The sequence below is a fragment of the Erythrobacter longus genome (assembly GCF_000715015.1).
Taxonomy (GTDB): Bacteria; Pseudomonadota; Alphaproteobacteria; order Sphingomonadales; family Sphingomonadaceae; genus Erythrobacter; species Erythrobacter longus.
On sequence record NZ_JMIW01000006.1, the window covers coordinates 268,015 to 324,392 of the forward strand.

Annotated in this window: 52 protein-coding genes and 2 tRNA genes (1 of these 54 running past the window's edge); 30 read left to right on the forward strand and 24 right to left on the reverse strand. The window is 57.4% G+C overall.

Annotation, left to right across the window (positions count from 1 at the left end):
• Window positions 1-67: 67 nt before the first annotated feature.
• A complete protein-coding gene (locus EH31_RS13310; RefSeq protein WP_034961054.1) occupies window positions 68-511 on the reverse strand; it encodes a hypothetical protein in 444 nt (147 codons plus the stop codon).
• Window positions 512-643: 132 nt separating this feature from the next.
• Here EH31_RS13310 and EH31_RS13315 point away from each other — a divergent pair, with 132 nt between their 5' ends.
• The gene (locus tag EH31_RS13315) at window positions 644-1,852 is read left to right on the forward strand and encodes a PQQ-dependent sugar dehydrogenase (RefSeq protein ID WP_034961055.1); all 1,209 of its coding nucleotides are present in this window, start codon (window positions 644-646) and stop codon (window positions 1,850-1,852) included.
• A 40-nt stretch (window positions 1,853-1,892) separates the two neighbouring features.
• Here EH31_RS13315 and EH31_RS13320 read toward each other — a convergent pair.
• A tRNA-Trp gene (locus tag EH31_RS13320) sits at window positions 1,893-1,968 on the reverse strand.
• A gap of 130 nt (window positions 1,969-2,098) precedes the next feature.
• Between EH31_RS13320 and aat the strand changes: the two genes are divergently transcribed.
• The gene (gene aat, locus EH31_RS13325; RefSeq protein ID WP_034961057.1) at window positions 2,099-2,824 is read left to right on the forward strand and encodes a leucyl/phenylalanyl-tRNA--protein transferase; all 726 of its coding nucleotides are present in this window, start codon (window positions 2,099-2,101) and stop codon (window positions 2,822-2,824) included.
• Here the strand turns inward: aat and EH31_RS18000 are convergent.
• From EH31_RS18000 to EH31_RS13345, 4 genes are all read right to left on the reverse strand, one after another.
• Window positions 2,773-3,297, reverse strand: coding sequence for a DUF2155 domain-containing protein (locus tag EH31_RS18000; RefSeq protein ID WP_241765926.1), 525 nt, complete (start codon window positions 3,295-3,297; stop codon window positions 2,773-2,775). The genes aat and EH31_RS18000 overlap by 52 nt on opposite strands.
• Window positions 3,298-3,334: 37 nt before the next feature.
• The gene (locus EH31_RS13335) at window positions 3,335-3,754 is read right to left on the reverse strand and encodes an NADH:ubiquinone oxidoreductase subunit NDUFA12 (RefSeq protein WP_034961330.1); all 420 of its coding nucleotides are present in this window, start codon (window positions 3,752-3,754) and stop codon (window positions 3,335-3,337) included.
• Between the two features lie 120 nt (window positions 3,755-3,874).
• The gene (locus EH31_RS13340; RefSeq protein ID WP_034961059.1) at window positions 3,875-4,390 is read right to left on the reverse strand and encodes a DUF192 domain-containing protein; all 516 of its coding nucleotides are present in this window, start codon (window positions 4,388-4,390) and stop codon (window positions 3,875-3,877) included.
• The gene (locus tag EH31_RS13345) at window positions 4,384-5,082 is read right to left on the reverse strand and encodes a regulatory protein RecX (protein WP_081853407.1); all 699 of its coding nucleotides are present in this window, start codon (window positions 5,080-5,082) and stop codon (window positions 4,384-4,386) included. The genes EH31_RS13340 and EH31_RS13345 overlap by 7 nt, the downstream gene beginning before the upstream one ends.
• 152 nt (window positions 5,083-5,234) lie before the next feature.
• Between EH31_RS13345 and EH31_RS13350 the strand changes: the two genes are divergently transcribed.
• Entirely contained in the window at window positions 5,235-6,980 is a 1,746-nt protein-coding gene (locus EH31_RS13350; protein WP_199797044.1) for a fatty acyl-AMP ligase, read from the forward strand.
• 12 nt (window positions 6,981-6,992) lie between these two features.
• On the opposite strand, the gene EH31_RS13355 is transcribed toward EH31_RS13350, so the two are convergent.
• Window positions 6,993-7,403, reverse strand: coding sequence for a DUF4365 domain-containing protein (locus tag EH31_RS13355; protein WP_034961062.1), 411 nt, complete (start codon window positions 7,401-7,403; stop codon window positions 6,993-6,995).
• A gap of 18 nt (window positions 7,404-7,421) precedes the next feature.
• On the reverse strand, window positions 7,422-9,050 hold the full coding sequence (locus EH31_RS13360; RefSeq protein ID WP_081853408.1) for a TIGR00341 family protein: 1,629 nt from the start codon (window positions 9,048-9,050) through the stop codon (window positions 7,422-7,424).
• Between the two features lie 193 nt (window positions 9,051-9,243).
• Between EH31_RS13360 and EH31_RS13365 the strand changes: the two genes are divergently transcribed.
• The 5 genes from EH31_RS13365 to EH31_RS13385 all read left to right on the forward strand — a co-directional run bounded on the left by EH31_RS13365 (window position 9,244) and on the right by EH31_RS13385 (window position 14,973).
• Window positions 9,244-10,479 (forward strand): toxic anion resistance protein, encoded by a 1,236-nt coding sequence (locus tag EH31_RS13365; protein ID WP_034961065.1) that lies wholly within the window; start codon window positions 9,244-9,246, stop codon window positions 10,477-10,479.
• Complete coding sequence (locus EH31_RS13370) at window positions 10,479-11,312, forward strand: hypothetical protein (RefSeq protein ID WP_034961067.1); 834 nt, start codon at window positions 10,479-10,481, stop codon at window positions 11,310-11,312. The genes EH31_RS13365 and EH31_RS13370 overlap by 1 nt, the downstream gene beginning before the upstream one ends.
• 3 nt (window positions 11,313-11,315) lie before the next feature.
• On the forward strand, window positions 11,316-11,618 hold the full coding sequence (locus tag EH31_RS13375; RefSeq protein WP_034961069.1) for a polyhydroxyalkanoic acid system family protein: 303 nt from the start codon (window positions 11,316-11,318) through the stop codon (window positions 11,616-11,618).
• Between the two features lie 200 nt (window positions 11,619-11,818).
• On the forward strand, window positions 11,819-12,418 hold the full coding sequence (locus EH31_RS13380) for a biliverdin-producing heme oxygenase (protein ID WP_051699262.1): 600 nt from the start codon (window positions 11,819-11,821) through the stop codon (window positions 12,416-12,418).
• The gene (locus tag EH31_RS13385; protein WP_034961070.1) at window positions 12,415-14,973 is read left to right on the forward strand and encodes an HWE histidine kinase domain-containing protein; all 2,559 of its coding nucleotides are present in this window, start codon (window positions 12,415-12,417) and stop codon (window positions 14,971-14,973) included. Before EH31_RS13380 ends, EH31_RS13385 begins: the two co-directional genes overlap by 4 nt.
• A gap of 25 nt (window positions 14,974-14,998) precedes the next feature.
• Here the strand turns inward: EH31_RS13385 and EH31_RS13390 are convergent, their stop codons facing one another.
• The 3 genes from EH31_RS13390 to EH31_RS13400 all read right to left on the reverse strand — a co-directional run bounded on the left by EH31_RS13390 (window position 14,999) and on the right by EH31_RS13400 (window position 17,739).
• Window positions 14,999-15,862, reverse strand: coding sequence for a class I mannose-6-phosphate isomerase (locus EH31_RS13390; protein WP_241765927.1), 864 nt, complete (start codon window positions 15,860-15,862; stop codon window positions 14,999-15,001).
• On the reverse strand, window positions 15,859-16,896 hold the full coding sequence (locus EH31_RS13395) for a mannose-1-phosphate guanylyltransferase (RefSeq protein ID WP_338390486.1): 1,038 nt from the start codon (window positions 16,894-16,896) through the stop codon (window positions 15,859-15,861). Before EH31_RS13395 ends, EH31_RS13390 begins: the two co-directional genes overlap by 4 nt.
• A gap of 117 nt (window positions 16,897-17,013) precedes the next feature.
• Entirely contained in the window at window positions 17,014-17,739 is a 726-nt protein-coding gene (locus EH31_RS13400) for an energy transducer TonB (protein WP_034961075.1), read from the reverse strand.
• Between the two features lie 234 nt (window positions 17,740-17,973).
• Between EH31_RS13400 and EH31_RS16995 the strand changes: the two genes are divergently transcribed.
• Window positions 17,974-21,078 (forward strand): ATP-binding protein, encoded by a 3,105-nt coding sequence (locus EH31_RS16995; RefSeq protein ID WP_051699263.1) that lies wholly within the window; start codon window positions 17,974-17,976, stop codon window positions 21,076-21,078.
• Window positions 21,079-21,242: 164 nt separating this feature from the next.
• Here EH31_RS16995 and EH31_RS13410 read toward each other — a convergent pair whose 3' ends face one another.
• The 3 genes from EH31_RS13410 to EH31_RS13420 form a co-directional block, all read right to left on the reverse strand.
• The gene (locus EH31_RS13410; protein ID WP_034961076.1) at window positions 21,243-24,722 is read right to left on the reverse strand and encodes a TonB-dependent receptor; all 3,480 of its coding nucleotides are present in this window, start codon (window positions 24,720-24,722) and stop codon (window positions 21,243-21,245) included.
• Window positions 24,723-24,991: 269 nt separating this feature from the next.
• The gene (locus tag EH31_RS13415) at window positions 24,992-25,948 is read right to left on the reverse strand and encodes an isopenicillin N synthase family dioxygenase (RefSeq protein WP_034961078.1); all 957 of its coding nucleotides are present in this window, start codon (window positions 25,946-25,948) and stop codon (window positions 24,992-24,994) included.
• A 46-nt stretch (window positions 25,949-25,994) separates the two neighbouring features.
• A complete protein-coding gene (locus tag EH31_RS13420; protein ID WP_034961081.1) occupies window positions 25,995-27,239 on the reverse strand; it encodes a NupC/NupG family nucleoside CNT transporter in 1,245 nt (414 codons plus the stop codon).
• A gap of 202 nt (window positions 27,240-27,441) precedes the next feature.
• On the opposite strand from EH31_RS13420, the gene EH31_RS13425 reads away from it, so the two are divergent.
• The 4 genes from EH31_RS13425 (at window position 27,442) to EH31_RS13440 (ending at window position 29,799) form a co-directional block, all read left to right on the forward strand.
• Window positions 27,442-28,173 (forward strand): queuosine precursor transporter, encoded by a 732-nt coding sequence (locus EH31_RS13425; protein WP_051699285.1) that lies wholly within the window; start codon window positions 27,442-27,444, stop codon window positions 28,171-28,173.
• A gap of 230 nt (window positions 28,174-28,403) precedes the next feature.
• On the forward strand, window positions 28,404-28,796 hold the full coding sequence (locus tag EH31_RS13430) for a hypothetical protein (protein WP_034961083.1): 393 nt from the start codon (window positions 28,404-28,406) through the stop codon (window positions 28,794-28,796).
• A 23-nt stretch (window positions 28,797-28,819) separates the two neighbouring features.
• A complete protein-coding gene (locus EH31_RS17385; RefSeq protein WP_241765934.1) occupies window positions 28,820-29,527 on the forward strand; it encodes an RHS repeat-associated core domain-containing protein in 708 nt (235 codons plus the stop codon).
• Window positions 29,527-29,799 carry a hypothetical protein gene (locus tag EH31_RS13440; RefSeq protein ID WP_034961088.1) on the forward strand — a complete coding sequence of 91 codons (273 nt, stop codon included), beginning with the start codon at window positions 29,527-29,529 and terminating at the stop codon, window positions 29,797-29,799. Before EH31_RS17385 ends, EH31_RS13440 begins: the two co-directional genes overlap by 1 nt.
• A 753-nt stretch (window positions 29,800-30,552) precedes the next feature.
• Here EH31_RS13440 and EH31_RS13450 read toward each other — a convergent pair.
• Window positions 30,553-30,639, reverse strand: a tRNA-Leu gene (locus EH31_RS13450).
• A gap of 206 nt (window positions 30,640-30,845) precedes the next feature.
• On the opposite strand from EH31_RS13450, the gene EH31_RS13455 reads away from it, so the two are divergent.
• Window positions 30,846-31,100 (forward strand): hypothetical protein, encoded by a 255-nt coding sequence (locus tag EH31_RS13455; RefSeq protein WP_034961092.1) that lies wholly within the window; start codon window positions 30,846-30,848, stop codon window positions 31,098-31,100.
• Window positions 31,101-31,128: 28 nt separating this feature from the next.
• On the opposite strand, the gene EH31_RS13460 is transcribed toward EH31_RS13455, so the two are convergent.
• Entirely contained in the window at window positions 31,129-32,091 is a 963-nt protein-coding gene (locus EH31_RS13460) for a zinc-ribbon domain-containing protein (protein WP_051699265.1), read from the reverse strand.
• 165 nt (window positions 32,092-32,256) lie between these two features.
• Here EH31_RS13460 and ftsE point away from each other — a divergent pair, with 165 nt between their 5' ends.
• The 4 genes from ftsE to EH31_RS13480 all read left to right on the forward strand — a co-directional run bounded on the left by ftsE (window position 32,257) and on the right by EH31_RS13480 (window position 35,332).
• A complete protein-coding gene (ftsE, locus tag EH31_RS13465; protein WP_034961093.1) occupies window positions 32,257-33,033 on the forward strand; it encodes a cell division ATP-binding protein FtsE in 777 nt (258 codons plus the stop codon).
• Complete coding sequence (locus EH31_RS13470; protein WP_081853410.1) at window positions 33,030-33,974, forward strand: cell division protein FtsX; 945 nt, start codon at window positions 33,030-33,032, stop codon at window positions 33,972-33,974. Before ftsE ends, EH31_RS13470 begins: the two co-directional genes overlap by 4 nt.
• 66 nt (window positions 33,975-34,040) lie before the next feature.
• A complete protein-coding gene (locus tag EH31_RS13475) occupies window positions 34,041-34,577 on the forward strand; it encodes a YdcF family protein (protein WP_034961098.1) in 537 nt (178 codons plus the stop codon).
• Window positions 34,578-34,612: 35 nt separating this feature from the next.
• Complete coding sequence (locus EH31_RS13480) at window positions 34,613-35,332, forward strand: lysophospholipid acyltransferase family protein (protein WP_034961100.1); 720 nt, start codon at window positions 34,613-34,615, stop codon at window positions 35,330-35,332.
• Window positions 35,333-35,338: 6 nt separating this feature from the next.
• On the opposite strand, the gene EH31_RS13485 is transcribed toward EH31_RS13480, so the two are convergent.
• Both EH31_RS13485 and hisC read right to left on the reverse strand, forming a co-directional pair.
• Window positions 35,339-36,262: a prephenate/arogenate dehydrogenase family protein gene (locus EH31_RS13485; protein WP_034961102.1), complete on the reverse strand. Its 924-nt coding sequence runs from the start codon at window positions 36,260-36,262 to the stop codon at window positions 35,339-35,341.
• Window positions 36,259-37,395, reverse strand: coding sequence for a histidinol-phosphate transaminase (gene hisC, locus EH31_RS13490; protein WP_034961104.1), 1,137 nt, complete (start codon window positions 37,393-37,395; stop codon window positions 36,259-36,261). The genes EH31_RS13485 and hisC overlap by 4 nt, the downstream gene beginning before the upstream one ends.
• An 85-nt stretch (window positions 37,396-37,480) precedes the next feature.
• Here hisC and metX point away from each other — a divergent pair, with 85 nt between their 5' ends.
• Together metX and metW are read left to right on the forward strand one after the other, a co-directional pair.
• Window positions 37,481-38,593 (forward strand): homoserine O-acetyltransferase MetX, encoded by a 1,113-nt coding sequence (gene metX / locus EH31_RS13495; RefSeq protein ID WP_034961351.1) that lies wholly within the window; start codon window positions 37,481-37,483, stop codon window positions 38,591-38,593.
• Complete coding sequence (gene metW / locus EH31_RS13500; RefSeq protein ID WP_034961105.1) at window positions 38,590-39,189, forward strand: methionine biosynthesis protein MetW; 600 nt, start codon at window positions 38,590-38,592, stop codon at window positions 39,187-39,189. Before metX ends, metW begins: the two co-directional genes overlap by 4 nt.
• A 15-nt stretch (window positions 39,190-39,204) precedes the next feature.
• Here the strand turns inward: metW and EH31_RS13505 are convergent, their stop codons facing one another.
• Window positions 39,205-39,597 carry a VOC family protein gene (locus EH31_RS13505; protein WP_034961108.1) on the reverse strand — a complete coding sequence of 131 codons (393 nt, stop codon included), beginning with the start codon at window positions 39,595-39,597 and terminating at the stop codon, window positions 39,205-39,207.
• A 141-nt stretch (window positions 39,598-39,738) separates the two neighbouring features.
• Here EH31_RS13505 and EH31_RS13510 point away from each other — a divergent pair, with 141 nt between their 5' ends.
• From EH31_RS13510 to EH31_RS13525, 4 genes are all read left to right on the forward strand, one after another.
• Window positions 39,739-40,137, forward strand: coding sequence for a hypothetical protein (locus EH31_RS13510; RefSeq protein WP_034961109.1), 399 nt, complete (start codon window positions 39,739-39,741; stop codon window positions 40,135-40,137).
• 66 nt (window positions 40,138-40,203) lie between these two features.
• Complete coding sequence (locus EH31_RS13515) at window positions 40,204-40,875, forward strand: glutathione S-transferase family protein (RefSeq protein ID WP_034961112.1); 672 nt, start codon at window positions 40,204-40,206, stop codon at window positions 40,873-40,875.
• Window positions 40,876-40,993: 118 nt separating this feature from the next.
• Entirely contained in the window at window positions 40,994-41,395 is a 402-nt protein-coding gene (gene msrB / locus EH31_RS13520) for a peptide-methionine (R)-S-oxide reductase MsrB (RefSeq protein ID WP_034961115.1), read from the forward strand.
• 131 nt (window positions 41,396-41,526) lie between these two features.
• Entirely contained in the window at window positions 41,527-43,755 is a 2,229-nt protein-coding gene (locus tag EH31_RS13525; protein WP_051699266.1) for a transglycosylase domain-containing protein, read from the forward strand.
• A 481-nt stretch (window positions 43,756-44,236) separates the two neighbouring features.
• Here EH31_RS13525 and EH31_RS13530 read toward each other — a convergent pair whose 3' ends face one another.
• The 3 genes from EH31_RS13530 to hflK all read right to left on the reverse strand — a co-directional run bounded on the left by EH31_RS13530 (window position 44,237) and on the right by hflK (window position 47,962).
• Window positions 44,237-45,763 (reverse strand): Do family serine endopeptidase, encoded by a 1,527-nt coding sequence (locus EH31_RS13530; RefSeq protein WP_081853411.1) that lies wholly within the window; start codon window positions 45,761-45,763, stop codon window positions 44,237-44,239.
• A gap of 182 nt (window positions 45,764-45,945) precedes the next feature.
• Complete coding sequence (gene hflC / locus EH31_RS13535; protein ID WP_034961117.1) at window positions 45,946-46,788, reverse strand: protease modulator HflC; 843 nt, start codon at window positions 46,786-46,788, stop codon at window positions 45,946-45,948.
• A gap of 1 nt (window position 46,789) precedes the next feature.
• The gene (gene hflK / locus EH31_RS13540; protein WP_241765928.1) at window positions 46,790-47,962 is read right to left on the reverse strand and encodes a protease modulator HflK; all 1,173 of its coding nucleotides are present in this window, start codon (window positions 47,960-47,962) and stop codon (window positions 46,790-46,792) included.
• A gap of 74 nt (window positions 47,963-48,036) precedes the next feature.
• On the opposite strand from hflK, the gene EH31_RS13545 reads away from it, so the two are divergent.
• From EH31_RS13545 to EH31_RS13565, 5 genes are all read left to right on the forward strand, one after another.
• Complete coding sequence (locus tag EH31_RS13545) at window positions 48,037-49,050, forward strand: Mrp/NBP35 family ATP-binding protein (RefSeq protein ID WP_051699267.1); 1,014 nt, start codon at window positions 48,037-48,039, stop codon at window positions 49,048-49,050.
• A gap of 19 nt (window positions 49,051-49,069) precedes the next feature.
• A complete protein-coding gene (locus tag EH31_RS13550) occupies window positions 49,070-51,388 on the forward strand; it encodes a molybdopterin cofactor-binding domain-containing protein (RefSeq protein ID WP_034961119.1) in 2,319 nt (772 codons plus the stop codon).
• 85 nt (window positions 51,389-51,473) lie between these two features.
• Window positions 51,474-52,508, forward strand: coding sequence for a ferrochelatase (hemH, locus tag EH31_RS13555; protein ID WP_034961121.1), 1,035 nt, complete (start codon window positions 51,474-51,476; stop codon window positions 52,506-52,508).
• A 295-nt stretch (window positions 52,509-52,803) separates the two neighbouring features.
• On the forward strand, window positions 52,804-54,216 hold the full coding sequence (locus EH31_RS13560) for a cytochrome P450 (protein ID WP_034961123.1): 1,413 nt from the start codon (window positions 52,804-52,806) through the stop codon (window positions 54,214-54,216).
• Between the two features lie 42 nt (window positions 54,217-54,258).
• Window positions 54,259-54,696 (forward strand): hypothetical protein, encoded by a 438-nt coding sequence (locus EH31_RS13565; protein ID WP_034961125.1) that lies wholly within the window; start codon window positions 54,259-54,261, stop codon window positions 54,694-54,696.
• A 20-nt stretch (window positions 54,697-54,716) separates the two neighbouring features.
• Here EH31_RS13565 and EH31_RS17390 read toward each other — a convergent pair whose 3' ends face one another.
• Complete coding sequence (locus tag EH31_RS17390; protein ID WP_081853412.1) at window positions 54,717-54,887, reverse strand: DUF1674 domain-containing protein; 171 nt, start codon at window positions 54,885-54,887, stop codon at window positions 54,717-54,719.
• Between the two features lie 60 nt (window positions 54,888-54,947).
• Between EH31_RS17390 and EH31_RS13575 the strand changes: the two genes are divergently transcribed.
• A complete protein-coding gene (locus EH31_RS13575; protein WP_034961127.1) occupies window positions 54,948-56,189 on the forward strand; it encodes an RsmB/NOP family class I SAM-dependent RNA methyltransferase in 1,242 nt (413 codons plus the stop codon).
• Here the strand turns inward: EH31_RS13575 and EH31_RS13580 are convergent.
• On the reverse strand, window positions 56,173-56,378 hold the final stretch of the coding sequence (locus EH31_RS13580) for a hypothetical protein (RefSeq protein ID WP_034961130.1). It continues 625 nt past the right edge of the window; the window shows 206 of its 831 coding nt (coding positions 626-831); its start codon lies beyond the right edge, outside the window — the gene reads right to left on this strand; the stop codon is at window positions 56,173-56,175. The genes EH31_RS13575 and EH31_RS13580 overlap by 17 nt on opposite strands.

Genomic DNA, 56,378 nt, shown 5'->3' on the forward strand with positions numbered 1-56,378 from the left:
GGGTGCTGGCGCGGCGCGATGTGCAAATTGCCACATCCGGAAAATTGCGTAACGGCGCGCGCTGGTGTCAAGCCATTGCAGGTTTGGCCGGAGCGCCCAGAACCTTTGCAAAAATCCAACCGCCGATGCCGCCTGCTATCACTTGCGCAACAAAACCCAGCGCCGAACGCGCGCCGCTGATGGGGACAGTTTGGAACTGCAAATACATAAGGCCCAAAACCATGCCGAGGGCAGCTGCACCCGCTATCGGATAGGCGGCTCGGGCCAAGCTTGGCACAAAGCGTTTCACCAAGGCGGCAATCGCAAAGCCAAGCAGAAACGCGGCCGCAATAACCGCAAGGTAAAGCCACATGTTAGAAATATCAAAGGCGGTCATATTAAGTCTGTCGGAGAGGCTCACAGGCACATTATGCGCGCCGATCACAAACTGCGCATTGGCGATAACGGCCAGCACATAGGTGCCTATGCTTGCAACAATCAAAGCGGCAATCCACCGGCCAAAACGCTTCATTTCTCTCTCCAAAAGCTTTGCGCAAACTAGATGCTTTGCGTGTGTGATCAAGTGATATGGGTGCCAGTGGACAAATGCTCCATGTCACCTGATAAGCGTCGCAAACCGACCGGGGCTTCGAGGACTACGAACATGCGCGCGATTTTTACCACTTTGGCCTTGGGCGCAGCGACCCTCACGTTGGCAGCATGCACGGACCAGGGCGCATCACCAACCGGTGACAAGACCAGCGTACTTGCAGGGCGCGTGGATGCGGGCCCTGTGAACTACGAGGTCCAGACGGTGGCCGAGGGGCTCGATCACCCGTGGTCGCTTGCCTTCCTGCCTGACGGAAACATGCTGGTGACAGAGCGGACCGGTGCGCTTTTGTTGATTAAGCCCGATGGATCACAAGAGACGGTTCAAGACTTCACCGGAAGCTGGAAACTTCCCCCGGTCCACTTTGGCGATGGGATACAGGCGGGGCTGTTCGATGTGGTCTTGCATCCGCAGTTTGGAGACAATGATCTCATCTACATCTCTTATGCGGGTCTTCTCGAAAATGGCGAGAACACGCTTATTCTGGCGCGCTTCGTTTATGCAGATGGGAAGCTGTTGGATGGGGAAGAAATCTTCCGTGCCTCGCCCAGCCGCATTCAAGGCAACCATTATGGCGCACGGATCGCCTTCCTTCCCGATGGCACATTGTTGATGCCCATAGGCGATGCTTTCCACTTCCGCGAGGAGGCGCAAAACCTCGACAACCACTTTGGCAAGATCGTGCGCCTCAATGACGATGGGTCTGTGCCCGCCGATAACCCATTTGTTGGGCAGGAGGGCGCGCTGCCGGAAATCTGGTCCTACGGTCACCGCAACCCGCAAGGGATTCTTGTGGCCGCTGACGGCCGCGTTCTCGAAAACGAGCATGGCCCGGCTGGCGGCGATGAAGTCAACCATATCGAAAAAGGTGCCAATTACGGCTGGCCCACGGTCACCTATGCGCTCGATTATTCGGGCGGGCGGGTATCACCGTTCGAAGCGCTGGAAGGAACCGAGCAATCGCTGGTCCATTTCACCCCTTCAATCGCGCCTTCGGGATTTGCGCAATATTCAGGCCCACCCTCTTCCGACACGCCCTTCCCCGATTGGCAAGGCGATCTCTTCCTCTCCGCTCTCGCGCTTCGCCATGTGCGCCATATCGAAATGGAAGCGGACGGTTCGCTGGGCAAGCAACAAGAGCTTTTCGGAGAGCTTGGTGTGCGTTTGCGCGATGTGCGCAGCGGGCCCGATGGAATGCTTTATCTCCTCACCGAGGAAGAGGGCGAAACCAGCCGCATCCTGCGCATCACACCAAAAGGGTGATGCAAGGTACTCTGCAATCAATCCGACAATGTGGTGAGAATGGCAGGGGCACAGAGACTCGAACTCTGGACCTTCGGTTTTGGAGACCGACGCTCTACCAACTGAGCTACGCCCCTACGCAAGACAGCGCCTTTAGAACGTGCATTTGCAATAGGCAAGCGCCCTCTTTTGTTGCCCTCTTTGATTACTGGGCAGGGCAATTGCATACTGACGCGAGGGCGGTAGGCTGTTAGACATACTCCCGCTATGCATTCCCCGATCCGAAGCCCTATCCCGGTGGAAACCTTGCTGCTTGCCTATCGCAGCGGGATTTTTCCGATGGCGGACAACCGCGAGGATGAGGAGATTTTCTGGGTCGAACCGCGCGAGCGGGCGATCATCCCCTTGGAAGGCCTCTATATCTCAAAATCCTTGCGCAAAGTGCTGCGTGTCGACCGGTTTACGGTGACGATGGATCAGGATTTTGAAGGTGTTATGCGCGCCTGCGCAGCGCCCCGTCCGGGGCATCCGGAAAGCTGGATCAGCGGGCGCATTGTCGAAAGCTATAAGGGTCTTCATCAGGCGGGCCATGCCCATTCCATCGAATGTTGGGAGCATGATGAGGGTGGGAACGAGAACGGCGCGCGGCGGCTGGTGGGCGGTCTTTACGGCGTTGCGTTCGATTCGGTCTTTTGCGGGGAAAGCATGTTCAGCCGCGCAGACAATGCCAGTAAAGTTGCGCTGTGCTGGCTGGTCGCGTGTTTGAGGCAGGCCGGATACAAACTGCTCGATTGCCAATTTATGACCGATCACCTGGCTTCTATGGGCGCGGTCGAGATGCCGCAAAAGGCGTATCTCAAATTGGTCGAAATGGCGCGGCGAGCCCCTGAAATTGAACTGGCTGAGGCTTTTGCGAGCTTTTCAGCGCAGCAAGTGGACAATCACTCTTCGCCGGGAAAGCTCATCGCGCAGTCTTTGACCCAAACGTCATAGACCGGGTGCTCAACCACGTTGAGGCTGGGGTTTTCCTTAAAGAGCCAGCCTGAAAAGACGCGGGAGTGTTCGTTCTGGCCGCGCTCCAGCACATCAAGCTGCACAAAAGCGCCCGTTTCCTGCGGAAATTCATAAGGGGCGGTGCGCTCGCACGCTTCCAGCCGCACGATTACCGGACCTTCTTCAACGCTCTCACCCGGGCGAAGTTCAAGGTCTTTGCTCACATTATTGCGCTTATTAAGAAGGCCAATGGTCGCCACACGTTCTGCCATGGGGGTGGCATCATCCTCAGCACCAATCCCGGTTTCAGCAGCACCAGCGGTGGCCGTACCTGAAGGCGCAGGGGTTTGCGCCTCGCCGTTTTCAGTCTCGCTTCCCTCGGCCTCAGTGTCCGTAAGCGAGCCCAACGCATCGCATCCCGCCAACGCAAAGGCGGCAAGAATGGGCAGGGTTAGAGAAAGTCTGCGGCTCACGATCAATCGACCTTTTTGGCGCTTGGGGTCTGAGGCCTTAGCCCTCAGGCGCCCACGCTTCGTAATCGCCGTCCGCCTTCGCGCGCTTACCGCCGCGCTCAATCATGCCTTGGGGCAAATAGGCGTTGGGGGTGCCGGTGGCATTGGGCGTGTAGTCCGATTCCCAAATTTTCGCAGGGGGCAGATGGCTTTCAGGCAGATCATCAAACGACCCGTGAAGCCAGCCGTGCCATTCGCTCGGCACGCGGCTTGCGTCATTCACACCGTTGTAGATCACCCAGCGGCGCTCTTTTTGTGTGTAAGAACCGGTGTTTGGACCGCCTGTGCCTTTGGAGCGGTAGTATTTGTTGCCTTCCGCATCGGTGCCAACATGCTCGCCGCCCACGCGCTTGGCCCACCATTGGGTGCCAATGGTTGCGCCGTCCCACCAGGTGAAGATTTTGCCCAGAAAACTCATAATGTCATTCCCATTTGCGAAGCCGTTAGCGGAATTGATGATCGACGCCAAGCCGCAAGAAGCTGCAAGAAGCCGCAAGATGCTTCAAGATGCACCAGACGCGCGCGAGGCGGCGAAAAACTACAGGCTCGCCTCGTCCGGCAATTCAAATTCAACCAGATCGCCCGGCCCAATGCCAAGTTCCTCGGACAAGCCGCCCCTGATCTCGAACACCGCAATCGACATACCGCGCGAGGTTACACTGTCGAGCGAATAGGGAACGCCTGCCTCGATATTGGTGATACGCTTGTTTGGCCCGATGAAGATAATGTCGAGCGGGAGCGGGGTGTTTTTCATCCAGAAACTGCGGAATTGCGGAGTGTAGGATGGGAACAGCATCCCCTCATCATCGCCCATTTGCGTGCGGAACATCATGCCTTTGGCCTGTTCTTCCTGCGATGCTGCAAGCTCGGTTGTGAAGCTGTGCCTTGTATCGCCGCTGACAATGGTGACATCGATCAGGCGCAATCCAGCTTCGGAAACGCCAGAGGTTTGGGCCGCAGGAGTGGTTACGGATGCACTCTCCTGTGCCGCCGTGCCGTTGGGCGAACACGCCACCAACGCCAAGCCCGCCAGTGCTAAAGCAATTCTCACCATGAATTTGGACCTTCTTCTTCTCTGGCTTCCTCTTCGGCTTCGAAGAGCCAGTCCTCTATGTCAGCTTCTTCGCGTGCATCAAGGATGAACGCGATGTGATCAAACTTGTGACCGGCTCTCAACATCGCCGCAATCTGTTTGTCGCGGCGTTTGTGGGCCAGTTCTGCAGGTTCATCTTCATCAAAAGCCGTCGAAAATGGTCCAAAGCGGCGCTTTTTTGCAAGCAGGATAGCCGCGCGCCTTGTTTCAGCTTCATTGGGGGCGGTTTCTTCGCGGGTGTTTTCATCAACCCCTGCCGCCCAAAGCGCCTGTTCCACCCGCCTTGCGCCATAACCGCGCGCCGTCAGATCGCGGGTTTTAGAGCGCGCATAGGCCTCATCATCGACATAACCCAGATCAATAAGCCGTGCGACAAGTCCCGCCACATCAGGCGTTTGCACGCGGCCCTCTTCATCCTCTGCCACCCCGCGCTCACGCAGTTTACGGGCAAGGTATCCTTCAAGCTTGGCCCCTGTCGTCGCAAAGCGCGCAGCGTAGGATAATGCGAGATCGCGCAGGGCTGTTTCGTCGAGTGGGCGCGCCTTTTTGGGTTTACGCACATCTTTCGAAGATGCGCGCTTTGCACCGTCTTCCTCTGAAAACCGGGCATTTTTGCGCGTTTTGCGCGACCTTTTGCTTCCATCAAGGGTCATTTCGCCTTATTCGTGCCACAGTCCTTATCAAATGGAAAAGACAAAACCCCCAGTCTGTATGTAAAATCGCTGGGGGTGTGGGATCGAAAGGGTGCGTTCGACGGCCAAACAGGTTGAAAGGCGCACAGGAAATGACGGGTACTGCAAACACTATGACCGACGCCGCTTTGACGCCCCCGTTAACACCGACGCCGAATGACTGTGAATTGCCAAGGATCCGCGCTCAGTTCGCGACCTTTAATGACGCCATCGATTATGCCGCCAAAAGCCGGAAGGGCCTGAACTTCCACGATATGCGCGGGAATCTGGAGCGGGTGTATCCCTATTCGGAGATGCGCGAAGATGCGCATCAAATGGCCTATCGCCTGATTGCGGCAGGCATCAAACCACAAGACCGCGTTGCATTGATCGCAGAAACGGGCCCCGATTTCGCGGCGCTTTTCTGCGCCTGCGTTTACGTTGGCGCATGGCCTGTGCCGCTTCCCTTGCCCACCAGCTTTGGCGGCAAGGAAAGCTATATTGATCAATTGTCAGTGCAGCTCAAAAGCTCTGATCCGGTTGTCCTGATCTACCCTGAAGAGATCGCCGAAATGGCGAGCCAGGCGGCTGAGCGTCAGGAATGTTCTGGCATAAGCTGGCAGGACTTTGCCAAGTATGACGCGCCGGTGGTTGAACTTCCCGAAGTCTCGCCGGATGACATTTGCTATTTGCAATATTCCTCTGGCTCGACCCGCTTCCCCACCGGGGTTGCGGTGACCCACAAGGCGTTGCTGCACAATTTGTATGGCCATGCGGTGTCGATGGAACTGGGCGAGAATGACCGCTGCATCAGCTGGCTTCCGTGGTATCACGATATGGGGCTGGTGGGCTGTTTCTTGTCGCTTATCGCCAACCAGTTTTCCGCTGACCTGTTGAAACCAGACGCCTTTGCGCGCCGACCTCTGGCCTGGCTCGACATGATCAGCCGCAATCCGGGCAACACGGCAAGCTATTCGCCCACCTTTGGCTACGACATTTGCGCGCGCCGCATTTCGAGCCAGACCAATGTGGCCGAGCGCTTTGATCTGTCGCGCTGGCGGATTGCCGGAAACGGCGCGGATATGATCCGACCTGATGTCATGCAAAACTTCGTCAACGCCTTTAGCGATGCAGGGTTCAAGGCAAGCGCCTTCACCCCGTCCTATGGCCTTGCCGAAGCCGTCCTTGCGGTCACCGTCATGCCGCCGGGCGAAGGGATCAAGGTTGAGCTGGTCGAGGAAGAGCGATTGTCGGGTACTCCGCGCGATCTTAGCCGCCCTGCCCGCTACCGTGCGATCGTGAATTGCGGAAAGCCGCTTCCCGATATGGAAGTGCTCATCTCAGGCGAAAACGGAGAGCGCCGCGAAGACCACCAGATCGGCAAGGTCTGGTGCCGTGGCCCATCCGTCATGCACTCCTACTTCCGCAATCCGGAAGCGACTGAGGATTGCCTCGTCGATGGATGGCTCGACACAGGCGACATGGGCTACACCGCCGATGGATACCTCTTTATCGTTGGCCGCGCCAAGGACATGATCATCATCAATGGCAAGAACCATTGGCCTCAAGATATCGAATGGGCTGTGGAACAGCTCCCCGGCTTTAACCACGGCGATATTGCTGCCTTCTCGCTTGAAACCGAGAATGGTGAGGAGGCTCCTGCTGTGTTGGTCCATTGCCGCGTGTCGGACCCGGTTGAACGGGTAAAACTGCGCGAACAAATCTCTGACAAGGTGCGTTCGGTCACCGGCATGAGCTGTGTAGTGGAACTGGTTCCCCCGCGCACTTTGCCGCGCACAAGCTCTGGCAAGCTCAGCCGTGCAAAGGCCAAGAAGCTGTATCTTGCAGGCGAAATTGTACCGCTTGAATTAGCCGCGTAGTCTGCGCCGCAATCAGCGCAGAGCCCTCAGCTCTGTCTTTTCGAGGAACCCCAAAAGGTCTTTCGCCGGCTTTGCAACCGACCACGACCCATCCCATTTGGGGGCGTGGCCGTGACGCTTTTCCATCACTTGAAAAAGCAAATCGTGGGGCATTAAATACCACCGTCGCACTTCGTCAGCGTCCCATGGGCTACCTGGAAAAAGCATCCAGATACCCCTGCCACCGTAAAGCTTCCAGTTGACCGTCAATCGCGATTTAAGCTGGACGCTCACAAGGTCGCCCGAAGGCTGCCGCAGGACAAGATCAACTCCATCCACGTCTGCTTCGGGTCGATATATCTGATAGCCAAGCCGAATAAGAAGCGCCGAGACCTCTCCCCGATTTGCGGCTTCAATTTCGTTGGAGGAAAGCTTTCTGTGCATCCTTGAAGATAAGGAGCGCTAACCCCCGCCCCATTTCGCCCTTACCGGGCCTGAGCTGCTTTGAACGGTCACATTCACGCCGCGCTGACCCAGCAATTCTGCTGCGCGCGTTGCGTCCTCTTCGCGCCCTTCGAGCACAATCGGCAAGCCGGTCCGATTTGCAGCCCATTCGATCACGGCAAGCGCCTGAGCGCCTTCTAGTGTGGGCCCTTCTTCGCCAAAGGGAATGCTGTCAGGCAAATCACCAGCCGGTGGTAGCAATTCGATCACCCATTCAGGTTCAGTCCTGGCGATGCGCATTTCAAGCACGCGGTAAGCGGCAAGTGTCGCGCCTTCCAATTCCCTTGCCCGCACGGTCGCGCGGCGGCGGGTGCGGTCAACGGTGACGTCGTCTTCATCTACTCCGGCCACAAGCGCAAGCCGCGTTGCCAAGGTCTCTGCGCGCTGCTGGGCGGCGGCTTCTTCGTTTGCGCGGGCAGCAGACAAAGCGGCCTGCTGAGCAGCGCTCGCCCCTGAATCCACTCCAAATTCTCGCAGACTGAATTCAATTGGCCGTCCAAGACGCGTAATCAATGCCGCTTCAATCTCAGTTTCTGCGCTCACCTTGGGCGAAGGGGTATAGACGGTCGCTGTCGCAAGGACGGGATCGGCTCGAAAATCCACATCAAGTTGTGCAATATCGACGCTGCCAGCGTAGGCCTCTTCGATCTCCGCCCGGATGATCCGCTGCGAATTGGTCTGGAATGCGATTTGTTGCAGCGACAAGGCGAGCGGCACGGCGAGCGCCACAAACACGGTCGCCACGGCAATGTTCTGGAACAGGCTGTTACGCGCGCTCAGCGAGGATTCAAAGCCATACAGGCGCGCCATTGCGAGCGCCGTCAGCGCGATGGTGATAAGGTTGGTGATGTAAAGAAGAAGCGCGCCTGAAAAGACCGTCCAGTTCCACGTCGCAAGGCCAAAGCCAACGGTTGCCAAAGGCGGCATCAAGGCGGTCGCGATCGCCACGCCGACAATTGTGCCCTCGCGCCCGCGGATCATCGCATAGGCACCGGCGAGCGCGGAAAAGAGCGCCACAAACAGGTCAAACAGATTGGGCTGCGTCCTTGCAGCGATCTCTGGCGTGATCGTTTGGATTGGTGAGAAATAAACCAGCGCTGCCGTTAAACCGACTGCGATGATAGTGCCCCAAAAAAGGCTGCGCGCCGATTTTTTGAGCCATTGATAGTCACCAATCGCGAGCGCAAATCCCAGCCCCATGATCGGATCCATCAACGGCGAGAGCAACATGGCCCCGATGACAACCGCAGGCGAGGAAAGCAAAAGACCAAGCACCGCAATCCCGGCACTCATCGCAGTCATGAACAAATAGCGTTCCGATAAAGCACATTCGGCCCGGCGCTTTTCGATGACGGCTGATTGCTCAACCGTTCCCACCACGTCCTCGCGCCACCAACCGCGCAAAGTCGCAAGCACACGCTTGAAACCATAGCGGCTTTGTGTGGCCGCCCTAACCGCTTCGCCCGCGCTATCGACCTTGCCAAAAACCGCATGAGGATCACGCTCAGTGGCGTTCTTCTCTTCAGCAGGTGGGGTAGAAGAATCTTCAGTTTTGCCAGAATTTTCGACGGTGTCGGCCAAGTTCATTCCCTTCTGCATCGTCCTTTAAGGGCAATCCAATTCAAACAAAAGCGCCAAACATCAGTCTGCACATCGCAAAACCATGGACGAGGGGGTCATAAAAGGGCAGTCTTGAACAACGTGTTTTAGATGCCTAATACAGTAAGGTAGCAAGCCTATCTTGTGTATTGGCCAATGAGGGAGCGACGATTTTTTCGCTATGAGCACCGAGACAACACCTGATCTGAACGTTTCAGCACCGACCAAGACCGCGACCGATTTTGAGCTGACCCCGCCCACCCCTGTACCTCATGTGGCGCCTGAAAAGGCAGCGGGCCTTGTGCCGGTTTCGACCGAGCAAAAGTCCAAGCTTGAAATCAAAGCCGATGCATTTGTCGATGATTTGATTTCGGTTGATGCCAATTCGCCGGAATTTGGCGCCAAGATCGATCAGATCACCCGCATGGGGCAGGAGCAAATCCGCGCCGCTGCCGGGCACTCCAACCGTTTCCTTGATCGCCCTGTGCGTGCAATGGACGCCGATAGCGGTGTTGGCACCGACTTGGCCGAACTTCGCCGCACGGTCGAAGACCTTGATCCGGGCAAAAAGAGCAAGCTTTTGGAGCCGCGTCGCCTGTTCGGGATCATCCCGTTTGGCAACAAGCTCAAAAACTACTTCGACAGCTACACCAGCAGCCAAGGCCACATTCAGGCGATCCTTGAGCGGCTTGAGAGCGGCAAAAAAGAGCTCCACATGGACAATGCCGCGATCGATACAGAGCGCGCCAAATTGTGGGAAGCGATGGGCGAGCTGGAACAGATGATCCACATCGCCAAGACGCTCGATGCAAAGCTTGAAGCCAAGGCCTTGGAATTGGACGCAAGCGATCCGGCAAAGGCGAAAGCCCTTCGCGAAAGCGCGCTATTCTATGTGCGCCAACGCACGCAGGATCTGCTCACCCAAATGGCGGTGAGCGTGCAAGGCTATCTTGCGCTTGATCTTGTAAAAAAGAACAATGTTGAGCTTGTCAAAGGCGTCGACCGGGCGAGCACCACCACTGTGGGCGCGCTGCGCACCGCTGTGACGGTTGCGCAGGCGATGACCAATCAGCGCCTTGTTCTGGGCCAGATCACCGCTCTCAACCAGACGACGAGCGACATCATCGATTCCACCAGCACTCTGCTGCGCGAACAAACCGGGCAAATCCACGAGCAGGCCGCAGCCAGCACAATCCCGCTGGAAACGCTGCAACGCGCGTTCCAGAACATCTATGACACCATGGATGAAGTGGACGAATTCAAGGTCCGCGCGCTCGACAGCATGAAGCAAACGGTCAATGTCCTCACCGACGAGGTGGAAAAATCCAAAGGCTATATCGCGCGTGCAGAAGGGCAGGCACAGGCGCAGGCCAAGGTTGCCTCGTCTGAACCATCGCTCCTGTCGCTGGATAAATAATGACAGACAGCACGCGCGAATCTGATCGGATCATGCGGGCGGCGAGCCAATCGCTTGACGCCAATCGCAACGGCGGAGTGCACCGGCGCGCCGCCTCGATTGGCAAAGGCTCTGCCGAAGCCAAGATGAAGCATTGGCTGAAGCGCGGCGCCTATCTGGTTGCTGCCGTATTTGCCATGTTTGTCGCGACCGGGATTATTGGCGGGATTATTGGCGGGATTGGTACATGGGGGGTCATGGCGCTTGGATTGGCCGTGATGATCGCCGTCGCGGTCTTCGTTCTTGCCCCAAAGCCCAAACCACCCAAACGTTCTGAGCTTAAACTGGGCAACCCCAAACAGATGGTGGCGCGCGTTGAACTGTGGCTTGAAAGCCAGCGCAGCGCATTGCCAGCCACGGCGGTCGCGCTTGTCGAAAAGCTGGGCGGGCAATTGGACGCGCTTGGCGCGCAGCTTGAGACGATGGATGAAAGCCATCCGGCCATGTCCGAAGTGCGCGAGCTTGTGGGCGACTACATCCCTGAGACGATCGACAATTACCGCAAAATCCCGGAGCATTTGCGCAAAGTGGAACATGCCGGCGGAACCGCTGATCAGCGCCTCGTCGAAAGCCTCACCAAAATTTCCGGCGAAGTGGACCGCGTGACCCGGCGTTTGGCCGAAGGGGCGATGGACGATCTGGCAGTCAAATCGCGCTATCTGGATTACCGCTTTGGCGGGGACGATTTGCTCGAAGATGGCTCTGCTCTAACGGGTACAGGCATGCCGGACACAGGCGTTCCCCTGCCCGATCTCACGCCTGCAACGACAAAGGTAAAAGGGGCAAAAGGGTAAACCATGCGGATCGCGCTTCCTCACAAGCTTGGCCGCGAAGAAGTGCGCCGCCGGATGCACGCCCACGCCCATGAGATCGGCAGCTATTTCCCGCCCGGCATGGCGAGTGTTGAAACCGATTGGCCCCACGAAGACCGTATGGACTTATACATCACCGCTGCTGGTCAACAGATCGAAGGCGGGATCGATATAAGTGATGATACGGTAGTGATTGACCTCGACTTACCCGCTATCCTCGGTTTTCTGGGTGGCACACTTGAGAGGGCGGTGCGCAAGCACGGCGGCAAGCTGCTAGAAAAGAAATAGCGCTATAGTTTAAGGGTCAGCAATATGACTGCCCCCCAAATCAATACGAGATTGAACCTGCGCCGCTGCTGTTGCGCGGTGAGGGAGCTGCGCCTTCAGGCAGGCTTCTGCCTTGCCCCATGACCCGTCGTCGTGTTGCATTGACAATATAAAATGACTACTTTGTTTGACGCGAGAGAGTTGAGGTCAAGAAAAAAGCAATGCAAACGGGCCGCAGAGAGACAAAAGCACAAACTCTGCGTGACCATTTGCGAGCGGCGACCGCGCATTCACACGACCGGCTCGACACATCAATGCGTCCTGCTTCCGATTGGCGCTCGCGCGAAGATTATGGCCGTTTCCTGAGTGTCCAATTTTGCGCACGTGTACCGGTTGAGCATTGGCTTTCGTCTCTTGCGCCTGCTGATCTTAGACCTCCCGAGCAAACCCATCTTTTGGTGAGCGATCTCATCAATCTTGGGATGCCTATTCCAAAGGCAGGAGATGCGCTTGGCCTGGAGTATAAAGGCCGGGCAACCGCTATCGGCGTCGCGTGGGTGCTTGCCGGCTCGTCGCTTGGAAACAAGGCGATGCTCCTCGATATGCAGCGCACCCTTCCACAAGGCGAGCGGTGGCCGCACTATTTCCTTGGCGCAGAGGCGATGACCGAGTTTTGGAAAACGCTGCGCAGCGGTGTCGAAGTCGCCGTGGACGCACAAGCTGCACAAGAGGCGACCAGAGCTGCAACCTTTGTGTTCGATCATTTCCTCGACGCGGCAAACAGCAATATCTCGCAAAAAATTCCGGTGGGCGCACAATGAACTTTCAAACGTTTTCCAATGACCTCACCGAATGCGACCGGGAACCAATCCAGCATATCAATTTTATTCAGGACTTTGGCGCTCTCATCGCGGTCGATACAAAGTGGACGGTCACGCATTTGTCGGCCAATTGCGCCGAGATGCTGGGAGCCAAAACTGCCCCGGAACTTGGGCAAGCGCTTGATCAGTGCTTCACAGATGACGCCATTTCTACGCTAAAGGGCGCGCTTGCAAAGATCGCCGAAGACGACAGCGTTGAACGCCTTTTTGGTGTCGATCTTGCCGGCAATGGGCAGTTGTTCGACTGCGCTATACACCCCACAGGCCGCACGATCGTCGTCGAATTTGAACGCCACGCAGATGCGCAGTTTCAGGACCACCTGCTTGCCATCACGCCTGCGATGAGCCAGCTTTCCAACGCACGAAGCACGGACAATTTGTGCGATATGGCCGCCAGAATGGTCCGAGAATTGCTCGGCTATGACCGGGTGATGATTTACCGCTTTCACAGCGATGACAGCGGCGAAGTGATCGCAGAAGACAAGCGCGACGATCTCGAGACTTATCTTGGGCTGCGCTATCCAAGGTCCGATATTCCGCAGCAAGCGCGGTCTTTGTTCGTGCGCAATCGGTTTCGTATTATCGCTGATATGGATCGTGAACCGGTTCCCATTGACGCCGCAGACGATCACCAGGACGATCCGCTGGATTTGTCGATGAGCGTCCTGCGCTCGCACTCGCTCATGCATGTCAAATACATGAAAAATATGGGCGTTGGCGCGTCTCTTGCGATTGCGATTGTGCGCCATGGCAAATTGTGGGGCATGATCACATGCCATCACTATTCCCCTAAATCCGTTCCCTATTCACTGCGCAGCGTGGCTGAAATGCTCAGCCATATGTTTTCAATGACGCTCGACCGGCTCTTGATTGCCGGATCCGATGCGCTGCGTGCCCGCACGCAGACCCTGCACCAGCTCTTGATGCAACGCCTTGCCGATGGCGCATCATTCGTTGAAAACCTTGATACTTTTGCGAATTTCCTTGGCGATTTGATCCCGCATGACGGCACGTCGGTCCTGATCCATGACGAATACCGATCCCATGGTGATAGCCCCAGCAAAGAGCAGTTCCTTGCCCTTGTGCCAACCCTTGGCGCAGCGCCCGACAGCCCTGTTCTGGCCGCGAGTAATCTTGCCGATCACATTCCAGAAGCCAGCAATTTTTCCGATGTGGCAGCAGGCGCATTGATCCTGCCCATATCGAGACCACCGCGCGATTATCTGGTGCTTTGGCGCAAACCACTGACCCAAACCGTTCGCTGGGCCGGAAACCCTGCAAAAGCGATCAGCCCCACATCAGAGCGGCTCGAACCGCGCAGCAGCTTTGCCGCCTGGGCACAAACGGTCGAAGGGCACGCCGAGCAATGGAGCGATGATCATATCGCAATCGCTGAAAGCCTGCGTACCACGCTTCTCGAAGTGATCTTGCGGATGACCGATGAGGTCTCACGAGAGCGAAAGCGTGCCCGCGAACAGCAGGACCTTCTCATCGCAGAGCTGAATCACCGGGTTCGCAACATCTTGAACCTCATCCGCTCGCTTGTGTCCCAGTCAGGCAAAGATGCCCCCGACATCGGCAGTTTCACCGCGAACATTGATGGCCGAATCAAGGCACTGGCCAGCGCGCATGACAACATCACCCGCCAGAATTGGAGCTCTGCTCCGCTGGGCGATTTGTTCGCAAGCGAGATCGAAGCCTATCTTACGGGCAAGCAGGATCGCCTGAACATTGTTGGCGACGATGTTATGATCAAGCCGGAAGCCTACACCGTACTGGCCTTGGTGGTGCACGAGCTGGTCACGAATTCGGCCAAATACGGCAGCCTTTGTGACAGCAGGGGCACCATCGATATCGGCGTTAAGCGCGCTGATAATGGCGATCTGCTGATCTCTTGGCGTGAACGCGGGGGACCACCTGTTCAACCGCCGACGCGGCGCGGGTTTGGGACAACCATCATCACCCGGATCATTCCGCACGATCTTCGCGGTGAGGCTGATTTGACCTTCAAACTGTCCGGGCTCGAAGCACAATTTCGCATTCCCGCGCGGCATGTATCAGACGATGGCGACATTGATGCGCCCGAACGCCGTGAACCCGCCAGCGAGACTGAAAACAAGACATCGGTATTCCAATGGCCTGTTCCAGAGCATGTGCTTTTGGTCGAAGACAATATGATCATCGCGCTCGACACAGAAGACAGCCTCCGCGAAGCAGGCGTCAAGTCAGTCATGGTGGAGAGCACGGTCAGCGGGGCGCTTGAAGCGATTGAAAAGCGCCAGCCCGATTTTGCTGTCGTGGATTTCAATCTCGGCTCAGAATCGAGCGCCAAGGTCGCCGAAGAGCTTGCCAGGCGCGGCGTCCGCTTCGTTCTGGCGACAGGGTATTCGGAACTTGGCCGTGACTTGGCCAGTCTTGGCGCAGACGGCCTGATCCGCAAGCCTTATGGCAAAGCAGAGATAGAGCGCGCTCTTGCCGGGGATATGGCGGAATAGCGCGTCACAAGCTGCGGGTGAGCCCTTAAACGCTGCGGGTGAGCAAGGTCACCTTGGCATCGCTGAAATCAAGTGCCCCAAGGCTGGAGGCAAGCAGGCATTCGCCCTCCTGCGCGGTGACCTCCTGCGCCGTATCGCTATTGGCGGTTTTGCCAGCGCTCTTGACTGTGCCTTGAAGCGGCAGGACCAAAAGCGTGCCGGGATAGGCTGTCTCAATCTCTGGCCCCGGCGCGCCCTCAATCCGATCAAGCCGAAAGCGTGTTCCATCGATCAGCGTCTCACCGCGCTCATCAATTGTACCCTTCAGGTGATCAGGAAAAGGCATACCTTTTGCCACCGCCAAAGCGCGCTCGAGATGCAATTGCCTGGGGCGGCCATAATCAAACAGGCGAAAGGTGGTGTCGCTGTTTTGTTGAACTTCGACCAGTGACAGCCCTGCGCCAATTGCGTGCACGGTGCCGGGCGTCAGATGGAAGATATCGCCTGCTTTCACATCGTGCCAAGTTAGCAGCTCTTCGATCGTGCCATCTTCGGCCGCCGTGCCAATCGCGTCTGCGCTTATGTCTTTATCAAAGCCGATCGCCAATTGTGCACCGGGCTGCGCGTCTAGCACCAGCCAGCATTCCTCCTTGCTGTCCTCTCCTTCCAAGGCGTTGTCTTCGCCGGGGTGGACTTGCACGGAAAGCTTTTCGCTGGTGAACAGATATTTGACCAACAGATCGCCAAGCTCTGACGGTGGTTCAAACCATATCTCGCCAATGCGCTGTCCCTCTGGCGCCTGGAATGGGGCGGGCAATTCATCGCGCCCCCAGACTTTCTCAACCATGCGCTTGGGCAGTTTGCGCACAAACACATCCATATTGGCCCCATTTTCAACAGCTTGCGTCATTGGTTCGCCGCACCGGGAAGTTTCCCGACCTTTTGCGCGCCTTCACGCGTGGTCACCAAAACCTCTCCATTGGCAACAATGATGCAGACATCTTCAATGCCTACCGCCGACACTCGTATGCCATCGCTCTTTGCAAGCACGTTGCGACAATCAATCAGGTCGACCTCGCCCGTGGTAACGTTGCGCTGCTCGTTGCCATCGCTTTGTTCGACCAACGCATCCTGAAGCGCGGCCCAACTGCCGATATCGGACCACCCCATATCGACAGGCACCATGGCGGCGCGCTCAGAATTTTCCATGACGGCATAGTCCACAGATTCGCCCACAATCGCCGCAAAGCTTGCCGCATCAGGGTGGAGCGTTTGCGCGTCATGCGAGGCCGCATCCATCGAAGCCTTGACCGCCTGCGCCATGGCAGGGCGATGTTTTGCCAAAGTATCGAGAAATGCGCCTGCGCGAAACGCGAAGATCCCGCCGTTCCAGCTGTATTCGCCGCTCGCGAGATAGGTTCTTGCCCGCGCCAGATCGGGCTTTTCAACAAACTCTCGGATCGCAAATCCGCCCTCAAGAGCCTTACCCTGGCGGATATAACCATAGCCCGTTTCAGGGCGATCAGGCGTAATTCCAAAGGCGGTGAGGTAATCTTGCGCAGCAAGCACGCCTGCGGCCAATGCGGCGGCGCGAAAGCTGTGTGGATCAGCGATGTAATGATCGCTTGGGCAAACAAGCATGACATCATCAGGCGCAAGCATCGCGGCGGCCAATGCAATCGCGGGGGCTGTGTTCTTGGCTTGGGGCTCAACGATCAAGCGATGGGGTTTTTCGCCCAATTGTTCCTTGATCAGATCAATATGCGCACCGCCAGCCACAATGATAGGCTCTGCAAACCGGTCGTCGCCTGCCACCCGGTCTATCGCCTGCTCAAACAGGCTGTTGTCACCGACAAGCGGGAGAAAGGGTTTGGGCCGCGTTTTCAAGCTTAGTGGCCACAGCCGAGTACCGCTGCCTCCGCACAGTATTACAGGGTGGATCACAGCTATTCTTATCCTTGCTTCAAGTCCCGCCCCGTTTGCATGCAATGCATCCAATTAAGCGGAAGAACAATACCTTATTCATTGGGCCTGAATTCATTGGGCCTCAATTGGTGTGAATTATCGCTCACGAAAATCAACGCGGTAGCCATAGCGAGAAGCAATCGGCTCGCCATTCCTTGTTTGCGCAGGATTGAACCTAATCTTCTGCATGACAAGACCGCACACCAAAGCGGTTGTTTGCGCATCCGCATTTGTACGCGCAACCGAACACCCGGTGGCGCGGCCATCGGGTTGAACCGTGAATACAACCGTAACCGACGTTCCAAAGCGGGTCGCTCGCCCTCCCTCTGGAACGGGAAAATCGCGTCTGGGGTCAAGCGAGCCGGAACGAACGCTTGGCTTAACGGCGATGCCATTGCCTTGGCCCCCGCCGCCATTGCCGCTGCCGGTGCCATCGCCGGCCCCCTGATTGCCAGTGCCATCGCCGGCATCTCTTGCACCAGAATTGTTGGCTGTGCCCGTCGATGAAGCGCGCGGGCGCGGTTCTGGACGTTTGGGAATTTTCGAAGGGCTGGGCGCTGTTACCGGCTGAGGCACCGCCTCTTTACCGGCCTCGCCTTGGGCACCTGCATCAGGCTGAGGCGGGGTTTCGGGCTGGGCCGGAGTCGTGATGGTCACCGTCAATGCGCTGACCACTTCGCGTTCAATCGAAGCAGTGAGCTGGGGCGCAAGCAGGCGGGAGAGGCCATAAAGCGCCACGACGTGAAACACGATGATCCCAGCCAGCAGGAGCCAGCGCGGGTATCGCGGTTTTCCCTGATAGCGCGATTTGGTCTTGATCATCTATTCTCTGCAAATGTGAACCTAGAATTATATGGGCCATAAAAATGTTAGCCGCACACAAACGAGGATCAAACAATCCCGACAATGACTTGCGTTTCCCACCACATCAGGTGAATTGCGATGCAGCCCACAATTAGAACCGCCGCCCGCACTTGTCCAACATCACGCGGTGCCTCCAGTGCGAGTGCCCAAACGAATCCTCGATCTCAATCGGAAGCCGAAGGGACACTGAGCTTGCCGGAAGGCGAGGATAAAGCGCAAGATTTTGACGGCGCTTTTTCACGGATAAGCGTGCGTGCGCTGTTGGCCCCTTTCGCTTATGCTCGCGCATGGAAATATGGCCTGGGCCTTGCGCTTGCGTATTTTCTGGCGGCGATTTTGTGCCTATCGATCGCGCGCTTTGACGCAACCCTTGCAAGCGTTTGGCCTCCCAATGCGATCGCAATCGCCGTTCTGTTCCTCGCCCGTTTGCGCGGCGAGCTTCCAGTGTTTGTGGGAATAGCTGTCGCCAGCCTTGCAGCCAATATGGCATCGGGCACGCCTTTTATCATGGCGCTCGCGTTCACAGGGGGCAATGTTGCGTGTATTTTCCTCGTCACCCGGCTGACAAGGCGGCGCTGCGGTGCGGTGCCGGACCTGTCCGACCTCTCACATTTGGGGCACTTTTTGCAATATGGCGGCGTGGTTGGCCCGGTTGCAGGAGCAATCATCGCCGCTCCTGCGATGGGACCAGACATTGGCGCAATGTGGCGGGGCGCATTGGACTGGTTCCTGGTCGATAGCCTCGGCATTATTCTGGTGGTGCCCGCCCTTTTGTTGGTTACTCGGCTGAGGCACACTTCGTTTCCTAACCTTCGCGCGAACCTGCTTGAGGCGGGATTGATCTTTTTGACCGGGCTTTGCGCGGTCTATCTGGTCTTCAACCAGGCCGCGTCCCCCTTGCTCTTCCTTATCCCGCCTGTGACGCTGCTTATAGCGTTTCGCTTGGGCGCGCTTGGCACCGCTTTGTTTGTGCCAGGCATCGCTATGGTCGCTGCAATCTCGAGCTTTGCAGGGCTTGGCCCGATTGCAACTGGGGGGTTGAGCCAAATCGCGCAGGTGAACCTCCTTCAAACCTTTATCGCCGCAAACTTCCTTACCGGCCTTCCCATCGCTGCCATTCTTGCAGGCCGCAGACGATTGACCGACGAGCTGGACAAAAGACAGCGCGAACTGGCCCTGCTTGCCGAAGGCATCAACGATGCGATTTTGATGATGAATTTTGACGGCGTTTGCACTTACGCCTCTCCCTCAGTCGAAGATGTATTGGGCAGGCCAGCCACAGACTTCCTTGGTCATAAGATAATGGAGCGCACGCACGAAGATGCCTCCGAGCGGATCATGGAGGTGTTTGACAAACTGACCAGCGGGAAAAGCGACAGGGAGCGTCTGACCTATCGCAGATTGTTCGATGATGAGGACGGCCACCCGGTTTTTATCGAAGCCGATTGCGCTGTTGTCACCGACAAAACCAACGGAACTCGCACCGGCATTGTTGTGTCTGCACGCGACGTGACCGAGCGGGTAGAGCTCGAACTGCTCTTGACCCGCGCACGCCGGTCTGCAGAAAAAGCGGCCAGCGCAAAGAGCGAATTTCTTGCCAATATGAGTCATGAGATCAGAACGCCTATGAACGGCGTTCTGGGCTTTGCAGAGCTGATGCGAGAAGGCGATCTTAGCGAAGAGAACCGTCGTCATGTCGACATGATCGTCCAATCAGGCCGATCGATGATGATGCTGCTAAATGATATACTTGATTTGTCGAAGATTGAGGCCGGGCAGGTGGGTATCACCAATGAACCGGTCGACCTCCTCGCAACGATCACCGAATGCGCTGCGCTGTATCGTCCAAGCGCAGAGAAAAAGGGACTGAAACTCCACTTTTCGATGAGTGAAGCGTGCGCAAACCTCAAACGCGGAGATCACGCGGCAGGGAAAAGCCCGTGGATCAAGACAGATGGCCTTCGCCTTCGGCAAATCATCCTTAACCTCGTGGGCAATGCGATCAAGTTTACTGAAACCGGAGAGATTGAGATCTCCGTCTCCGGCGATGAGGAAGAGCTTTACGTCGACATCAAAGACACCGGCATCGGGATCAGCGACAAACGCTTGAAGTCGATATTCGCTCCGTTCACCCAAGGAGAAAGCAACACCGCAAGGCGTTTTGGCGGGACTGGTCTTGGCCTGTCAATCAGCCGCCAGTTGGCCCAGCTTTTGGGTGGGACGATCAATGTGGAAAGCCAAGCCGGCGAGGGTTCGACCTTCCGCCTGACACTGCCCGCTCAATACACTGAGCCCGCCACACCCGAACCCGCCCTCGTCGAACCCTTTGAGCCTTTGGAAGCCTCAATGCTCACCCAGTCGGCAAGCATCCTTCTGGTCGAGGACCATGACATTAACCGATTGCTTGTCTCAGAAATGCTCGAGCAATGCGGGCAAAGCGTTGCGATAGCGCATGATGGCAATGAGGCAATCGCGATGGTGATCGATTCGATCATGCGCGACAAACCCTATGATCTGGTGCTGATGGATATTCAGATGCCGGGATGCGATGGCTATGCCGCGACCAGAGCTATCCGCATGGAAGGCATCACCCCGGAAGAACTGCCAATCATTGCGCTTACCGCCAATGCTTTCCCCGAGGATCTGGCAGCGGCTCGTGATGCCGGGATGCAAGCCCATCTTTCAAAACCGCTGGTCTTTGCCGATCTGGCGCGCGCACTCCAACGCTGGCTTCCCACCCGGATCATCGCCGCAGACGACAACGATGAGGTGGCGGCGACCAAAGGGACAGAATTCGAGGATGCCCAAAATTTTGAGGAAACGGGACCAGAAGAAATTGCACGAGAGAAGGCGCCACCCAGGCTTGTCACGGAGATTGTCGACATTTCGCGCAACCGCTCTGCCAGGCCTCCCAAGATCGGAGAGATCGCGCTTCCTGAACCACCGACCCTGACCACGCGGCGATCGAGCCTTTCTGAGTTCCATTCCCCTAGCCTTATCAAACGCTGGACCAAGCGTCGCAGTGAGGCGGTGGAGGCGGTGCGCACCGCACTTGAAGAGGGCAATTTGAGCGAGAAGCACGGCTCGCCTGAGGATTGCGATGAGCTTGCAAAGTTGGTGCACAAGCTTGCTGGGACGGCCGCGATCTTTGGCGAGGCGGAGTTGGGCGATCAGGCAGCTGCGCTTGAACATGCGCTGCGTATGGGGCTTCCGGGCGATGTGCGCGAAGCGCTGGCATTTGAATTACTCAGCGTGGCCGATGATCCAGCAGACACTCTTGCACAGATCGACGCCTGATATCAGGCGCGACGCCGGGTGCTGGATGCCGGGTGCCGAATGACGGGTGCCAGATGCGGGATGCGAGCGGCGCAATTGAAAACGGCGTAAAAGAAGCGGCTCAATAAAAAACGGCGGGACCCGAAGGCCCCGCCGCTCTTTTTCGTATCAAGTTCAGGCTCGAATTAGAATTCGTAGCGAGCACCGATTTGAATGCGCCATGCTGATGGATTGATGGCGATGAAGTTCTGATCGTCTGGCGCAAAGTCGTTGATGATGTAACGACCTTCGTCATCGACCCCGACGGCATCGGCAATTGGGACCAGGGCGTTGAAACCACCGCGTGAACGCAGCAGGTTCGCACCGCTGTCGAGCAGGTTGAGGAAGTTTGCAAAATCAGCAAACAGCTCAATGCGGTCATCCTTGATGCCGGTCAGGCTTCCGATGAATGGCAGTTCCTGGCTGAAGCGCAGGTCCATGTCATAGTGCCAATCATTACGGCAGGTGTTACGTCCGATCGTTTCACCGCGAGTGATGCCACACTGGTCCGCAACATCGCTATCATCGAGATAGGCGTTGAGCAGTTGTTCGGTCTGCTCAGCTGTCTGGATTAGCGTGTTCACACCATCGATCCGGCGGAAGGTGTCAACATAAACAACGTTTGGATCACCGATCCCGGTCGGGATGTAAAGCAGCGCGTTGTCATTGCCTGACGAGCTGTCGGCAAAGACGCCGCCACCATCGAAGGTCAAGCTGTATGGACGACCTTCACGTGCACGGAAGAAGATACCGATGTTGGTATCATACCCTTCGAAGAACTCCTCGCGGAAGTTAACTGCCGCTGTAAAGTTGTGACGGGTTTCCGCGGTCGCAGTCGAAACAGCTGGGTCCTGACGATCAAACGCTGCTGTCACGTCAAACGACGAAGTCGCTGTCGATGACTGGTTGTTGCGAGCATCGTTTGAATCGGTGAAGGCATAGCCGAACTGGACTCGGGTCGAACCACCTTGCGTGAACAGTCCGCTTTGGAACTGCTTGCTAAGGATGATCGAAGCTGAGTGCGAATCGCCATCACGGCCATTGGTCAACTGGATGTTGTCATCACGGCCAGTGTTGAAACACTCTGGCGTCACACCGGTGTAGACCGGAGGCGTTCCGCCGGTGCCTTGAAGCACTGCGTTACACCCTGCATTGGTCGAATCGATAGCAGCCAGAATTGGGCGACCATCAACGGTGAAACCGTTCAAGCCGTTACGGATGTCCGTGGTCTGCGACAGATCTACGAAGTTCAGCGAATTGTTGAACTTTGAGTAGATGTAGTCGAGCTGCAGGTTCCAGTCGCTGAAGAAGCCGGTATCGGCCCCGAAAGTGGTTTGGAACGCAAGGCTTGCACGCGTCACAGTCGGCACGTCGAAGTCAGGATCGGTCGACTGAACGTCTGCACGACCTGCTTCTGCGTCGGCTGCACCGCCATCAATCGCACATTGCGGGAAGCCGCTGAAGCTGCCGCCAGCAAGGACGTTGAACTGACCGGTTACAGGATCGACAGGAATGTCGCCTGGGCCACAGTCAAAGCGGGTTGTACCCAATGCGCTCGAGAAACCGTTGTTCGAGAACGCGTTGGAGTAATACACAACCGGATCGCCGCCTGAGAAGATACCGACACCGCCCGTGATACGGCTGTCAGAGAAGAACCCTTCGTTGAAGAGCTCATAAGTCGCCGAGAGACGTGGGAGGATGAGAGGATCGAGCGAGCTGAACGGTACAGCGTTGCTGAAGCCATAACGGTCGACGAAGTTCTGGTTGAACTGCGGTGCATCACCGTCATAGATCTGCACGCGGACACCAGCGTTGATCGACAGCTGATCGGTCGCCTGCCACTCATCTTGAGCGTAGAACGAATAGATCTGACGACCAAACGATGCTGCTGCATTGTTGATGTCGCCGCCTGCTGCTGCGTTGATGTCGCCGCCAAGCGCCGCGCCACTTGCGATTTCGTCAGCGTCCGGGAACAGCTCCGTGCCTGGTGACAACAGACCTGCTTCGAAGTCAGCGAAGTTTTGGAAGTAGAGCGAACCGGTTGCGTTGATCGCGAACAGGTTGAACACTTCCAGATCGTTAACTTCTGCACCCAGCTTTACGAAGTGACCGTCGCCTGCATCGATGTTCATCTGGAAACGGGCTTGGTCGATCCGCGTGTCGAGCTGGTTAGCTGAACGGAAGATACCCGGGCCTGTGCTCAGGATACCTGGCTGTGTGGTACGACCATCGACCGGATTAACGCCAACAACCAAACGCGTGGTTGGGTTCTCAGCTTGCGCTTCGCCAAAGCCAACCGGGCCTTGAACGTCGCCTACTTCGGCGCGGCTCACACGAAGCTCGGTCGATACCGTATCAGTCCAGTCAGAGTAGAGACGAACCGAGTAATAGTCAGAGGTCGTGCCTTCGTCTTCGAATGAGTTGAAGCCAGTGATGTTCTGACCACCGAAATCGCTTTCGATGTTGGTTTCTTCAAGACGCTGATACGTCGCTTCAAGACGGTGATCGTCATTGATGATCGCATCAAGACGCGCAAAGTAACGCTTGTTGCCTTCTGGAAGAGCGGTTGGATAACCACCGATGTCCTGGCCGTACACATCGCGGGCAATACGAGCGAACTCGTCGAACTGCTCTTGAGTGACGAAGTTGGCTTCGTTGGTGAAGCCGCCGCCGTTTGGACCAAAGTTGTTACCGCCGGTAAGGTCAGCTTCTTCGTAGCCAACCGAGAAGAACAGGCGATCTTTGATAATCGGGCCAGAAAGGGTCGCGCCGTAACGCTTTTCTTCGTTGGCGTTCAATGGTGCGCCATCAAGATTGTCAGCGAACAGGCCGCCGTCAAAATAGGTGATGAATGCAGAACCGCTAAACTCGTTGCCACCCGCTTTGGTCACAACGTTGATGAGACAGCCGGTAAATTCGGAATACTCCACGTCGAACGGTGCAAACTCAACCGAAAGCTGATCGACGATGTCGAACGGAAGCGGGAGCGAGTTACGTGCAGCGAAAGGCGTACCGTTCAGACCGAACACGTCTGACTGCACAATGCCGTCAACGGTGAAGGTGTTGGTACGATCGTTACCGCCAAGGCAGGAAATACGATCAACGTCGTTGTTCTGCTCAAGGCTGACGCGTGGATCGATGCGGATGATGTCGCGGATGTCGCGAGTGATCGAAGGGAATGCTTCGAGCGTCTGGGTGTCGAATGCCGAACCCGGACCCACAGCAACCTGGCTGACCTGAGCGCGAACACCGGTCACAACGATCGTGTTGCCTGCGTTTTGCGAGCTCAGCGAGAAGTTGAAGCTGGTGTTACCTGAGATGTTCAGGAACACGTCTTCAACGGTTTGGCCTTCGAAACCGTTCGCAGTGACCGTTACAGTGTACGGGCCGCCTGGCTGAAGCGACTGAACGCGGAAATTGCCGTCTGAACCAGCAGAAAGCGTGCTGGCTTGGTTGGTGCGAGTGTCGGTGACGACGATGGTTGCACCGTTCAGGGCATTACCTGATTCATCGGTGACTGTACCTTCCACGCCAGAGGTAATCTGCTGTGCGTGAACAGGTGTGGCGAAAGTCGCTGCTGCCGAAAGGCTTACAACGCTTGCTGCCAGGAGATATTTTAACTTCATGAGAGGGAGCCCCTTACCGCTTGGAGGATCGGATAACTGGACGCGGGTCTAGGCCCGCTGGGTTGCCCCATGAGGACGTTTTTATGACAGGTCTATGACGCTTGCTTGCGCCCCCCGGGAAAACTAACCATTTGGCCTAGGCCAAACACCAAAATCCCTAGGGATTCCGGGCGATACAGGCTGGTGTTGCACCGATGCCACGCCGACCACCTTTTTGACTTTGGCGTAACCAACGCCCGCAAAAACGCGAATTTGGCGAATCAGATGCCTCAGGCGAGGTTGATTTCGCGCAGCCGCTGCTGAAGAAAATCGTGGCTGCTGATCGGCTCTTGCGGTGCTGCGCCGTCTTTCGAGGTACAGCTTTCCAGCGGATCAATCACGTAATCGGGGCGGAAATGCAGGAAGAACGGCATGGAATAGCGCGAACGCTTTGCCCCTGCCCCTTTCGGATTGACCACACGGTGCGTGGTCGAACGCAAAACGCCCGCTGTCAGTCGCTCCAACATATCGCCCACATTGATAACAATTGAGCCTTCCTCAGCATAAACCGGGTGCCATTCGCCAGACTTGGTCAGCAGTTGGAGCCCCGCTTCTTCGGCACCCAAAAGGAGCGTGATCGTGTTGATATCGCCATGCGCGGCTGCGCGGATCGCCCCTTCTGGCGCGTCTGGTCCAAGCGGCGGGTAATGCAGCAAACGCATCACCGAATTGCCGTCCTTGACCGTTGAGGCAAAGAAATCCTGCGGTAGCTCCAAATGCAGCGCAATCGCTTCGAGCACACGAAGGCCGGTCGCCTCGAACGCTTGGTACAGCGCGCTGAACGTCTCTTCGAATTCGGGAATTTCCGCAGGCCAAACATTTGGCGCCATGAACTCGGCTAAAGCATGGCCTTCGGGAAGCTCGCGGCCAACGTGCCAGAACTCTTTAAGGTCAAAAACCTCAGCGTCCTTGGCTTTTTCTGTGCCAAACGGCGTGTAGCCGCGCGCACCGCCTGCGCCTTCAAGCTTATAGCTGCGCTTCACATCTTCAGGCAGCGCGAAAAACGCCTTCGAGGTTTGTTCTGCGCGCTCGATCAGCTCTTGCGGTATCCCGTGATCGCGTACCACCGCAAAACCATATTCGGCAAAGCTGCGGCCCAATTCCTCGGCAATATCCTGAGGCGGCTGGGCAAGGGAAACGGAGGCGATGTCGGCGGATGCCTGGGCAGGTGTTTGTGTGTCGGTCATTACTCCCACTTAATAAAGGGAGCCGCCCCATTCCAGAGTGTTTGCCCTAAAAAGGCAAAAATAGGCTAGCCAAAGCCGCGCTCATCAGATTGGCGAGCGAGCCTGCAGCAAGCGCTTTGAGGCCAAGGCGTGCAATCACCGGGCGCTGGTTCGGGGCAAGTCCGCCTGTCACCGCCATTTGAATGGCGATGGAGGAGAAATTGGCAAAGCCACAAAGCGCAAAGGTGACGATGGAGCGGCTGCGCTCAGTCAGCCCTTCGACCGCGCCTAGCTCGATGAAGGCCACAAATTCGTTGAGCACGATTTTTGTGCCGAACAATCCACCCGCGATCTGAGCCTGTTCCCAATCCGAAATGCCGATGAGGAACATGACAGGCGCAAAGACATAGCCAAGCAGCTGCTGGAATGTGACGTCAGGATAGCCGAACCATCCACCAACACCGCCTAAAAGGCCATTGGCAAGCGCAACCAGCGCCACAAACACCATAACCATCGCACCAACAGCCACTGCGAGCTTAACGCCGGTTGTGGTCCCTTGCGCGGCCGCTTCAATAATATTGGCAGGCGCCTCGCCTTCTTCAAATGTTTCGGAGACAGCGACGGTTTCCATCAGCTTGTCGTGCTCTGCGGCTTCCTCGGGATCGTCGGGCATGATGATTTTAGCCATCAGAATGCCTCCGGGTGCTGACATGAAGGCCGCCGCCAGAAGATAGGGCACCGCATCTGATCCCAGAAAGGAGGCGTATGCGGCAAGGATGGTCCCTGCGACCCCAGCCATTCCGACACACATCAACGTGAACAGGCGCGAAGGGGGAAGAGCAGCCAGATAGGGCCGAACCACAAGCGGGCTTTCCGATTGGCCGACAAATATATTCGCAGCGCTTCCCAAGGCCTCGACCTTGCTGATCCCGGTAAGCCAGCCAATCGCCCCGCCAAGCCAGCGCACCAGCCGCTGCATGATACCAAGGTAGTAAAGGATCGACACGAGTGCGGCAAAAAACACGATCACCGGCAAGGCTGCGATAAGGAAGGTGTTGGCAAAGGGGTTGCTGCCCATCGGGCCAAACAAAGTCTCAATCCCGACCACGGAATAGCCAAGCAGGGCAATGACCCCATCGGAAAGAAACTGGATCGTCACCACGCCAAAATCGGTGCGCAGAACAAGCACCGCCATAATCGCCTGAAGCGCGAAAGCGGAGCCCACAACGCGCAGTTTGATCTGCCGCTTTCCCGAAGAAAGCAGGAATGCGATTGCCAGAATTGCGATAATGCCAAAGACGCTGAACAGCATCGAAGTTGCAGTTTCACTCACGTAAACACACAGCTGCAGGTCACGCGCAGATGGGCGATCCCTGCCCCCTTTTCCCGAATTGAACGCGAGAGGGGCGTGGCAGTTTGTGTGGCAGTTCGCAAGAGGCGGCGCGAAAGGGCCCGTTGACAGCTTGCCGGGCACCGCTTTCCTTTTGGCAAGCCCTCGCCTAGCGATGGGCGTTATGAACGAAGATACAAAAACGGACACATTGGACACCCCATCAGGTCCAGCGACCCTTTCCATGCCCTTGGGATTGTTCGTTTTCACACTGCTATATGGCGGGATGACGGTCCTTGCCGGCGTCCTTGCCTATAAGCAGGTGCAATTGGTGCCGACCGATCTGGCCGTGGAATCGGGCATATTTGCCTTTCTCCTGCTGGTCGTGATTTCAAGCACTCTGGCACAGCTCTATGGCAAACAGATGGCGACAAGGATCGTATGGTGGGGGTTTTTGCCGCTGCTTATCGCGTCATTGCTGATGCAATTGGTGTTAAACCTTCCCGCTTCTCCAGAAATGCTGGGTGGCCGCGCCGATGATCTGGCCGCGTTCGAGCGCGTGCATTCAACCGTCTGGCGCGTGTGGGCAGCGGGCCCTGCGGCCTATATCGTCTCGCTGCTCCTCAACATCTGGATTTTCGATAAGCTCAAAGGATCAGGCGAAGCAACCACCCTTGGCCTGATGGCGCGCGGCGCATTGGCGTCTGCGCTCAGCCAGGCGCTCGATTCGGTGATTTTCATCACGCTCGCCTTCTACGGTTTGTTCCCGATTATGAACCTGCTCATCGGACAGGTGATCGCGAAGGTCGCGCTCAGCATTGTGCTGGTGCCGTTTCTTATCACTTTCGGGGTGAGGGCTGCGCGATGGCTCGATACAAAGAAGAGCGCGGCCGATCAGGCGAACGAGTTCGCGTGACGGTCCGCAGCACGCTTACCCCCTCGTCAAACGGTATTCATTGCGGTTGGGGATCGCCGTACAGCCCGTGTCACCGTATCCGGTAAGGTACCACGCATTTCCTTTACGATGGCAATGCGCTGGCGGTGGAGATTGGTGCATCGGGCCAGGTGCTGCGGCGCGTCGCCTGTGCTGAACCTGTTTCAGTATCCATGGTTCCAATGTAGAAGCAGACGATCCGCTCGTGTGGTATGAAGGAGCGCAAGGCTCAGGCACGGGCCGCCGCTTTGTGCACGCTGATCCTCGCGGTAGCATTGTTGCGGTTACCGATTACCGGGGCAATTCTATCGCGACCAAATCCGAAGCCTGCACCGGCGAAGGCCGGGGATGAGTACGGCATTCCGGACACCGCTACCAACGGCAATGACATCGCGACCAAGGGCCGGTTTCGGTATAGCGCGCCTCGCAGCAAGTGCCGGGGGCACTTCGAGAAGCAAGCGCAGGCGTGGCTGCCAGAGCTGGGGCTGCGCGGGCTTCCTTATGCCCCCGGCATAAGGGTCCTGCTCGCTATTACTACAAAGCTTCGTCCTGAGCGCCTGCCTTTGCAGGCAGCCGAAGGGCCCGCATCTACTCGCCAACGCTAGGGCGTTTCCTCCAGACTGATCCCATCGGATATGAGGACCAGTATAACCTCTACGCCTATGTTGGGAATGACCCGATCAATGGGGTCGATCCGACGGGGTTGGCTGAGGTTAACAACGCTTCTGAGAAGCGTGGGATAAGCGGGAATCTGTGCAGCAGACTTGGAAGTAATGCGTGCCCCGGTAACTATGCTGGCTCGCTTGGGCGGGGAACTGATGGTGGTAGTTCAGATGCGAATGTCGAAATGACGTCGAACTCTGCGTCGGGGAATAGCCTAGGCACCCGGCGAGGGGCAGGGCCGCGTGGCCAATCTGCGAATGGAATTGTACACGGAGAAGCCATTTCGGGAATTCGTGAAGTTAGTCCGAAACATGCTGCTTATGCTAGAGATCCAAACTCCCCAATTTCGTCGGGACAGGTCAGGCGTGCTCAAGCTAGGCCTCACGTGCTTCGGGTTGAAGCATCTGGCAATGCCGCAAATCATGTCTCTCCGGCTCGAATCGAACAACTAGGAGTTAACACACGTGAGCAAGTTGCAGCTTTGGCATATACCGCTATCGCGCAACGAAATGAGTTCCGAGCATTATCACGCGGCCGTCGTGCTTTTTGGTATGCTCCTGGTGGCTCTAACGCGCGTGGACAAAAAGGAGTAGTTGTGATTGTTAATAATCATATGTCTAGTCAGTCCACCATTTACAGATCGCGATATGGCTCATTTCTTGGACTGAAATAATGAAACGAATTGAAGATGCGGAGCTTGACGAGATATTTCAAATTGTACTCGATCAAAAGGTGTTCCCAGATGATGGAGAGTTCCAGACTCTATTTGGGTACTATAGACATGAGCTACAAGAGATTCGGAGTCTTGTGACCAGGGACGACATTACATTTGCGATAAATATAAATGACTTGCGAGTAATGATGGTTGAGATGTTAATGGGCTTTCCGCATGGTTGTGAAAAGCTTATCGGAGAACGATACGGTTTCGATGTTAGCTTTCATTGAGACTGCTAGGGGTCTGTCTCGTTAGTCCGTCACCAATTAATTGGTTCAATCGCAGCGCAATGAAGCTGCCGGGTAAGAATATAGTCATGTTAGCGCATACATACTTGTTGTCGCGCTAGGCTCCGATAGCGCCATCTTAATCTGCTCAGCTGAGCAGAGCTTTCTTACGCCGCAGCGCATTGCTAGCCTGCGTAAATACCTTGCACTCGGACTGGCCAACCCAAAGAGCTTCAATCGCCTCCTTCGACGATATCGCCGATTACAAATTGAGTGTATTCCTCAGCCTGAACAGTGTGCCAAACTTCCAACAAGCGGGAGCCGAGCCTTCGTCAATATGCTCCCGCTGCTCTCTCAATCCCTTCTAAGGGAAGCTCCAGAATAAGGATCATAGTCCGCAGGCGGCAAATCGGACCTTGGTGACTGCACCGCAGAGGCCGGGGCTTGGTAGACCACTTGGGTCGAAGGCTCCTCCCCCTGCATCATCAGCGCAGAAGCAATCGCCGGCGCGCGCCAAACGTTTCTGGGCACCACAAAGCACCCCAGCACTGCCCTTGCACCCATCCGCGCGGGCAACCGCCCACTCAGCGCCGCAAACCCCACCAGAGCCACCGCAATCACGCAAAGCGTCACCACCAGCGGTCCTTGCATAAGCTCATCAACCCACCCCGCAGACGCGCGAATGGCGCACGGCTGCGCCGGTCCTGGGCGAGGCTTCCTCCCCTTAAGGGAATTGATCTAGTGATATGGACTGTTTGGTGCGGTCGAGAAGACTCGAACTTCCACGGGCGTTAGCCCACAACGACCTCAACGTTGCGCGTCTACCAGTTCCGCCACGACCGCACTCTGTAGGTAAAGGCACCGCGCATGCTGCGCTCTGCCCTCGGTAGGAGCGCGCCACTAGCAAGGGGTTGACCCTCGCGCAAGGGCTTTGATGCACGCATATGCTTTAAGTCGCAAAATTAACTCGGGCACGCCACCTGTCCCGCATCGGGATAAGGGTTTTGCCGCAGTTGCGAATATGGTGAACGCGGGCGTAACCATACCGTATGAGCCTTGCCGTTGCCCTTTTGATTTTTGCCCAAAGCGTAGCGCCGCAGGTGGCCCAGACATCGGACACTTCAAGCACGGCAAGAGCGCGGCCCGTGGTTGAACAGGTGAGAGCCAGCGCGCGTGTCCTTCGTCCGGCGCGGATCGTGTTCTCACAAGAGCAAGCCTCTGCGCAGGAGAACGCAAACGCCCGCGTCAACGGGGTGCAGCGCACATCCGATGCAGCAGGCACGGTCTGGGTGGAATTTAACTAGGCTGAGGACCTATCGAGGCTAAGCCCGACTAATTAGGTGACCAGCCGATTTCGGCCGCTTGCGCGGTGGGCGGAATATCCGTGATCGCTTCTGTCACATTCAGGCTTTCCCCCGGCGCAAGTTCGCGCCTGGACGGGACGACCACCCAGGAATAGACGTTTTTCTCACGCGCATCGCGGAACACGATCAACAGGCTGGGGACGCCCACGGTTTCTTGTCCAACATTGCTGATCGAGCCGCGCACCTGGAAAATTTCCTCGCCGCTTTCGAGCACTTCCTTGCGCTGCTGGGTTGCGGGGAAATCCAGTTCAAGATCGGTTTTGCCAATGCCAAATTCCGGGCGTTGGATCGGGACCCAGTCGGGCAGGCCATAATAATTGGCAGCGATCACGGTGCCGGTGGCTACTGCTGCGAAAACAGCGGCGGCAATGGTCCACATTTTGAGCGAGTTGCGCCGCCGGGTGAAAGGCGGGCGATAGTCAAAGCTTGAGGCCCCGTCTTCGTAATCGTCCTCGTATTCACCCTCGCCCTCATCTGAATCAAAGGCGCGATCCGCGTCGTCGTAATACGGATCGTCGTCATCTGCGTCAGCCAATGGGTCAGAAGAGCTGGCCAAGCTCTCTTCCTTAGCCGCTTCGTATTCTGGCGGATCTTGCACATCGCTGCGCCAATGATCGACGGATGGCCCCGGTATCTCTGAAGCGGGCACCTGTGAGGTGGGTGCCTTTGGCGAAGTTGACTCGTTGCGCGCTGTCGGTTCGGGCGAAGGCTTTGGAGCAGGCTCCGGTGTCGGAGTGGGCACAGGAGCCGATGGGGCCGCAGGTGAAGGCGCAACCTCTTGCGCAAGTTCAAGCGGCTCGGGGTCTTGAAACCAGCTGTGCTTGCATTTGGCGCAGCGTACAGTGCGCCCTTCCTGCCCGATGGCTTTATCGGGTACGGCATAGCGTGTTCCGCAGGCTGGGCAGGAAATGATCATTGCAATAAATTGCATGAATCACACCGTGCCGCTTCACAAGGGCTTTAACCGGTGCAGAGGCCAAAACGGCCCCTTTTTCCACATGGAAGCACGTTTTGACCCCTGCCCCTCGTATTTTGCGGGGTTTGGCCGGTTGCTTGGGCTTCCCCAACACGGGGCACGCTGATAAATCCGGTCCCTATGAACGACAGGCCTGCGGAAATAGTGAAATTCGACAATGTGGGCCTTCGGTATGGCACCGATCCCGAAGTGCTGACCGATTTGTCTTTCACGCTTTTTCCGGGCAGCTTCTACTTCCTCACAGGGGCAAGCGGTGCGGGCAAGACCAGCCTTTTGAAACTGCTGTATCTATCACAGCGCCCATCGCGTGGCAGCATCCGGATGTTTGGCAAGGACATGATTACCTTGCCGCGCGGCCGTTTGCCTGATTTTCGCAGGCGTATGGGGGTTGTGTTTCAAAACTTCAGACTGGTTCCACATCTGTCTGCGTTCGACAATGTCGCATTGCCTTTGCGGCTTGCGGGTACGGACGAGGCAAAGGTGCGGCGTTCGGTCACGGATATGCTGGAATGGGTGGGCCTTTCCCACCGGATGCACGCGATCCCGGAGACGATGTCGGGCGGGGAACAGCAACGCACCGCCATTGCGCGGGCGGTGATCGCGCGCCCGCAAATCCTGATCGCTGATGAGCCAACGGGCAATGTGGACCCGGAAATGGCGCTTAAACTGCTGCGTTTGTTCGAAGCGCTCAACCACCGGGTGGGCACCACTGTTATTGTCGCAACCCACGATGTGCATCTGCTTAAAAAAGTGCCCGAATCGCTGATTATGAGGCTGAATAAAGGGCGGTTGTCAGATCCAACCGGCGCGCTTCGGTATCCCCCTGCGCCCAAATCGCGGCCCAGTGTTGCGGGTGGCGGAATGATGGGAGCCGGGACCATGGGAGCGGGCAAATGAGCGAGACGCCCTTTCCTGAAACCGGCCCGCAAGATGACGATCTGGCACCTGCCAAGAACATATCGGCAGGCCTTGCCCCGCCGGCACGGTTAAGCGGGCCCATTCCTTGGGTGATCGCCATTTTGATAGCGCTGGTCGTTATCGCTGCTGCGGGCGGTCTTTCCTTGCGTAATCTGGCGCAGAATGCGCGCGCTGATCTGGCCGATGCGGTGACGGTGCAAATCATCGAAGCCGACGAAGAGGCACGCACTGTCCAGGCGCAAGCCGCCGCCAAAGCCTTGGGCGCGCACCCGCTTGTGACAACGGTTCGCGTCGTGCCAGAGGATGAATTGCAGGAATTGCTTGAACCGTGGCTTGGCAGGGGCGCTGCAAGCGAGAATGTGCCGATCCCGGCCCTTATTGATGTCGAACTTATCCGCCGCGCATCAGGTGATGAGCTTGCGCAATTGCAAAGCGCGCTGGATGCAGCGTTGGAGCCAATGGGGGGAACGGCGCGCGTTGATGCTCAGTCGCAATGGCTGCGGCCCGTTTATGACGCGCTTTCCGCGCTGCAATATCTGGCGCTCGCGCTGATTATACTGGTTTCGCTTGCAACGGCGGCCGCTGTCTGGCTTGCCTCGCGCAATGCCTTTATCAATCACCGCGAAACGGTGGAGATCGTCCACCTTCTGGGCGGGACGGACAAACAGGTCACCCGGATGTTTGAACGCTCCGTTATTCAAGAGGCCGCTTTTGGCGCACTGATCGGCCTCTTATTGGGGCTTGGTGCCGTATGGCTCTTGGGTCAGCAGTTTGCGAGCCTGGATAGCGGCATGGTGGGCGGCGGAGGGCTGAGAATGCTCGATTGGGCCATTATTGCCGCAATTCCCGTCGGAGGCGTTTGCCTTGCGCTCATAACAGGGCGGATAACGATTGGTTATGCGCTAAGATCCATGTTGTAGGGGTCGATGTTGTAGGGGTCGATGTTGTTGGGCCCCATGGTGTTAGGGTCATTTTTGTAGGCTTGAATGAAGGTTTTTCGCTATCTTGCTGCCACATTGGTCATGGTGTGGGCTCTTGGTTTCCTGTGGTTCACAGTGGCCTTGCCTCAGCCTGCAGGTGATGAAAAAACCGATGCTGTTATCGTGGCAACCGGCGGGGCGGGCCGCATTGATCAAGGGCTTGCCGTGCTTGACCAAGGGCTTGCGCCGCGCATGTTGGTCACAGGGGTTGATCCAGAGGTAAGGCCAGAGGAATTTGCTGCGCAGTTCGAAGTGCCGCAGGACCAGATGGATTGCTGTATCACTCTTGGTTTTACAGCAGTGGATACGCGCGGCAATGCGACCGAAGCGGCTGCATGGGTTGAACAAGAACAGGTCGCCTCTGTCCGCCTTGTGACCACCGATTGGCATATGCGGCGCGCCTCAGCCGAGGTCGCTCGCGCACTGCCCGAAAACGTTCGTATTGTCCGAGATGCGGTGCCGTCTGCCCCAAGTCTTACCAGTCTGTTCCTTGAATATCACAAGCTCATCGCCAGTTTTATAGCTGGCCTTTTTGGTTATTGATTTCCCCCCGCTCCCCACTCGTAGTAATGTGAAACGTGCACCTAATTCGAAGCCTTGTCTTTTACCCGCTGTTTTACGGGTTCAGCGCTGTACTGGTGGTTTTATCAGTGCTCGCCATTCCCTTTGGGCAAGGCGCATTGAAAAAGGTCGTGGCAACCTGGGGCGATTGGCACTTTTGGTGCGTTGAAAACATCCTTGGCATGCGCATCGTGCAGCAAGGCGTGATCCCGGATGAGCCGGTCCTGATCGCGGTCAAGCATGAGAGCTTTTTCGAGGCGATTGATATGCCGCGCCTGTTCAGCTTCCCAACCGTTTTTGCCAAGCGCGAGTTGTTCTGGATCCCGGGCTGGGGATTTTCGGCCAGGGTTTACGGCCTTGTGCCGGTGGCCCGCGACAAAGGCGCGCGGGCTCTGCGGGAGATGATTGCGACGGCGAAATTGCGCGTGGCCGAAGGGCGTCCTCTCGTCATTTTCCCTGAGGGTACCCGTGTGCCCCACGGCAAAGAGCCGCCTTTGCAATCAGGCTTTGCCGGTATCTACAAGCTGCTTGGCCTGCCGGTTGTGCCAGTCGCTGTGAACAGCGGCCCGTTCTATCATCGCCTCATCAAAAGGCCCGGCACGATCACTTACCGCGTGGGCGAAACAATCCCGGCGGGCCTTCCGCGTGCCGAGGTCGAGGCCCGCGTGCACCGGGCGATCAATGCCCTGAACAATGGTGAGAGCGTCGCTGCAGGCGGCATCCCGGCGAGCGCCTGAGCCCGGCTAACTATGATCCTTGCGCCCAAAGTCGGGGCGTTCGTCATCCTGTCCCTGATCGATCACTTCGCGCCTGATTGCGCGGGTGCGGGTGAACAGGTCATGGAGCGTATCCCCGTCGCCTGAACGGATCGCGCGCTGGAGAGCGGTCAAGTCTTCGGTAAAGCGGCCCAGCACTTCGAGCACCGCGCCCTTGTTATTCAGGAACACATCGCGCCACATCACCGGATCGGACGCAGCAATCCGGGTGAAATCGCGAAAGCCGCCTGCGGAATATTTGATGACTTCAGAACGCGTGACCTCTTCCAGATCGCTTGCCGTGCCCACAATCGTATAGGCGATAAGGTGCGGAATATGGCTGGTTACGGCCAGCACCAGATCATGGTGGCTTGCATCCATAATCTCGACCCTGGCGCCAAGGCTCGCCCAGAAATCCGACAGCGCTTTGACCGCCTCCTTTTCCACGCCTTCTGGCGGAGTGAGAATGCACCAGCGATTGACAAACAGCGATGCAAATCCTGCCTCAGGCCCGCTTTGCTCTGTGCCTGCAACAGGGTGCGCTGGAATAATGGTGTGACCGGGAAGCGCTCTGGCAAGCGCCTGTGCCACGCTTTCCTTGGATGAACCCACATCGGAGATGATCGCGCCGGGTTTAAGCTGTGGCGCAAGCTCGCCTGCCGCTGCTTCCATTGCGCCTACGGGCACGCACAAAATCACCAGATCAGCGCCGTCCACCGCCTGCGCCGCCGTTTCGCAAACCGTGCCCACAAGCCCGCGTTCAGTCGCCCGGTCGCGCACTTCTGCATCGCGGTCATAGCCGGTGGTGACGATTGTGCCTGCGCGCTCTTTTATGGCAAGACCAACCGACCCGCCAAGCAAACCCAGCCCGATGATGGCGACCGTCTTTATTTCGGGGCTTTCAATGGTCATGCGCGCCCTCCGCCCAGATCATCGCACAGCGCGCGCAGACACGCCGCAACCGCGTCCATATCCTCGCTTTTGCCAATCGTGATGCGCAAACAATCGGGCAGGCCTTGCGAGGGCAGATGGCGCACGGCATATCCTGCCTCGCCCAAAGCGTTAAGAGCGGTTTCAGCCTGCACTTCGCCTTCGAAGCGGACGAGCACGAAGTTCGCCTCGCTTGGCACAGCGCAAATCCCGTGATTGCCAAGCGCCGTGATCGCTTCGACAAATCGTGCGCGCTCGGCGGTGTTGTGCTCGCGGCTCATGCGGACAAAATCCTGGTCATCGACCGATGCAAGGGCCGCTTTTTGGCCAGAGGTCGTCACGTTGAATGGCCCGCGAATACGGTTGAGCGCGTCGATAATATGCGGCGCCCCTGTCGCCCAGCCAATGCGTTCAGCCGCCAGCCCGTAAATCTTGGAGAAAGTGCGCGTGACCAGAACATTGTCATGTGCATCCGCCAGATCAAATCCGATCACCTGAAACTCGGGCGCAAGATATTCGCCGTAAGCCTCGTCAATCACCAGCAGCACATCCTTGGGCAGCCCTGCGTGGAGCCGCTCGACCTCCTCTGGTGCAATCCATGTGCCGGTGGGATTGTTGGGGTTGGCAAGGAATACGACCCGCGTGCGCTCTGTCACACTTGCCAGAAGCGCATCGACATCGGCGGTGAAATCGCGGTCATCGACCTCAACCGGCGTCGCTGCGCAGCGCCGCGCGGCAATATCATACACCGCAAAAGAATGGCGCGAGAACACAACCTCATCGCCTGCTCCTGCGAAAGCCTGCACCGCGAGGTTCAACAATTCATCTGAACCCGTCCCGCACACAATGCGGGCCTCATCCAGCTGATGCAGCTTTGCCAGGGCGGCGCGCAATTCCTTGGAATCGGGATCGGGATATGCCGCAGCACCGGTTGAAAAGCCGCGCGGTGCCTCAAGCTGTTCCATAGCCGCAATCGAAGAGCCCAGCGGGTTCTCATTGGCGGAAAGCTTCACCAGCGGTTTTCCGTCCTTCCCGCTCGATTTGCCGGGCACATAGGCGTGAATGCCTAGGATGTATGGTTTGGGTTCAGGGCGCCCTGTCGCTGTCTTTGTCATAGCGGGACGCGCGATATACGCTCTGTGCCCGGCTGAATACCCCAATTGACATCTTATGGGCCCTCCCCCAATTCGCAAAGCCAATATGACCCGTCCCGGCCCCTCCAAAATCCATGCCCTTGCTATGCCCCTTGCGCTTGATAGCGGGCAGGTGCTCGAAGGGGCAGAGATCGCGTATGAGACATATGGCGAGCTGAACGCTGACAAATCCAACGCGATCCTTTTGTGCCACGCGCTGACGGGTGACCAATATGTGGCAAGCAATCACCCGATCACGGGCAAGCCCGGCTGGTGGGAACGTATGGTTGGCCCCGGAAAACCGATTGATACTGACCGTTTTCATGTGATCTGTGCCAATGTGATTGGCTCGTGCATGGGCTCCACCGGACCTGCGTCAATTGCGCCCGATGGAAAGCCTTATGCCATGCGCTTTCCAGTCATCACCATTCGCGATATGGTTCGCGGATTGGTGGCTTTGCTGGATGGCCTCGGGATAGAGAAACTGCACGCGGTTGTCGGCGGTTCGATGGGCGGAATGCAAACGCTTAGCCTTGCGGCCAATTGGCCTGACCGGGCGCAGCGGGTGCTGGTTCTGGCCTCTACCGCGCGCCATTCGGCCCAAAACATCGCCTTTCATGAATTGGGTCGTCAGGCGATCATGGCCGACCCCAATTGGCAGGACGGCGATTATTACGGCGCAGATGCAAAGCCTGACAATGGCCTCGCGGTTGCGCGCATGGCCGCGCATATTACCTATCTGTCCGAAGAAGGGCTGACCGAGAAATTCGGCCGGCGTTTGCAGGACCGCGACGCGAAAAGCTTCGGGTTCGAGGCCGATTTTCAGGTGGAAAGCTATCTGCGCTATCAAGGCAGCGGGTTCACCCAGCGCTTTGATGCGAACTCCTATCTCTACATCACAAGGGCGATGGATTATTTCGACCTCGCCGAAGAGTTTTCTGATGGTCCGGGGGGCGGCAAGCTGGCGGACGCATTTGCGGGTACAACGGCGCGCTTTTGTCTGGTGAGTTTCGACACCGACTGGCTCTACCCCACAGCGGAAAGTCGCCATGTGGTTCATGCCCTGAACGCTACTTCTGCAAAGGTGAGCTTTGTCGAATTGTCAGCCAATGCCGGACACGACAGCTTCCTTTTGCCGCACGATCAGCTCGACCGCGTGGTTCGGGGGTTTGTCGAATGACTAGGCTGCGCTTCGACCTTGCCGCGATTGCTGACCAGATTGGCCGCGAAAAACAGGGCGCGCGCGTCCTTGATGTGGGCTGCGGCGATGGCGCTTTGATGGCGGCGTTAGAGGCCGATCACGGTGCAGATGTGCGCGGGGTTGAGCTTGACCCGGTGAAGGTGGAGCGCTGTGTGTCGCGCGGGCTTTCCGTGGTGCAGGGCGATGCCAACACCGACCTTGCGAATTACCCAGACAAAGCGTTCGATTTCGCCGTGCTCGCTCGCACGCTTCAGACCACCAATCGCCCGGACAAAGTGCTCGAAGAGCTTTTGCGGGTGGCCGATGTCGCCTTTGTATCATTCCCCAACTTTGCACATTGGGGCACCAGAGCGGCGCTCATGTTCGGAGGCAAAATGCCGGTCACCAATGCCTTGCCGGTAAGCTGGTACGAGACCGAAAACATCCACCATGTGACGGTCGAAGATTTCCGCGCACTGGCCGCGAAAAAGGGCGCCAAAATCACAGCTGAATGGAACTTCGCAAATGAGCGCGCCATTGGCCCCGTGGGAGCCAATTGGCGCGCTGAATATGCTGTGTTTGAGCTTAGCCGTTAGGGCTTAATCCCCAAATCAACCCGGCCTATGGATGCCGCAGATTTTGTGCCCATCGGGATCGGTGAAATAGCACAGATACATTGGGCCCATCGAGCCTTCACGAAGGCCGGGAGGGTCTTCGCAAGTGGTGCCGCCATTGGCGACCGCTACATCGTGAAATTCCTGAATTTGCTCTGGCGAATCGCAGACAAAGCCAAGGGTAAAGCCGTTGGATGGTTCAGCAGGCTTGCCGTTGATTGGCTCTGAAACCGAAAACGTGCTGCCATTGTGCATGTAGAACAGGCGGGTCTGGCCGGTGTCGTTGACATGGGCCATCGGCTCACCTGCACCAAGAACGCCGAGCGCGGCGTTGTAGAATTTCTTGGACTTCTCGATATCGTTGGAACCGATCATCACGTGATTAAGCATGGAATGTCTCTCCTCTCATGGGTGGAACACCGATGGAGGTAGGTTGCAAATAGAGACGCGGCAAGGTCAAACTTTGGCGCGAGCGGTGCTGGTCTGCAAACTGTAGTCGCAGGTTCAGATGCATCGGGTTAAGGGGAGCCCATGACCCTATCCCTCATTGCCGCGCTTACTGCGCCTTTTGCGCTTCAGGCGGCGACACCTGCGCCTGCGCCCGCCAAGCCTGACACGTTTGCCGATTTGTCGATTGAAGAAGCAACCGCGCCGCGCTGCGGAGTGGCATTTGCGATCGTGCAAGGCTGGCAGGACGCAGGAGACAATCGCGGCGGCGCTTGGCCAAGTATGCAAGAAGCGGGCGCGCGCGAATTTTTCCTCGGCGCCATGGTGCGCCTGATCGACAGCTACAGCCTTGAGCGCAGCGATGTGGTGCAGCTTGTTCAGGCCGAACGGGCTCGCCACCAAGCGACCGATTTTGCCAGCGTCGAGGCAATGATGCCCGGCTGTTTGATCCTTTTGGGAGGCGTATCCCCCCAAGGTGGGTGATAGTGGCTTGCGCTGCCCTTAGACTTGTGGCTTTTGCTTAAGCTTTAAGGCATGGTCATATTTGCAATGTGGCAAATCTATCAATTCCCTCTGTGTCCGTTTTCGCGCAAGATTCGCCTCCTTATGGGGGAGAAGGGGATTGCCTATGATCTTGTGCGCGAAGACCCTTGGACACCGTCTGAAATGTTCCCCAATCTGAACGCGGCTGGCACAACGCCTGTGGTGGTAAATGAAGAGAAGAAGCTCGTCCTTGCCGACAGCCGGGCGATTGGCGAATATTTCGAGGAAACCGTCGATAATTCGCCCATGATCAACGGGACCGCTGCGAACCGTGCAGAAATCCGGCGGTTGGTCGCGCTTTTCGATGAAAATTTCTACCACGACGTGACCGGCCCCTTGTTGATGGAGCGGATGAAAAAGCGGATCGTCTATAAACAGCCACCCAACAGCACCGTCCTTCGCGATGCGATGAAAAACGCGCATGGCCATCTGGATTACATGGACTGGCTGATCGATAACCGTCCCTGGCTGGCGGGCTCTACGATGAGCCTTGCGGATCTGGCGGCTGCTGCACAAATCAGCGTGGCCGATTACCTTGGCGGGATCGACTGGAAAGGCCACGAACAAACGCGCGGCTGGTATTCGGTCTTCAAAAGCCGTCCCAGCTTCCGCCCGCTTTTGTCCGAACGCATGGACGTGATCAAACCGCCCGCGCATTATGCTCTGGTCGATGGGTAAGCTCTTTTGTGTTTCGCACGCCCATCCGGGCGCGCATCCTCGCTAGGCTGAGGGAGGGTGGTCACCCTTGCGGATCATCCGGTATGATCCGATATAAGCGTTTAGAAAGAGAGCTTCCATGACCGATGATCCCAAGGCCGTAACCGAGGAAGAATGGCGCGAGCGTTTGAGCGCGGAGCAATTCCACATTCTGCGCGAGGCAGGAACAGAGCGCGCCTTTACCGGGAAATACGACAAATTCTACGAGAACGGGGAATATATGTGCGCCGCTTGCGGGACGCGCCTGTTCATCAGCGCGGCAAAATACAACAGCGGCTGCGGCTGGCCCGCTTTCACCAAGCCTGCTGATGAAGAGGTGATCGACGAACACCGCGATGTCTCTTTCGGCATGATCCGCACAGAAGTGCGCTGTGGTAAGTGCAACAGCCATCTGGGCCATGTTTTCCCCGACGGCCCGCCCGAACAAGGCGGCCTTCGCTATTGCATCAACTCAGCTGCGCTTGAATTTGCACCCGAATAGCGCACAAACCTGCATAATCGCGCATCATATGGGGATGAGCCTATGTCACGTATTCACGCCCCGTTACAACTTGCCTACACAAAGCGTGTAGTCAAACAGGTGCTTGCGGCTTGAAAGTGCGAACAGACTAGATGTCCAAACGGGGTAATGACCTCCAGAATAAGGGCCCGAACCAGGGTAAGCGGGGTTCGCGCCGTGCTGCGAGCGAACGTGCGTCTTCCGGTCAGTCGAAAAGCAAATCCTCGAAAACCAGGTTGAAACGCGAAGGAAACCCATCGCCTTTCTGGAAATGGACCAAGCGTTTTGCCGTTTTTGGCACGGTGGCCGCGCTTTTGGGGGCGATCTTTCTTGCCTTTGCGGTGGGATTTGCCGCGCGCTCACTTCCCAGTTTCTTCCAATTGAAAGCCAGTCAGGCGGGCCAGACCATTCTGGTACGCGCGCGCGATGGCAGCGAAATTGTCGAAATAGGGCCAAGCTTTGGCGAATGGCTCGACTTTGAAGACATCCCTGAAAACATGCGCAACGCCATGGTCGCGGTTGAGGACAAGCGTTTTTACACCCATTACGGCGTTGATCCGATCCGGACGACAGGGGCAGTGGTTGAAGGCTTTACCGGCGCGCGTTCGAGGGTCGGCGGCACCTCCACCATTACCCAGCAATTGGCGCGCAACCTGTTCCTCTCCTCCAACCGGACGTTCGATCGTAAAGCGCGTGAGGCGATCCTTGCGATGGCGCTGGAATGGAAATTTTCCAAAGAGCAAATCCTCGAGCTGTATCTCAACAAGGTGTATTTTGGCGGGGGCGCGTATGGCGTTGACAGCGCGTCTCGCAAATTCTTCAGCCACCCTGGCAAAGAGCTGAGCGTTGCCGAAGCTTCCATCATTGCCGGCCTTGTAAAAGCGCCAAGCCGATATTCCCCCACGGCCGATGTTGAGGCTGCGGTTAATCGCGCCGAGGTCGTGCTGCGCCTGATGAAAGAGCAGGGGTATATCACCGCCGATCAGGCATCGGTTGATGTGGATACGGTCGAATTGAAAGAGCAGTCAGGGCAAAATTCGGTGCGCTATTTCACCGACTATGTGCTGCCGCAACTCGACATCATCCTGCCCGAAACCAACGCGCCCTTGGAAGTGTTCACCACATTGGACGTAGGGATGCAGCGCGCGGCAACCGCTGCGGTGAAAGCCAATTCTCCTGACGGCGCGCAAGGCGCTCTGGTTAGCCTGGACCGAGACGGTGCGATCCTCGCTTTGGTCGGGGGCACCGATTATGTTGAAAGCAATTTCAACCGTGCAACCGATGCCATGCGTCAGCCCGGCTCTTCGTGGAAACTGTTCGTTTATCTTGCGGCTTTGGAAGCGGGGTACACGCCTGATGACAAGGTGGTCGATACGCCGGTAACCATCGACGGGTGGAGCCCGCGCAACTCCAATGGCCGCAATGTAGGAGAGACGAACCTTCGCACAGCCTTTGCCTATTCGATCAACACGGTCGCAGCCCAGCTTGGCAATGAAGTGGGCTTTGGCACGGTTGCATCCATGGCAAGGCGGTTCGGGATCAGTTCGCCGGTTTCAACCTTCCCTTCCATGGTGCTGGGCGCGTCCGAAGTGCGCCTGCTTGAAATGACGCAGGCCTTTGCCGGGATTTCGTCAGGCGGGATGGCGGTCGAACCCTATGGCATTTCAAAGGTCGTCACCTCTGATGGCGATACGATTTATCAGCGCAAGAAACAGCGCGAAACAAAGCTGGTGCCTGATTATGTGGCCGCTGGCATGACCGACCTGTTGCAGGCAGCGGTGCAAACCGGCACCGGGCGCGCAGCCCAGATCGGGCGACCCGTGGCAGGCAAGACGGGCACCACCAGTTCGAATAAGGATGGCTGGTTCGTCGGCTTTTCCAGCGGGATCACAACCGGCGTCTGGATGGGCCGGGACGATGCGAAGAAGGTGAACGGTCTGCAAGGCGGCGCCGCGCCTGCCAGGGCTTTTGCCGCCTATATGCGCTATGCTGTCAAAGACCGTGCGGTTGAAGAGTTCGACACCGAATTGAACCTTCCCGAATGGCAATTGGAGCCTGATGAAGAAGCGCTGTTTGGTGATCCGGATGATTATTATTTCATCGATGAACAAGGCAATCTGATTGAGCCGGGTCGCCGCGATCCCGACAGCCCGGCCTTCGATGTGGATGGAGAGCGCCCGCTTGGCCCCGGAGTAGAGCCGCCAGCAGCCGTAAGCGATGACTTCCTGAATGAGGCGATAGGCGGTCAGCCGCGTTCACCGCCGCCAAGGCCAACACCAAGACCGGTGCCAACCAGATCAGTCTCAGACCCCGGTTTCCTGCGAGAGGACCCGCCCGGCTAGCTGGGAAAATTAGGGTCAGGACCCTAAGAGCCCAAACGAAAAAGCCCCCGCGAGCCGATCTGGCTGCGGGGGCAATCTTTTGCTCGATCACAACGCTATGGCCCAGTCTGTACCAATTGGACCGTGCGCAGCATCTGGCTCAAGTCAGTCTCTGGCGATGCATTCGCGCTGACCCAACCAGTTGATGTAGCAATAGCTTGTCTCAAACGGGTCCTGAGCTCCCGGCGCAATGGCCGTGCCCAAGGTTGGTTGCGCGAAAGCCGAGGTGCCACAAAGTGACAGCACCGCAAGTCCAACTAGACAACGTTTCTTCATTTCGTTTCTCCTATTGGTCTAACTCGCCCCTTGCGCTGAATTAGAACACTCACGAAAAACGAAATCAAGCCGCTTCAACCTTCATTAAAGGCAGATAATCCTGAATCATTATTTGATCGCGGATCGCCAGATACTATCAAAATGGCGACCAGTGGCCAAAGGTGACTTAACGAAGACGAATTGGAACGAAACGCAGTGGCTGTCCTCGACGTTGATACCTCAACAAGATTGCATCACGGCCTTCGCTCTCAGCAACACTGATCTGTTCACGAAGTGCCTCAATCGTACCGGTCACCTGATAGTTGGCAGACAAGATCACATCACCCCGGCGAAGGCCCTTGCGTGCTGCATCCGAGTTTGGATCAACTGCGCCGATCACAAGACCGACGGTATCGGTATCAACGCCAAGGCTACGCGCGATCTGCGGGGTCATTTCAAGCACTTGGAGGCCCAGCTTTTCGGCGATCTGGTCATCCATCTGGTCCGGGTTCATCGGCTCTTCGGAATCGGGATCAAAGTTTTGCTGTTGCTGTGCCAGCTCTTCAGCGGTTGGCCGTTTGGCAAGTGTCGTATTCAACTCAACGCGGCGCCCTTCGCGAAGGACGGTGACAGGAATGCTCTGCCCCGGGTTGATATTGGCAACGAGGAAAGAGACCGTTTGATCAGAAGAGACCGGATTGCCGTTGACGCTGACAATGATGTCGCCTGGCCGCATACCTGCTTTTTCAGCGGGGCTGTCGTCGGTGACAAGCTGCACAAGCTCACCGCGATTGCGTTCGATGCCAAGCGAATTGGCAAGGTCATCGTTCACTGGCTGAAGCTGTACGCCCAGATAGCCGCGCTCGATCTCCTGACCCTGCTTCAGCTGTTCGACGATTGGTGCTGCGATTTCGCTGGGAATGGCAAAGCCAATGCCGACGCTGCCGCCCGATGGTGAGAAGATCGCATTGTTGATGCCGATCACATTGCCGCGCATATCGAACAACGGGCCGCCCGAGTTGCCCCGGTTGATGCTGGCATCGGTCTGGATAAAGCGGTCATAGGCGCCGCCCTGGCCGGTGTTGCGGTACACAGCCGAGATAATCCCGGAGGTGACCGTGCCACCAAGGCCAAAGGGATTGCCGATCGCAACAACCCATTCACCCACACGCGATTCGGCGCTGTTGCCAAAGGTCACGAATGGGAACGACTTGTCCGATTTGATCTTGAGCACTGCGAGATCAGAATCAGGGTCCGCACCGACAAGCTCGGCTTCGTATTCTGTCCCATCAGGGAAAGTGACGGTGATTTCTTCCAGACGCGCGCGGTTATCAGGGGCGACCACGTGGTTATTGGTGACCACAAAACCATCAGCGCTGATGATGAAGCCTGAACCCAGCGATTGAGCTTCACGGCGTTGGGGTTGGTTGCCGCCACGGCGGTTGAACAGTTCGGCAAACGGCGTGCCTGCAAACGGGTTGCGGTTGACTTCGACCGATTGGCGCGTTGCGATATTCACCACGGCGGGCTGCAATTGCTGGGTCAGGTCGGCAAAGCTTGCCGGGGCCCCTGCCTCAGGAACCACGCGGTCCATCACGCCTGCATCATTTTGCGCGACCTGTGCCCCTGCCGGGATACCAGTCATAAGTGAAACCGCTGCGCCTCCCACCAGAAGCGCGCTCGTCAGTCCATAAACATACCGCACGTTGCTCACGTCCTCTCATTCCTTCCTTAACGGGGCAGCCGGCTGAGCCGGGGCCTCAAGATACTTAAAGTTACGCCTGCCTTTAGGCCCTACACGCACTTAACCGCGATTGAACACGGATGTAGTCGGTAGTTCGCAATCAGCGCTTGGTCGGTTACCGAGCCCAGGAAAAGCGCGAAAAACCGCCCACCTCATCGACCGTTGAACTGGTTGAAATATTCATTGTCCGCATCAAGCACCATTGTGCTTTCGCCCTCACCATTGATGAAGGTCTGGCGATAGCTTTCCATGGCGCGGTAGAAATCGTAGAAATCCGGGTCTTTGCCATAAGCCGCCGCATAGGTGTTTGCGGCCTCGGCATCGGCCTGTGCCCGGATGATCTGCGCGTTCTTGCGGCCTTGTGCGCGGATGGTTTCAGCCTGCTCCTGGCGTTCGGAAATCATCCTTGTGAAGGCGGCTTGCAAAGGCGTTCCTTCGGGCAAATCCGCCGCTTTGATCCGCACATCGATGATCTGGGCGCCATATTCGCGCGCCTGTGTATCCAGCGTTTCGCGGATCTCTGTCATGGCACTGCCGCGTTCAGCGGTCAGAAGGCTGGCAAAGGTCCGGCGGCCCAATTCCTGTCGCAGAGCCGAGCGAAGGATCCGCGCAAGCTGTACGTTAAGGCGCGATTCGTCACCGGCACGTTCGATCATGGTGACCGGCTGAATAATGCGATAGCGCGCATAGGCGTTCACGCGAAGGCGCTGCTGATCGCTGGTGAGCACCTGTTCATTATCCATGTCGAGATCGAGCACGCGGCGTTCAACCATTTGCACACGGTCGACAAAAGGAATGCGCCACCAGATACCGGCCCCGGTTTGACCAAAGGGATCATCGGGGCTGTACATATTGACGATGTTTTCAGGCTCACCCGTGCGGATGATGACCGCTTGTTTAGTCTCTGGCGTCACGAACAAGGTCGTTGCGACCGCTACAAGAGCAACCCCTACGGCGATGATCGGAAGTTTGAAACGGGTCCAAATATTTTCCATCTTACTGGCCTCCCGTTGCTGGCGTTGCAGGCGTCGCAGATGGAGCTGAACGGCGCTCAACCTCGCGAAGCGGCAGATAAGGGGTGACGCCATCGGCATCGATGACGGTCTTGTTCGTCCGGGAGAGGACCTGCTCCATTGTTTCATAATAAAGCCTGCGCCGGGTCACTTCCGGGGCAAGACGATATTCGCTGTAAATCTGGTTGAATTGTTCTGCGTCACCTTCGGCGCGGGCCAGAAGGCGCTGCGAATAACGGCGAGCACCGTTCAATTCACGCTCGGCATCCTGCTGCGCTGCAAGCACGTCGTTAAACGCTTCGACCACGCTTTCAGGCGGGTCGGTTTTATCGACTTCGATACCCAGAACGGTGATCCCTGCGCCATAACTGTCGAGGATACCTTGTGTCCGGGTTTGAACATTGGCCTGAATATCGGCGCGCCCTGCACCCGAAATAACGGTGTCGAGCGTTTTTTCCGCAACCGATGAACGCATTGCGGTTTCGGCCGCCTCGCGCACGGTTTCAATCGGATCGGCGAGCTGGAATTGGAACAGCGAAAGGTCGTTGATGTTCCAACGCACCGAATAGCTGAGGTCAACAAGGTTCTGGTCCCCTGTCAGGATCAGCTTGCTTGGAACTTCCTCAATCCGGGCCGCTTCGACGTTTTCAACTTGAACGATGCTGATCGGGTAGGGGTAGGACCAGTTGGTTCCTTGACCGAAGCTTCCAACAAATTTGCCGCCAAAGCGGGTCACGGTTGCTTGTTCGCCCGGTTGGATGAAGTGGACGCTTGAGAAAATCAGCCAGACCGCTGCGACCCCTGCAATCAGGATAGGGAGCCAGCTGCCGCCGCCGGGACGCTCTGGCAAACGGAACGTCGGGCCACCTCCACCGCCAGCGCGGCGCGGGCCTTCTGGCCCTCTGTTCTTGAAGATGTCTTCGATACTGGCCGAACGGCGTTTGCCGTCACCCGAGCCGCCTCCGCCGGGAAGCCACGGATTGCGCGGTCCTTCTTTTCCCGGGCCTTCTTTTCCGGGGCCTTCTTTTCCGGGGCCATCGGACTTGTCGCCGGAAGAATCATCTCCGCCGCCATCTCCACCGGATTTGCCCCAGGGGTTTTTCTTACCTGCCATAGCAAGGCCAAACTGTTGTCTAAAACCGTCAAAAATTCGCATGTTCTTTCTATAGGATGCGTTTGCAGGAAAAACAGGGGTTGAAACACGGAATTTGATGATAGAGGCCCAAACATATGAACAATGATGACAACTCGAAAGCCAGTTTGGAGCAAGACGAAGCGCTTTTGCGAGAGGCTTTGCCGGTCGAAATTCAAGGGCGGGTGCGTTCTGCACGCTTGAAAGAGGGCCGCGCGATAGTCGTCGCTGAAGCGGGTGATCTTGGTGCAAAGGCGCGCGAAGAGCTTGAAAAGCTGATCGAAAATGCGCTTTCCGGCCTGACGCAGGTGGACGAAGTGCGCGTTGCATTGATCGCAGATCGCCGCCGCCGGATGATTATCGCGGTCGGTTCTGGCAAAGGCGGCGTCGGCAAATCGACCCTTACCACCAATCTGGCGGTGGCTTTGGCCAGGATGGGTCGCAAGGTCGGCGTGATCGACGGCGACATTTACGGACCAAGCCAGGCGCGCCTGCTCGCAACGGAAAAGGCAAAGGCAAAGGCCGACGGCGACAAACTGATCCCGATTGAAAGCCCATACGGCGTCAAAATGCTTTCAATGGGCAATCTGGTCGCGCAAGGAAAAGCGCTGGCATGGCGCGGGCCCATGGCGGGAAAGGCGCTCAACCAGATTGTCGATGCGCAGTGGGGCGATACAGAGCTTTTGCTGATCGACCTGCCGCCGGGCACAGGCGACGTGCAGATTTCAATGATGGCCGACAACAAGCCTGACGGCGCGGTTCTGGTGTCCACCCCGCAAGATCTGGCGCTGCTTGATGCAGCGCGCGCCGGGCAATTGTTCGAAGATGGCGATGTTCCGATTATCGGTCTGGTTGAAAATATGTCAGGCTATGCCTGTCCCGATTGCGGCCACATCTCAAACCCGTTTGGCGAAGGCGGCGTCGAGAAATTTGCCAGCGCATTGGAAATCCCGTTCCTTGGGCGCATACCACTAACGATGGAAACCCGGCTGGCTGGCGATGCGGGCAAACCCCCTGCAGCCAGTGACAAAGGGGCGGATGATGAAAACGCAAAGCCGTTCATAGTTATTGCAGAGGCGCTTGATCGCTGGATCAGGAACGGCAAAGTCTAGGCGCTATGCACGTGACCGTATGCAGATAACCCGGCACCTAACGCGAAGGGGAGTGATTGGAGGCGCTGCCGTTGGCGGCGGGCTTTTGATCGCGTGGTGGGCTTTACCGCGCAATTATCCCAATCCATTAACCCCTGCGCGCGGCGAACACGTGCTGGGCGCATGGCTCAAAATCGCAGAAGACGGCGTGGTTAGTGTCGCTGTCCCGCAGCTTGAAATGGGGCAAGGGATCACGACGCTGATCCCGCAGATCGCAGCGCAGGAACTGGGCGCAGACTGGCGCCAGATCGCGGTTGAACCGGCGGCGGCAGCGGCTGCCTATGCCAATATGCCTTTGGCAAAGCGGTGGATTGGGCTGTGGGACCCGATGACCGCTGGTCTTTCGCAAAGCAGCGATGAATGGCTGGCGCGGCGTTTTGCCACGTCGCAGCGTTTCACTGCGACCGCCGATGGCATGTCCCTGGCCGCTTACGAACAACCCGTGCGCGAAGCAGCAGCAGCGGCGCGCGCGATGCTGGCGATGGAGGCGGCTTCGCGCTGGGGAACGTCATGGGAGGAATGCGAGGTTGAGGGCGGCATTGTCTCTTTTGGCGACATCCGCGCAACCTTTGGCGAACTTGCAGCGGGCGCCGCTGAACAATCGCCGCCCGATCCCCCGCCCTTGCGGCCAGAATCAGTTAGCGTGAACCCTATAAGTAGCGAGGCAGGAGCGAGCGTTCCCGACGCTTTCCCGCGTATTGACCTGCCTTCCAAAGTCGACGGCTCGCACCGCTTTGCAGGCGATGTGCGGCTGCCCGGCATGGTCTATGCCGCGATCCGACACGGCCCCAATAACGGCAGCGAACTGAGCGCGTTCACTCCGGACGCTGCGAAAGGGATCAGGGGGATTGTCGGCGCGGTAAAGACCAAACGCTGGCTTGCGGTTGCAGCGACAACATCATGGGCCGCTGAGCGCGCGCTTGAGGCGATGGCGCCGCAGTTCAAAACCGATTTTCCCGTAAACAGCGACGACATCACCGCAAGGCTCGATACGCTGTTGACCTCTGGCGACAGCTTCAAGGTCGCTGAAACCGGCTTTGGCGAAGAGGCGATGACCCGCGTCGATATCGCGCGGCGGTATGAAGTGGACGCGTTTCATGCAAGCCCGGTCGAAACCGCAAGCGCTGCTGCGCGGTATGCCGACGGGCGGCTGGAATTGTGGATCGCAGCCCAGGCCCCTGAGCAGGCGCGCGAAGCCGCCGCCAGGGCAGTGGGCCTGCAGCTTGAAGACGTCGCGCTATATCCGATGGCGGCAGGCGGCAGTTTTGATGCGCGGTTAGAGCACGACCATGCAATCGAAGTCGCGCATATCGCCAAGCAATTGGGGAGACCGGTCCAGCTCACCTGGTCCCGGCGCGAAGAGATCGTGCGTTCAAGACCGCGCGCGCCTGCCTACACTTTGATCGGTGCGCAATTGGCGGGCGGCGGAGGAGCCGGTCCGCTGCAAGGTGTTTCAGGCGGCATTATCGACGCAATAAAACTGCGCGTTGCCACCCCTCCCTCGACCCATGAATTTGGCAAGCGCCTGTTCGACAATCTCACCCCTTGGGCAGCGATCCGTGAAACAACGGGGATGAAGGATGTGCTCGCCCTTGAAGGCGCTGTGCCTGTTTATGAATTGCCAAGTGTAACGGTGCGCCATGTTCCGGTGGAGACCGGCTACCCCTCAGGGCGCGTGCGCGGCAATGCCCATGTTGCAAGCGCATTTGCGATTGAAAGCTTCGTCGATGAGGTGGCGCACGAAAGCGGGCGCGAACCTTTGTCCTATCGCATGTCGATGCTGGGCTCGGATGTCCGGCTTGCCGCCTGTCTTCAGCGCGCAGCATCGCTTGCAGAATGGGACGGCGGCACCGATCAAAGCGGACAAGGGCTTGCCTGTTACCGCATTGGCGATGCAGCCACCGGCGGCCGGATCGCTTGCGTTGCAACCGCGCGCCGGGGCGAAGGCGGGCTTCGGGTGACCCGTTTGTCAGCAGCGGTCGATATTGGCCGGATCGTCAATCTCGACATCGCGCGCCAACAGATCGAAGGCGGATTGCTGTTTGGTCTAGGCATTGCGCTGGGCAATTCGCCCACCATGCGAGGGGGGCTGCCCGAAAGCTTTGAATATGCAGGTCTGGGGCTGCCCAAGCTTGCCGATTGCCCGGAGATTGTCGTTGAATTCCTGCCCAGTTCGGGCCCCCATGTTGATCCGGGAGAATTGGGCGTTGCCGTGGTTGCACCAGCTATCGCAAATGCGCTCTTTTCGGCTACGGGGTTGCGTCTCAGGCGACTGCCCCTACTTTCAGGGGGTCTCTAAGCGTGTGGGATCGCTGCGACCTGTTAAAGTTTTGTTGTGCGCACGTTGGACCCGAAATCAATTTTGAAGCGTTATCCCGGCACAAATGACTTGGCTAAAACAACATCTACCCAATGACCACCCGCCTGTATCGAGCGGGTCTGTCGGCGTGCTTCTCGTCAATCTGGGGACGCCCGATGCGCCTGATCCTGGATCAGTAAAGCGCTATCTCAAGCAGTTTCTGTCCGATCCCCGGGTGATCGAAATCCCCGCGATTGCGTGGCAACCGATTTTGCGCGGTATCATTTTGAACACCCGCCCTGCAAAAAGCGCGGCGGCCTATTCCAAAATCTGGACCGATCGCGGATCGCCTCTGGCCGACATAACCTCGCGCCAGGCCGAAGCGATCGAGGGGCGTTTTGGCGAAAATGTCATCGTCGATTACGCCATGCGTTACGGCAATCCGTCGATTGAAACGCAGCTTAACAAGCTGACCGAAAAAGGGTGTGATCGTATTTTGATCGCGCCGCTTTACCCGCAATATTCCGCCGCCACGACCGCGACCGTGTTCGACGAAGTGGCGCGCGTTTTGAAAGGTTTGCGCTGGCAACCGGCCTTGCGCTTTGTCCCGCCCTATCACGATGACGCATTGTATCTGAACGCTCTGGCCGATGATTTGACAGCGCAGGTGAGCGCGCTTTCGTTCAAGCCTGACGTGATGCTGTTAAGCTTTCACGGAATGCCACAACGTACCCTTGAAAAGGGCGATCCCTACCATTGCCACTGCCAGAAAACCTCGCGGCTTTTGCGCGAGCGTTTGCAAGATCGGCCCGAATGGGAAGGCGTGCGGTTTGAAACCTCTTTCCAGTCGCGCTTTGGCCCTGCCCAATGGCTGGAACCTGCAACCGACGACACTCTGGTCGCAGAAGGCGAAAAAGGCACCAAGCGCCTTGTTGTCGCAGCGCCCGGCTTTTCGGCGGACTGTGTGGAGACACTGGAAGAGCTTGCGCTTGAGGGCCGAGATGAATTCCTTGAGGCAGGCGGCGAAGAGTTTGCGGTTCTCGACTGTCTCAACACATCGGGTTCTGGCATTCAAATGCTTGAGACGATGGTTGCCCGCGAACTTTCCGGCTGGGCCTGATACGGGTCCTGTAAACGGTTTTCCTACATGAAAGAGCGCCGTTATCCCTGACTGAGGCGCTGTCTGCTTGAAATTGCCGGTCAATTTTCTGCCGCAAGGTGTCTCATAGGATTTTTCATACAAGGTGTTGTTTTTCAATGGCTTGGGTGGATTTCCCTACAGGGCTATGAGACACATGTGTCTCATAGGGTAGGAAACAGGTGAAAGCTAAACCGGGACTTGGCGGCACCTTTACAATAAGGTAAGTTGCAAAAGACATACCCACTATCGGTGCATTTTCGGAGCTGACTAAACCATGGCAACCCTGGCCGAGCCTAACGCTGCAAGCAGCGCCCATACCCCGAGCTTCTCCCATTGGAGCGAGGGCGTGCCGACCGAGGCCGATATCGCCCATATTCCGGGCGATGCGGGCCTGCCCTTGGTGGGCAACACTTTCCGCCAGCTGGCCGATCCTCATGGCTTTACCAAGCGGATGATCGAAACCCACGGCAAGGTGTACAAAACGCGTGCCTTTGGCGGGTGGAATGTCGCCTTGATCGGGGCAGAGGCGAACGAGCTTGTCCTGTTCAACAAGGACAAGATTTTCTCGAGCGAACAAGGCTGGGGACCGGTTCTGGATCAATTGTTCCCGCGCGGGCTTATGCTGATTGATTTTGATCACCACCGGATTGATCGCCGCGCGCTCTCCATCGCGTTCAAGCCTGAACCCATGCGCCATTATTGCGGGTCCTTGAATTCCGGCATCGCACGCGAAGTTGCCGGGTGGGAAGGGCCAATGCGTTTTAACCCCGCGATCAAGAAACTGACGCTGGACCTTGCCGCCGACAGCTTCCTTGGCATCCCGTGGGGACCGGAAGCGGACAAGATCAACACCGCTTTTGTCGATATGGTTCAGGCAAGCGTTGCCCCGATCCGCAGACCCCTACCCTTCACCAAGATGAAAAAGGGCGTGGATGGCCGCGCCTTCATGGTCGACTATCTCACCCGCGAAACGATCAGGCGGCGCGAACAGGGCGGCGGGCAGGATATGTTCAGCCAGTTCGCCACCGCGACGACCGAAGACGGCGAACTGTTGCCGGTTGATGCCGTGGTCGATCACATGAGCTTTCTTCTTATGGCAGCGCATGACACGATCACTTCGTCGGCGACGTCCTTCATGTATTATCTCGCGACTGAGCCGGAATGGCAGGAAAAACTGCGCGAGGAGATTTTCGCAGTCACAGGCGGGCCGGATGCCGATGGGAACCCGCGCCCGCTGTCTTACGAAGACCTTGGCAAGCTTGAGCTGACCGAAATGGCCTTCAAAGAGGCATTGCGGATGATGCCGCCGGTGCCTTCGATGCCGCGCCGCGCGCTTAAGGAATTTGAGTTTGGCGGATACCGCATTCCGGCGGGGCAATTGTGCGGGATCAATATCTATTGGACCCACCATTCAGACGAATATTGGGACGACCCCATGACCTTTGATCCGATGCGCTTTACCCCTGACAAGGTGAAGGCGCGGCACAAATATGCCTGGGTCCCGTTTGGCGGGGGCGCGCATATGTGTCTGGGGCTGCACTTTGCCTATATGCAGGTGAAGATTTTGCTCGCGCAATTGCTGCAACGCTATCGGATCGAGGCAGAGGCAGGCTATACGCCCGAATGGCAACCCTGGCCGATCCCGCAACCCAAGGATGGGTTGCAGATCGAGTTCAAGAAGCTGTGACAATTCAGCATTCGTAAAGCCGCAGCGGGACAGATTGATGGTATGATACGGCGATATCCTCTTGCAGCGGCTTTGGCTCTTGGGCTGATCGCCCTCGCATTCACAAGCTCCCCTGCCAGCGCCGAGGATTTGCCGGTGCTTGGCGAAGGGCGGTGCTTCTACGCTGAAAAGTATGCGGTGTTGCGCGAGGAGGGCGTCAATCTTGCCGATTGTGATGCGGCGCGCATTGATCAGTCGGGTGACGAAGCGGTTTTCGTTTTCACTCACACTCGGCGTAAACGCGAAACCCTGTTTCGAACGCGGCGTGTTGGCGATAGCTGGCAGATAATCGCAGCCCGTCAGCAAGACCGGGCGTGGCGCGATGCAACCGGGGCATGCGAGATTTATCGCCGCGATGGGATGGTCAGCACAGTGGCCTGTTACACCACCACGGGCGTCTTTCGATACGCTGCGAATTTCGAAGTTGGTCGAGGCTTTTAAACCAGGTTGGCCGGTGGCTTTCAAAAATCCCAGGCGATGCCGTCTTTCTCCCAATCGCCGTAACGTGTCGGGGAAAGATCGCGTGGCTCATCTTTTAGGGGATCGACCGCCTTTGGCTTTGGCGCTGGATCGTTGGTCCAATGCTTGGGTTTTGTGAAGGCTTTGGCGGTTTCGGATTTTTGTTTGGTCATGGTTATTACTAAATGCGCAAGCTGGCGCTTAGTTTCAAGGAAGGCTAGGGGCGCGAGGATATGGCTCAACCTTCCGGAATTCACGCACGCCGCGCGGCGCTCAAAATGCTCGATGCGGTCCTGCGCCGGGGGGAGACCCTGGAACAGGCGGCGCCGGGGGCTCTGAGGGATGTTCGCAAGGCCCCTGACCAAGCGCTGGCCAAGGCGATTGTGGGTGAGGCGCTGCGGTGGCTGACGGATTTGGACGCGCTGATCGATAGCGCGACGAAGAACCCGCTGCCAGACGATGCCAAACCGCGCAGCGTCTTGCGGTTGATGCTGGCGCAAAGCTTGCGATTGGAAACACCGCCCCACGCGGTGATCGCAACGGGGCTGCCACTGCTCGCCGGTGGTCCAAGGCGGTTGGCGCATGGGGTATTCTCAACCCTGATGAAGCGCGAGGTGACGCTGCCCGAGGCCCCCACCCTGCCTGAGCGATTTCAGGAACGCTGGGATGGTATGGCGCACGGCCTTGTCCAGCCGCCTGAAGTTGACCTGCATTTGAAGGATGAAGGTCAAACCGATCAATGGCAGGCAAAACTTGGCGGGGAAAGCTTTGCCTCTGGCCATGTCCGTATGCCGCGCGGGACCCCGATCGAGCAGGTCGAAGGCTATGACGAAGGCGCATGGTGGGTGCAGGACCTCGCTGCGCAATTGCCGACGCGCCTGCTTGGAGACGGGGCAGGCAAGCACGCCCTCGATCTGTGCGCCGCGCCGGGTGGAAAGACCATGGCGCTATCGGCAAGCGGATGGAAAGTCACCGCGCTCGACATTTCAAAGCGGCGCTTGGGCGTTCTGAAAGACAACCTCAAACGCACCGGGCTTAAAGCCTCTCCGTTGCGCGCTGACGCGCTGACATGGGAGCCCAAGCATCAGTTTGACGCGATCCTGCTTGATGCGCCGTGCACCGCGACGGGTACCTGCCGCCGCCACCCCGATGTGCTCCACCGCATAGGCCCACGTCAGATTGCGGAGATGGTCGAAATCCAGCGCGCTCTGATTGAGAAGGCCGCAGGATGGCTCAAATCGGGCGGTACTTTGATCTACGCAGTGTGTTCGCTGGAACCCGAAGAAGGCGAAGAACAAGCCGACTGGATCAATGACACCTTCGGCCTTACCCCTGCGCCAATTCAGGGTGTGGAGCTGCCTGCGAGTTTGGAGCCAACGCCCGAAGGCTGGCTGCGCACCCATCCAGGAATGCTGCGCGAAAAAGGCGGGCTTGACGGGTTTTTCGTAGGCCGGTGGACTAAAAGCGTAAGGTGATTGACGCGCAAGGGTTTCCTACTTGCTCCACTTCAAATATCGCGCTGTTTTCGTCCACCCGAGCGACGTTAAGCCTCAAAGGCGCACCCAATTCGACATAACGCTTCATCGTCATCTCACCGCTGGTATCAATATCGGTGCGCCCTTTGACCAAGAAGAGAGCCTGTCGCGCAAGTTCGTGCAAATGGG

Excerpts from the sequence above, each read along its gene's own strand:
- EH31_RS13510 (WP_034961109.1), top strand. The coding sequence starts at position 39,739 with ATGACCCTATCCCTCATTGCCGCGCTTACTGCGCCTTTTGCGCTTCAG.
- metW (WP_034961105.1), top strand. The coding sequence starts at position 38,590 with ATGACTAGGCTGCGCTTCGACCTTGCCGCGATTGCTGACCAGATTGGC.
- ftsE (WP_034961093.1), top strand. The coding sequence starts at position 32,257 with ATGAACGACAGGCCTGCGGAAATAGTGAAATTCGACAATGTGGGCCTT.
- EH31_RS13505 (WP_034961108.1), bottom strand. The coding sequence starts at position 39,597 with ATGCTTAATCACGTGATGATCGGTTCCAACGATATCGAGAAGTCCAAG.
- EH31_RS13425 (WP_051699285.1), top strand. The coding sequence starts at position 27,442 with ATGAACGAAGATACAAAAACGGACACATTGGACACCCCATCAGGTCCA.
- EH31_RS13485 (WP_034961102.1), bottom strand. The coding sequence starts at position 36,262 with ATGACCATTGAAAGCCCCGAAATAAAGACGGTCGCCATCATCGGGCTG.
- EH31_RS13545 (WP_051699267.1), top strand. The coding sequence starts at position 48,037 with ATGAACAATGATGACAACTCGAAAGCCAGTTTGGAGCAAGACGAAGCG.
- EH31_RS13515 (WP_034961112.1), top strand. The coding sequence starts at position 40,204 with ATGTGGCAAATCTATCAATTCCCTCTGTGTCCGTTTTCGCGCAAGATT.
- EH31_RS17390 (WP_081853412.1), bottom strand. The coding sequence starts at position 54,887 with ATGACCAAACAAAAATCCGAAACCGCCAAAGCCTTCACAAAACCCAAG.
- EH31_RS13310 (WP_034961054.1), bottom strand. The coding sequence starts at position 511 with ATGAAGCGTTTTGGCCGGTGGATTGCCGCTTTGATTGTTGCAAGCATA.
- EH31_RS13420 (WP_034961081.1), bottom strand. The coding sequence starts at position 27,239 with ATGCTGTTCAGCGTCTTTGGCATTATCGCAATTCTGGCAATCGCATTC.
- EH31_RS13355 (WP_034961062.1), bottom strand. The coding sequence starts at position 7,403 with ATGCACAGAAAGCTTTCCTCCAACGAAATTGAAGCCGCAAATCGGGGA.
- EH31_RS13410 (WP_034961076.1), bottom strand. The coding sequence starts at position 24,722 with ATGAAGTTAAAATATCTCCTGGCAGCAAGCGTTGTAAGCCTTTCGGCA.
- EH31_RS13455 (WP_034961092.1), top strand. The coding sequence starts at position 30,846 with ATGAGCCTTGCCGTTGCCCTTTTGATTTTTGCCCAAAGCGTAGCGCCG.
- EH31_RS13440 (WP_034961088.1), top strand. The coding sequence starts at position 29,527 with ATGAAACGAATTGAAGATGCGGAGCTTGACGAGATATTTCAAATTGTA.
- EH31_RS13565 (WP_034961125.1), top strand. The coding sequence starts at position 54,259 with ATGATACGGCGATATCCTCTTGCAGCGGCTTTGGCTCTTGGGCTGATC.
- hflC (WP_034961117.1), bottom strand. The coding sequence starts at position 46,788 with ATGGAAAATATTTGGACCCGTTTCAAACTTCCGATCATCGCCGTAGGG.
- hemH (WP_034961121.1), top strand. The coding sequence starts at position 51,474 with ATGACTTGGCTAAAACAACATCTACCCAATGACCACCCGCCTGTATCG.
- EH31_RS13415 (WP_034961078.1), bottom strand. The coding sequence starts at position 25,948 with ATGACCGACACACAAACACCTGCCCAGGCATCCGCCGACATCGCCTCC.
- EH31_RS13460 (WP_051699265.1), bottom strand. The coding sequence starts at position 32,091 with ATGCAATTTATTGCAATGATCATTTCCTGCCCAGCCTGCGGAACACGC.
- EH31_RS13475 (WP_034961098.1), top strand. The coding sequence starts at position 34,041 with ATGAAGGTTTTTCGCTATCTTGCTGCCACATTGGTCATGGTGTGGGCT.
- EH31_RS13575 (WP_034961127.1), top strand. The coding sequence starts at position 54,948 with ATGGCTCAACCTTCCGGAATTCACGCACGCCGCGCGGCGCTCAAAATG.
- EH31_RS13390 (WP_241765927.1), bottom strand. The coding sequence starts at position 15,862 with ATGACGCAAGCTGTTGAAAATGGGGCCAATATGGATGTGTTTGTGCGC.
- msrB (WP_034961115.1), top strand. The coding sequence starts at position 40,994 with ATGACCGATGATCCCAAGGCCGTAACCGAGGAAGAATGGCGCGAGCGT.
- EH31_RS13350 (WP_199797044.1), top strand. The coding sequence starts at position 5,235 with ATGACCGACGCCGCTTTGACGCCCCCGTTAACACCGACGCCGAATGAC.
- EH31_RS13340 (WP_034961059.1), bottom strand. The coding sequence starts at position 4,390 with ATGGTGAGAATTGCTTTAGCACTGGCGGGCTTGGCGTTGGTGGCGTGT.
- EH31_RS13470 (WP_081853410.1), top strand. The coding sequence starts at position 33,030 with ATGAGCGAGACGCCCTTTCCTGAAACCGGCCCGCAAGATGACGATCTG.
- EH31_RS13560 (WP_034961123.1), top strand. The coding sequence starts at position 52,804 with ATGGCAACCCTGGCCGAGCCTAACGCTGCAAGCAGCGCCCATACCCCG.
- EH31_RS13335 (WP_034961330.1), bottom strand. The coding sequence starts at position 3,754 with ATGAGTTTTCTGGGCAAAATCTTCACCTGGTGGGACGGCGCAACCATT.
- aat (WP_034961057.1), top strand. The coding sequence starts at position 2,099 with ATGCATTCCCCGATCCGAAGCCCTATCCCGGTGGAAACCTTGCTGCTT.
- EH31_RS13385 (WP_034961070.1), top strand. The coding sequence starts at position 12,415 with ATGAACTTTCAAACGTTTTCCAATGACCTCACCGAATGCGACCGGGAA.
- EH31_RS13525 (WP_051699266.1), top strand. The coding sequence starts at position 41,527 with ATGTCCAAACGGGGTAATGACCTCCAGAATAAGGGCCCGAACCAGGGT.
- EH31_RS13430 (WP_034961083.1), top strand. The coding sequence starts at position 28,404 with ATGAAGGAGCGCAAGGCTCAGGCACGGGCCGCCGCTTTGTGCACGCTG.
- EH31_RS13315 (WP_034961055.1), top strand. The coding sequence starts at position 644 with ATGCGCGCGATTTTTACCACTTTGGCCTTGGGCGCAGCGACCCTCACG.
- EH31_RS13365 (WP_034961065.1), top strand. The coding sequence starts at position 9,244 with ATGAGCACCGAGACAACACCTGATCTGAACGTTTCAGCACCGACCAAG.
- EH31_RS13370 (WP_034961067.1), top strand. The coding sequence starts at position 10,479 with ATGACAGACAGCACGCGCGAATCTGATCGGATCATGCGGGCGGCGAGC.
- metX (WP_034961351.1), top strand. The coding sequence starts at position 37,481 with ATGACCCGTCCCGGCCCCTCCAAAATCCATGCCCTTGCTATGCCCCTT.
- hisC (WP_034961104.1), bottom strand. The coding sequence starts at position 37,395 with ATGACAAAGACAGCGACAGGGCGCCCTGAACCCAAACCATACATCCTA.
- hflK (WP_241765928.1), bottom strand. The coding sequence starts at position 47,962 with ATGCGAATTTTTGACGGTTTTAGACAACAGTTTGGCCTTGCTATGGCA.
- EH31_RS13400 (WP_034961075.1), bottom strand. The coding sequence starts at position 17,739 with ATGATCAAGACCAAATCGCGCTATCAGGGAAAACCGCGATACCCGCGC.
- EH31_RS13380 (WP_051699262.1), top strand. The coding sequence starts at position 11,819 with ATGCAAACGGGCCGCAGAGAGACAAAAGCACAAACTCTGCGTGACCAT.
- EH31_RS13375 (WP_034961069.1), top strand. The coding sequence starts at position 11,316 with ATGCGGATCGCGCTTCCTCACAAGCTTGGCCGCGAAGAAGTGCGCCGC.
- EH31_RS13550 (WP_034961119.1), top strand. The coding sequence starts at position 49,070 with ATGCAGATAACCCGGCACCTAACGCGAAGGGGAGTGATTGGAGGCGCT.
- EH31_RS13360 (WP_081853408.1), bottom strand. The coding sequence starts at position 9,050 with ATGAACTTGGCCGACACCGTCGAAAATTCTGGCAAAACTGAAGATTCT.
- EH31_RS13345 (WP_081853407.1), bottom strand. The coding sequence starts at position 5,082 with ATGACCCTTGATGGAAGCAAAAGGTCGCGCAAAACGCGCAAAAATGCC.